This window comes from Pseudomonas sp. Irchel s3h9, assembly GCF_900187475.1.
GTDB classification, from domain to species: Bacteria; Pseudomonadota; Gammaproteobacteria; order Pseudomonadales; family Pseudomonadaceae; genus Aquipseudomonas; species Aquipseudomonas neuropathica.
In genome coordinates, this window is sequence record NZ_FYDH01000006.1 from 170,186 (window position 1) to 227,856 (window position 57,671).

Below are 57,671 nucleotides of genomic sequence, written 5' to 3' on the forward strand. Positions count from 1 at the left end.
ACCACCAGCGCACCGAACGCGATCAGTGCAATCAGCAAGCGATCAAGCCAGCGACTATGGTTTTTGGTCTGCAGGAAACTGCGGGCGAACTGACTGCCGAACAGCCCCGCACAGCCGATGAAAAATGGCGTGGCCGCGTTGGCCCACCACGGATTGTCCGGCCAGAAATACTCCACCGCCGCACCGTTCACCGACAGCTGATAAAGGCCAAACGAGGCGATATAGAAGATGTAATAGAGGTAACTGGTGTCGCGCACACTCAGGTAGATGAACAGGTTGTAGACCAGCATCCCCAACAGCACGCCATAAATGATCCCCAGCACATACAGGCGCACCGGCTGATCTTCGAGGTACGCCGTGCTCGACCACAACGTCACCGGCGCCTGAATCGAGCCTTCACTGGCCAGTCGCAGGTACACGGTTTGTTGTTGACCCGGTGCGAAAGCGAGGTCGAACAAATAGTTGTTCTGGCGGATCTCGCGACTGGCGAACGGCAAGGCGTCGCCGGTTTGTCGGACGAGGCGGTAGTCGCCATTGGCGTCGGCCGTATAGAGGTCGAGATGGTCAAGCGGTGGATAAGCCAGTTCCAGCAGCCAGGTGCGCTGGGCGGCGGGATTGCTCGGACGGTAATGCAGGTCAATTTTCAGCCAGAACGCCGAACGCGAGTAACCGGCATTAAGCGTGGCTTTATCGTGGGGTTTGAAATTGCCGGCGGCAGCCTGCGCGCGAACATCGGCAATGCTCGCCTGACCGCTCGGGTCTTCGAACACTTGCAGCGACCGGCCCAGAGGGAGGCTCTGGGTAAATTCGTCGAATTCGACGGCGCTCGCCATGAGGGGCAAGCAGAACAACAACATCAGCAAATAGCGCATTGAAGCCCCAGCGTGGCTCGTCCGGTTGTGTCAGGAAGCCCCCCCATTCCCTTTGAGTAGACGTAAAACCGGTATTACCTGTTATTGGTTTGGATCCAGACTAGCATAGCCGTTGATGGCCATTGAGCACCATTGAAATTTTTCCTACAAAGGCTCTAGAACGGGCGTTCCAGAGCAAAGCAGCGGGCTAGAGCTGTTGAGTTGGTCAACTTGTGACAGCATGGTCGCAATCTCTTGCCGGGTTATCGACCCGCCACAACAGCACTGAACCCGAAAATCAGCTTTGGTGGTAAGCTCGCGCACCATGAATATCTACAGCTCCCGCCCCGTTGTCCTCTGTCTCTCCGGCCACGACCCAAGTGGTGGCGCCGGCTTGCAGGCAGATATCGAAGCCCTGCTCGCGCAGGGTTGCCATGCGGCTCCGGCCGTCACCGCCCTGACCGTGCAAGACACCGTCAACGTCACTGACTTCCGCGTCCTCGACCGTGAGTGGGTGTTGGCTCAAGCCAATGCCGTACTCAACGACTCCGAAGTCGCGGCAGTCAAACTGGGCATGCTCGGTTCGCTGGAAATGGTCGACACCGTTGTCGAACTGCTTTCCGCGCACCCGCACTTGCCGGTGGTCTGCGACCCGGTGCTGCGCGCCGGCGGCGGCGGACGCCTGGGCAAGGACGAGGTGGGTTACGCGATGCGTGAGCGTCTGCTGCCGCTGTCGATCATTGCCACCCCTAACCTTCCTGAAGCGCGAATCCTCGCCGAACTGCCCGAAGGCACTGCGGACGAGTGCGCTGAAAAACTCCTGCCGTTCGTCAAAAACCTGCTGATCACCGGCGGCCATGGCGACGAAACTGAAATCCACAACCGCGTTTACAGCCGCGACGGCCTGCGTGAAACCTTTATCTGCCAGCGTCTGCCGGGCAGCTATCACGGTTCCGGTTGCACACTGGCCAGCGCCCTCGCCGGTCGTCTGGCCCAGGGCGAACACCTGGCCAGCGCTGTGCGCAGTGCTTTGGATTACACCTGGCGCACCCTGCGCGATGCCGAACAACTGGGCAAAGGCCAGTTCGTCCCGCGTCGCCTGCCGCTGGATTTCTGCTCGTAACGTCGTGAGGTCTGCCTGATGAAACTACGTGGCCTGTATGCCATTACCGACAGCCAGTTGCTGGCCGGCAAGTTTCTGTCTTACGTGGAGGCGGCGCTGGAAGGCGGCGTCACCCTGCTGCAATACCGCGACAAGAGCAACGATGAGGCCCGCCGTCTGCGCGAGGCCGAAGCGCTGCGCGATCTGTGCGAGCGCTACAAGACGCAGTTGATCATCAATGATGATGCTGAACTGGCGGCGCGCCTCAACGTTGGCGTGCACCTCGGCCAGACCGACGGCCCGCTGTCGCCGACCCGCGCCCTGCTCGGCTCGAAAGCGATCATCGGTTCGACCTGCCACGCGCAAATCGCGCTGGCCGAACAAGCGGCCAAAGAAGGTGCGAGTTATGTCGCCTTCGGTCGCTTCTTCAACTCCAACACCAAGCCCGGCGCGCCGACCTGCAGCCTCGATCTGCTCGACGAAGCCAAGCGCACGCTGCACCTGCCAATCTGCGCGATTGGCGGCATCACCCTCGACAACGCCGCGCCGCTGGTGGTCCATGGGGTCGACCTGCTCGCCGTAGTCCACGGTCTGTTTGGTGCCGAGAGCACCGCCGAAGTGACCCGCCGCGCCCGCGCGTTCAATGAATTACTGAAAGTCTGATTTGAGAGCCCGATCATGTCTCGTTCCGAAACGCTGTTTGCCAATGCCCAGAAACACATCCCCGGTGGCGTGAACTCGCCCGTTCGTGCGTTCAAGAGCGTTGGCGGCACGCCGCTGTTCTTCAAGCACGCTGAAGGTGCTTACGTTACCGACGAAGACGACAAGCGTTATGTCGATTACGTTGGTTCGTGGGGTCCGATGATCCTCGGCCACAGCCACCCGGACGTGCTGGACGCAGTGCGCAATCAGCTGCAACACGGCTTGTCGTACGGTGCGCCGACCGCGATGGAAACCGAGATGGCCGATCTGGTCTGCTCGCTGGTGCCATCGATGGACATGGTGCGCATGGTCAGCTCCGGCACCGAAGCGACCATGAGCGCGATCCGTCTGGCCCGTGGTTACACCGGCCGTGACAGCATCATCAAGTTCGAGGGCTGCTATCACGGCCACTCCGACAGCCTGCTGGTCAAGGCCGGTTCCGGCGCACTGACCCAGGGCGTACCGAGCTCGGCCGGTGTGCCGGCGGCGTTCGCCAAACACACCCTGACCCTGCCGTTCAACGACATCGACGCGGTTGAGAAGATGCTCACTGAAGTCGGCCAGGAAGTGGCCTGCATCATCGTTGAGCCAGTGGCCGGCAACATGAACTGCGTACCACCAGCGCCGGGCTTCCTAGAAGGCCTGCGCACGCTGTGCGACAAGCATGGCGTGGTGCTGATTTTCGACGAAGTGATGACCGGTTTCCGCGTTGCCCTCGGCGGTGCTCAGGCGTATTACGGGGTCAATCCAGACCTGACCACCTTCGGCAAGATCATCGGTGGCGGCATGCCGGTCGGCTGCTTCGGCGGCAAGCGTGAAATCATGCAGCGTATTGCGCCGCTGGGCCCGGTGTATCAGGCCGGCACGCTGTCGGGTAACCCGCTAGCGATGGCCGCCGGTTTGACCACGCTGCGTTTGATCAGCCGTCCGGGTTTCCACGCCGAGCTGACCGACTACACCACGCGCCTGCTCGATGGCCTGCAACAACGCGCCGATGCTGCTGGCATTCCGTTCGTGACCACGCAGGCTGGCGGCATGTTCGGTCTGTACTTCAGCGGCGCCGACGACATCGTAACCTTTGAAGATGTGATGGCCAGCGACGCTGCCCTGTTCGGTCGCTTCTTCCACCTGATGCTGGAAGGTGGCGTGTACCTGGCGCCGAGCGCCTTCGAAGCCGGGTTTACCTCGATCGCCCACGGCGAAGCCGAGTTGAAACTGACACTGGACGCTGCCGAGCGCGCCTTCGCCGCACTGAAATAACCGCACTACCGCTGACGTTGGCTATCACCAGCGTCAGCATTCACCTACATCGACGCTGTTTTTCCGATGCCCCTGCTAAAAATCTCCCCTAAAGTGGTCGATATATTCCCCGCGCAGCAGAAAAACGAGTAAAGACTTTGTAAGGTTGGCCCTGCTTATTTCATAATGCGCGCTTATTGGATCCCTCGATGGGTCCGCGTGCCCTTCAGAGGTAAGTCGATTCCCATGAACCGCACCGGCCGCACCCTTGCCTTGGGCTGCCTGTTGCTCCTTCAGCCCCTGCTCGCGCATGCACAAGCAGGCGGCAACTCGTTGTTGATCCCGGCGATGGGTCGTTGCACCCTCAATACTCAGCCGCAAGACGTCACGCAGGCACTGGCTGCTTGCCAGAAAGCCGCGGACGAAGGGGATGCGCAAGCGCAATACGAGTTGGGTGAGTTCTACTACGACGGCAAGAATGCCCCGCGCGACCTCAATCAAGCCTTGAGCTATTTCGAAAAAGCCTCGTTGCAAGGCCACGCTCAGGCGCAATTCAAACTTGGCACCATGTTCTTCCACGGTGAAGGCGTGCAGGCCAACAATATTCAGGCGTACATCGTGCTGAAGATGGCCGCGGTCAACGGCGCTGAAGACGCGCTGGACACGGCCGACGAAGTCTCCGAAAAAATGTCCCGCGAAGACCTTGAAACCGCGACCCAGGTGCTCGGGCAAATTTTCCGTAAATACCTGATGGAACTGCAGAGCGCCGATGGGCGTACGCCGTTTTCGCCTCTTCCCTGATTTCTCTATAGATTTTTCTGGCCTCTTCGCGAGCAGGTCGAATGGAGCGACGCGGTCTTGAAGCTTACTTCTCAGGCATCGGCATCGGAAACGGCATCACATTGCCGACCGCGCCGCGGGCTTCGCTGATTTTCGGCGTGCCCAGACGTTCCACTTCATCGATGCGCACAATCGAATGCATCGGCACAAAGCTGCGCACCACGCCTTCGAACTGCGCCTTGAGCTTTTCTTCGCTCGGATCGACGACCACTTGCGTGCGCTCGCCAAAGACGAACTCTTCCACTTCCAGAAAGCCCCACAGATCACTTTGATAGATCTGCTTGGCGTACATTTCGAACACCTGGCCCTGGTTGAGGAAAATCACCTTATAGATTGGAGCTTCGCGTTTGGTCATGGCGGGGGGATAACATCGGGGATAAAAATGAGGGCGCAAACTATAGCATAGCCACCGGACGCGCAGCGGTAGGAACCTGAAGGCTTGTTCCCTATAATGCGCGGTTCTTTGAATCACGTGATGACCCTAATCCATGGCCAAGAAGCTTTACATCGAAACCCACGGTTGCCAGATGAACGAGTACGACAGCTCGCGCATGGTCGATCTGCTGGGTGAACATCAGGCCCTGGAAGTCACCGCGCGTGCTGAAGACGCCGACGTGATTCTGCTCAACACCTGCTCGATCCGCGAGCGCGCCCAGGATCGCGTGTATTCGCAGCTCGGCCGCTGGCGCGAACTGAAACTGGCCAACCCAGAGATGGTGATCGCCGTTGGCGGTTGTGTGGCCAGCCAGGAAGGCGCGGCGATTCGTGATCGCGCGCCGTACGTCGACGTGGTCTTCGGCCCGCAGACCCTGCACCGCCTGCCGGAAATGATCGACGCCGCGCGTATCACCAAGCTGCCGCAAGTCGACGTTTCGTTCCCGGAAATCGAAAAATTCGACCATTTGCCCGAGCCGCGTATTGATGGCCCGAGCGCTTATGTGTCGGTGATGGAAGGTTGCAGCAAGTACTGTACGTTCTGCGTGGTGCCTTACACCCGTGGCGAAGAAGTCAGCCGGCCATTCGATGACGTGGTCGCCGAAGTCATTCACCTCGCCGAAAACGGCGTGCGTGAAGTGACGCTGCTGGGGCAGAACGTCAATGGCTATCGCGGTACGACCCATGACGGACGTCTGGCTGATCTCGCCGAATTGATCCGTGTTGTCGCCGCCATCGACGGCATCGACCGCATTCGCTACACCACTTCGCACCCGTTGGAATTCTCCGACAGCCTGATCCAGGCCCACGCCGACGTCCCGGAACTGGTCAAGCATCTGCACTTGCCGGTGCAATCGGGTTCCGACCGGATTCTCGCGGCGATGAAGCGCAACCACACGGCGCTGGAGTACAAATCCAAGCTGCGCAAACTGCGTGCGGCGGTACCGGGCATCTGCATCAGTTCGGACTTCATCGTCGGCTTCCCCGGCGAGACCGAGAAAGACTTCGAACAGACGATGAAGCTGATTGCCGATGTCGGTTTCGACTTCTCCTACTCGTTCGTTTACAGCCAGCGCCCGGGTACCCCGGCGGCCGATCTGGCCGACGAGACCCCGGAAGAGTTGAAAAAGGAACGCCTGAACGCCCTGCAACATCGCCTGAATCAGCAAGGCTTTGAGATCAGCCGACAAATGGTCGGCTCGATCCAGCGCATTCTGGTCACCGACTATTCGAAGAAAGACCCGGGCGAGCTGCAAGGGCGCACCGAGAATAATCGAATCGTCAACTTCCGCTGCGACAATCCGACCCTGATCGGCCAGTTCGCCGATGTGCACATCGACGCGGCGCAACCGCACTCGCTGCGTGGCTCGCTGATCCAATAAATGCAAAAGATCGCAGCCTTCGGCAGCTCCTACATGGATTACATTCCCCTGTAGGAGCTGCCGGAGGCTGCGATCTTGGCGGTCTCGACGCCAAGAATATTTAAGAGCTTTCGCACCCAGGCCTCTGGCGTTATCCTTGATTTCATCTTAATTGCCCCAGGGCGGCTAAATACGACCTTGAACGCACCCATAGAACCACATCGTTTTATCCTCGAGCCTTTTGAGGCTCGCCGCTTCGCCAATCTGTGCGGGCAATTCGACGAGCATTTGCGCTTGATCGAACAGCGCCTGACCATCGAGATCCGCAACCGCGGAAACCAGTTCGAGTTGATCGGCGACCCCAAGCACACCACGTCTGCGGAAAACCTGCTGCGCCGCCTGTATCGGGAAACCAAAGGTACTGAGCTGTCGCCGGACCTCGTGCACCTGTTCCTCCAGGAATCGGCCGTGGTCGAGCTGGACAATCACGCCCCCGCCGAAGCCTCTGTCGCCCTGCGCACCAAGAAAGGCATGATTCGCCCACGCGGCTTGAATCAACTGCGCTATGTGAAGGAAATCCTCGGTAACGACATCAACTTCGGCATCGGTCCGGCCGGTACCGGCAAGACCTATCTGGCCGTGGCCTGCGCTGTCGATGCTCTGGAACGCGAGCAGATCCGCCGCATCCTGCTGGTGCGTCCGGCGGTTGAAGCGGGTGAAAAACTCGGCTTCCTGCCCGGCGACCTGTCGCAGAAGATCGACCCGTACCTGCGCCCGCTCTACGACGCACTCTACGAGATGCTCGGCTTTGAATACGTGGCCAAGCTGATCGAACGCCAGGTGATTGAAGTTGCGCCGCTGGCCTACATGCGCGGTCGCACGCTGAATAACAGCTTCATCATTCTCGACGAAAGCCAGAACACCACCGTCGAACAGATGAAGATGTTCCTGACCCGGATCGGCTTCGGCTCCACCGCAGTCATCACCGGTGACATCACCCAGGTCGACCTGCCGCGTGGCACCAAGTCCGGCCTGCATCATGTGATCGAAGTGCTCAAAGACGTGCCGGGCATCAGCTTCACACACTTCCAGCCAAAAGACGTCGTGCGCCATCCTTTGGTCCAGCGGATCGTCGAAGCCTACGAGCGCTTCGAAAACCGTGACGAAGCACCCAAGGACACCTCGCGAAATGCTTGAGCTAGACCTGCAAATCGCGACTGAAGCGAACGCGCCGAGTGAAGCCGACTTCCGCCTGTGGTGCGAACTTGCCCTGCGCCAGCGCACCGCCGACTCGGAAATGACCATTCGTCTGGTCGATGAGGAAGAAGGCCGCGAGCTCAATCACACCTGGCGCCACAAGGATTACGCGACCAACGTCCTGTCGTTCCCGGCCGAAGTACCCGACGAGTTTCTCGACATTCCATTGCTAGGCGATCTGGTGATCTGCGTGGCGGTGGTCGAGCGTGAAGCCGCCGAACAAGGCAAGGAACTAAAGGCCCACTGGGCACATCTGGTCATTCACGGCTGCTTGCATCTGCTGGGTTACGACCATATAGATGACGAAGAAGCTGAAGAAATGGAAGCACTGGAACGCGAGTTGCTTGCCGAACTGGGCTACCCCGATCCGTATGCGGACGACGAACCCGAAACATCCCCTATCGTTACAACAAAGGATTCAGAGTAATCGCTATGAGCGAAGATCGATCGAGCAACGGGCAGAAGTCATGGCTGGGTAAACTGACCCAGGCTTTTGCCCACGAGCCGAAGAACCGTCAGGAGCTTCTCGAGCTGCTGCGTGATGCACATCAGAACAAACTGCTGGACAGCGAAGCGCTGGCCATCGTCGAAGGCGCCATTCAGGTGGCTGACCTGCAAGTACGCGACATCATGGTGCCGCGTTCGCAGATGATCAGCATCAAGGCGACCCAGACACCCCGTGAATTCCTCCCGGCCGTGGTCGACTCGGCCCACTCGCGCTATCCGGTGATCGGCGAAAGCCATGACGACGTGATGGGCGTACTGCTGGCCAAGGATCTGCTGCCGCTGATCCTCAAGGAAAACGGCGACAGCTTCAACATCAAGGATCTGCTGCGCCCGGCCACCTTCGTGCCGGAGTCCAAGCGCCTGAACGTGTTGTTGCGTGAATTCCGCGCCAACCACAACCACATGGCCATCGTCATCGACGAATACGGCGGCGTGGCCGGTCTGGTAACGATTGAAGACGTGCTGGAACAGATCGTTGGCGACATCGAAGACGAGCACGACGTCGAAGAAGACAGCTACATCAAGCCACTGCCCAGCGGTGACTTCCTGATCAAGGCGCTGACGCCGATCGAGAACTTCAACGAGTTTTTCGACAGCGAGTTCTCCGACGATGAATTCGACACCGTCGGCGGTCTGGTGATGAGCGCGTTCGGGCACTTGCCAAAACGCAACGAAATCACTGAAATCGGCGCCTATCGTTTCCGCATCCTGAACGCCGACAGCCGTCGGATTCATTTGCTGCGACTGACGCCAATTGCTCGTTAATTCTAAGGACTGAAATGCGCTGGACAACCCGCCCCGGCTGGCCCGGTAACCTGCTGGCCGTGGCGGCCGGTGCAATCACCACCTTCGCTCTAGCACCTTTCAACATCTGGCCGCTGGCTTTGCTGGCGGTCGGCTTGTTCTATGCCGGTTTGCGCGAGCTGAGTCCGCGTCAGGCACTGGGCCGTGGCTGGTGCTTCGGTTTCGGCCTGTTTGGTGCCGGCACCAGCTGGATCTATTACAGCATCCACCATTTCGGCGGCGCTTCGGTGCTGTTGGCCGGGTTCCTGATGCTGCTGTTTACGGCGGCGATTGCCTGGTTCTTCGCCTTGCCGGCCTGGTTATGGGCGCGCTGGTTGCGCCGTAACGAAGCACCTGTGGCTGATGCCTTGGCGTTCGCTGCCTTGTGGGTCGGCCAGGAAGCGTTTCGTGGCTGGTTCCTCACCGGCTTCCCATGGCTGTACTCGGGTTACAGCCAGCTCGATGGCCCATTGGCCGGACTCGCTCCAGTGGGTGGCATGTGGCTGGTGTCGTTCGTTCTGGCACTGACCGCTGCACTGATCTACAACGCCCCACGCCTGCTGCAAACCGGCCGCAAAGGTTTTGTTGCCGCAGGTTTGGTGCTGCTGGTTGGCCCTTGGGTGGCCGGCACTGCGCTCAAGGGCCATGCCTGGACCAGCCCCTCCGGCGCGCCGCTGAGTGTTGCCGCGATTCAGGGTAACGTCGCGCAAAGCATGAAATGGGATCCGGCTGAGCTCAACGCGCAGTTGGCTTTGTATCGCGATTTGAGCTTCCGCTCGAAACCGGTGGACCTGCTGATCTGGCCGGAAACCGCCGTGCCGGTATTGAAGGAGTCCGCCGAGGGCTACCTGACCATGATGGGCACCTTCGCCGCCGAGCGTAAATCGGCGCTGATCACTGGTGTACCGATCCGCGAAACCGTTCGTCACGAAAAACGCTTCTTCAATGGCATCACCGTGGTCGGCGAAGGCGACGGTACTTATCTGAAACAGAAACTGGTGCCCTTCGGCGAATACGTGCCACTGCAGGATGTATTGCGCGGGCTGATCGCCTTCTTCGACCTGCCAATGTCCGACTTTGCCCGTGGCCCGGCCGATCAGGCGTTGTTGCAGGCCAAGGGTTATCAGATCGCACCGTTTATCTGCTACGAAGTGGTGTATCCGGAATTTGCCGCCAGCCTGTCGGCGCGCAGTGATTTGCTGCTGACGATCAGCAATGACACCTGGTTCGGTACCTCGATCGGTCCGCTGCAACATTTGCAGATGGCGCAGATGCGCGCGCTTGAGGCTGGGCGCTGGATGATTCGTGCAACCAACAACGGTGTGACCGGACTGATCAACCCGTTCGGACAGATCACCGAGCAGATTCCGCAGTTCGAACAAGGGATTTTGTACGGTGAAGTGGTACCGATGCACAACCTGACGCCGTACCTGCAATGGCGCTCGTGGCCATTGATCATTGTCTGCTTGCTGTTGTTTGGCTGGGCACTGATGGCGAGCCGGATGTCGAAAACCCTTTAAAGCCTCCTACAATGATCGCTCCCACGCTCCACGTGGGAATGCCGCCGGGGACGCTCCGCGTTCCGCTTCGGATGTGGCGCAGAGCGCCACCGGATGCATTCCCACGCAGAGCGTGGGAACGATCAGTCAGCCCGGTAAAACAGTGAATACCCCACCTGCCCCACCGCTTCATTCAACAACTGCCCGCTCTGCCAGATCGACTTGAACTCCGGCAGCCAGCCACCAAACGGTCTCGCGTTATCAGTTCCGAGAAATCCGACCGGGGCCGGCACCACTTCAAAACCCGCCTGTTGAAAACTCCATACCGATCGCGGCATGTGCCAGGCCTGCGTCACCACGACCACGCGCTTGATCCCCTGCGGCAACAAGATATCGGCCGTGAACTTCGCATTTTCCCACGTAGTGCGGCTCTCGCCTTCCTGCCAGCGCACGGTCACGCCAAAATCGTCGCGCAACGAATCCGCCATCAACTTCGCCTCAGTCGGCGGCGTACCGTAATGCAGGCCACCAGTGGTCAAAATCGGCAAACCGGATGCCTTCGCCAGTCGAGCCGCATACCGCTGACGCTCAAGGCCCACACCGGTCGGCTGATCCTCACCCCAGGCCAGATCGCCGCGCTCACGACCTGAGCCCAACACCACAATCGCGTCGGCCCGCTGCGCCAGCGTCGCCCACTCTTCACGGGCCAACGGTGGCTCGCGTTCCAGAGCTTTCGCGCCCCACTGCACGACCACCGGCAGGCTCATCAGCCACATTCCGCCAAAGCCAATGGCAAAACACAATCCAGCCAGGCGCGGCCGTGAGCGGCGCAGCCACCAAGCGGCCAGCAACAGCAGCAAAAGAATGCCGGGTGGTAACAAAAGTTGTTTGATGAAATAACGAAAAGGCATCGAGCATCTCCACAGATGCCCGAAGCCTAAGAGTGTTAATAAAGCGTTACAACCAATAGGTGGGATCCCGTTGAAAAAGATCCGGTTCTTGACCTGCCATGCGCTTACTTGGCCTGTACAGAGCGAACCTTGACGGTGTCTCTGCCGGGCGCCTTGTCCTTGAGCCAGATGACCTTGGCCGAATGTGCTGCATCGAGCTGCTTCACTGCCTGTGACAAGCATCCATGCGTTTCACGTTCACTGCGATCCAGATAGGCCTTGACCAGTTTGAACTCGGCGGGACTCAAGCCACGCAATTCCAGTTCCAGGGGGCGCTCGTCGCGCAGCCGGTCAGCGGTTTTTAATGCGTCCAGGGCCATACCAAGACGATCGATCAATCTTTCGTACAACTCGGGTTTCGTCACGTTTTTTTGCCGTTGCTCCACCATCCCTCACCTCATTGAAGATAAGACTCACTCCCCAGTTAGAGCTTAGCTTCGCTGCACAAACCGGCTGCACGCCGCGACCAACGGCCCTCGCCACGGATTTGCCGGGACAAACAGCTGTAATCAGGGTTTCCCTAGGCCGAGCGCGGTCATGTATGCTACGGCGCTTCCTGTAATTCCACTTCCAGCTCGTCCGGGCCAACCCCGGCACCTGCGTTGAAGAGGATTAGGCCACCCCTATCCAGTACAAAAGTAGCCATGCACGAACAATATCAGCCCCGTGAAATCGAAGCCGCCGCCCAGTCGTTCTGGGACGAGCAAAAGTCCTTTGAAGTCAGTGAACAGCCAGGCAAGGAAACCTACTACTGCCTGTCGATGTTCCCTTACCCCAGCGGCAAGCTACACATGGGGCACGTGCGCAACTACACCATCGGCGACGTGATCTCCCGCTATCAGCGCATGCTCGGCAAGAACGTTCTGCAACCTATGGGTTGGGACGCGTTCGGCATGCCGGCAGAAAACGCCGCGATGAAGAACAACGTCGCGCCGGCCAAGTGGACCTACGAAAACATCGCCTACATGAAGACCCAGCTGCGCAGCCTGGGTCTGGCGGTCGACTGGTCGCGCGAAGTCACCACCTGCAAGCCGGATTACTACCGCTGGGAACAATGGCTGTTCACTCGCCTGTTCGAAAAAGGCGTGATCTACCGTAAAAACGGCACCGTGAACTGGGACCCGATCGACCAGACCGTTCTCGCTAACGAACAGGTGATCGACGGTCGCGGCTGGCGTTCCGGCGCGCTGATCGAAAAGCGCGAAATCCCGATGTACTACTTCAAGATCACCGCTTATGCGGATGAGCTGCTGGAGAGCCTCGACGAGCTGACTGGCTGGCCTGAACAGGTCAAGACCATGCAGCGCAACTGGATCGGCAAATCCCGCGGCATGGAAGTGCAGTTCCCGTACAACGTCGACTCGATTGGCGTAGCCGGCACCCTGAAAGTCTTCACTACCCGTCCGGACACCCTGATGGGCGCGACCTATGTCGCCGTGGCTGCCGAGCATCCGCTGGCGACCCAGGCAGCGCAGAACAACCCTGAGCTGCAAGCGTTCATCGCTGAATGCAAGGGCGGCAGCGTTGCTGAAGCCGACGTCGCCACACAAGAGAAAAAAGGCCTGCCGACCGGCCTGTTCGTCGAGCACCCGCTGACCGGTGAGAAACTGCCTGTTTGGGTCGCCAACTACGTGCTGATGCACTACGGCGACGGCGCTGTAATGGCCGTACCGGCGCACGACGAGCGCGATTTCGAATTCGCTCACAAGTACAACCTGCCAGTGAAATCGGTGGTGCGTACCAGTTCCGGCGACAGCAACCCGGCCCCGTGGCAAGACGCCTACGGCGAGCACGGCACACTGATCAACTCCGGCGAATTCGACGGTCTCGACTTCGCGGGTGCGTTCGACGCCATCGAAGTGGCCCTGATCAAGAAAGAACTGGGCGCCTCGCGCACTCAGTTCCGCCTGCGCGACTGGGGCATCAGCCGTCAGCGCTACTGGGGCTGCCCGATCCCGATCATCCACTGCGATGCATGCGGTGACGTGCCGGTACCGGAAGATCAACTGCCTGTGGTCCTGCCGGAAGACGTGGTGCCGGACGGTGCTGGTTCGCCGCTGGCGCGCATGCCGGAATTCTACGAGTGCAGCTGCCCGAAATGCGGTCAGCCTGCCAAGCGTGAAACCGACACCATGGACACGTTCGTCGAGTCGTCGTGGTACTACGCCCGTTACGCCTCGCCGCACTTTGAAGGCGGTCTGGTGGAAAAATCCGCAGCCGACCACTGGTTGCCAGTCGATCAGTACATCGGTGGTATCGAACACGCCATTCTTCACCTGCTCTACGCGCGCTTCTTCCACAAGCTGATGCGTGACGAAGGCCTGGTCAGCTCCAACGAGCCGTTCAAGAACCTGCTGACCCAAGGCATGGTGATCGCCGAAACCTACTACCGTCGCGAAGCCAATGGTGCTTACACCTGGTTCAACCCGGCGGACGTAGAACTCGAGCGCGACAGCAAAGCCAAGGTCATCAGTGCCAAGCTGAAATCCGACGGTCTGCCGGTAGAAATCGGCGGCACCGAGAAGATGGCCAAGTCGAAGAACAACGGCGTTGACCCACAGTCGATGATCGATCAGTTCGGCGCCGACACCTGCCGCCTGTTCATGATGTTCGCTTCGCCACCTGACATGAGCGCTGAGTGGTCCGACTCCGGCGTCGAAGGTTCGCACCGTTTCCTCAAGCGCGTCTGGCGTCTGGCGCAAGCCCACGTCACTCAGGGCTTGCCGGGCAAGCTGGACATCGCCAGCCTGAACGATGAGCAGAAGGCCGTGCGCCGCGCCATTCACGTGGCCATCAAGCAGGCCAGCCACGACGTCGGCCAGAACCACAAATTCAACACCGCCATCGCCCAGGTAATGACGCTGATGAACGTGCTGGAAAAAGCCGCGCAAAGCACCGAGCAGGATCGCGCGCTGATTCACGAAGGTCTGGAAGCCGTGACGCTGTTGCTGGCACCAATCACGCCGCACATCAGCCACGAACTGTGGAACCAGCTGGGTCACGCCGATGCAGTCATCGACGCCGGGTGGCCGGCAGTGGATGAAAGCGCTTTGGTGCAGGACAGCCTGACCCTGGTCATCCAGGTCAACGGCAAACTGCGCGGCCAGATCGAAATGCCGGCCAGCGCGACCCGCGAAGAAGTTGAAGCAGCAGCCCGCGCCAACGAAAACGTACTGCGTTTCGTCGACGGCCTGACTATTCGTAAAGTGATCGTTGTGCCGGGGAAACTGGTCAACATCGTCGCCAGCTAATTGGATCGGGCGCCAGGCTCGCCTGGCGCCAAGTAAAACCTTTCGGGCCGTACAATCGGCCCACGTGGTTTCAAGGGGAGCAACACAATGATCAAACGCAATCTGCTGGTGATGGGCCTCGCCGTTCTGTTGAGCGCCTGCGGTTTCCAGCTGCGCGGTACCGGCACTAACGAACTGTCGATCAAGGAACTCGACCTGAGCGCCCGTAATGCCTACGGCGAGACGGTCACGCAACTGCGTCAGGTGCTGGAGTCGAGCGGCGTCAAGGTTTACAGCGGTGCTCCGTACAAACTTTTCCTGGCTGACCAGCAGGAGAGCCAGCGCATCCTCAGCTACGCCGGTGCCGGTCGTACGGGCGAGTATCAAGTCAGTACTGTTCTGAACTACGAGATCCGGGGCGACAAGAACCTGCAACTGCTCAGCGACAAACTTGAAGTTCAGAAAGTGTTTATCCACGACGGTAACAACCTCGTGGGCTCCGATCAGGAAGCCAACGACGCCCGTCGCGAAACCACTCGCGAACTGGTCCAACGCATGATGTTGCGTCTGCAGCAACTGACCCCGGGTCAACTGCAGCAGCTGCAGCAAGCTGCCAATGACCGCGCCAAGGCAGAAGCCGATGCGCTGCAAGCGGCACAAAAGGCTGAAGCGGAAACCCCGCGCCAGTCGCCGCTCGAAGTACCGCAGCAGTAAGACGTTCGGGGCGCTCAGGCGCCCCGTTCGGCATTTCTTATGAAGCTCGCTCCCGCCCAACTCGGTAAACACCTGCAAGGTGCTTTGGCGCCTGTCTACATCATCAGCGGCGATGACCCGCTACTGTGCCAGGAAGCCGCCGACGCCATCCGCAGCGCTGCGCGTCAGCAAGGTTTTGATGAACGCCAGGTCTTCGCCGCCGACGCCAATTTCGATTGGGGCACGTTGTTGCAGGCCGGCGCCAGCATGTCGTTGTTCGCCGAAAAGCGCCTGCTGGAACTGCGCCTGCCCTCGGGCAAACCCGGTGACAAAGGCGCCGCTGCATTCATCGAATACTGCTCGCGTCCCGCTGAAGACACGGTGCTGCTGATCAGCCTGCCGAAGATGGATGGCAGCGCGCAGAAAACCAAGTGGGGCAAGGCACTGGTGGAAGGCCAGCAGACCCAGTTCATCCAGATCTGGCCGGTGGACGCCAATCAGTTGCCGAGCTGGATTCGTCAGCGCTTGTCTCAGGCTGGTTTGTCGGCCAGCCAGGACGCGGTCGAACTGATTGCTGCACGCGTCGAAGGCAACTTGCTCGCTGCCGCGCAGGAAATCGAAAAGCTCAAATTGATGGCCGAAGGTGGGCAGATCACCGTTGAAACCGTGCAGGCCGCCGTGGCCGACAGTGCGCGGTTTGACGTGTTTGGTTTGACCGACGCCGTGCTCAACGGCGAGCCGGCCCACGCGCTGCGCATGCTTGAAGGCTTGCGCGGTGAAGGTGTCGAACCGCCGGTGATTCTCTGGGCGCTGGCGCGGGAGCTGCGCTTGCTGGCTAATATTTCGTTGCAATACAGCCAGGGTACGCCGCTGGACAAGTGTTTCAGCCAGGCGAAGCCGCCGGTCTGGGACAAGCGCAAACCTTTGATGAGCAAAGCCCTGCAACGCTACTCGGCGCAACGCTGGGCGCAGTTGTTGCTCGAAGCCCAGCGCATCGATGCGCAGATCAAGGGCCAGGCTGCCGGTTCGCCGTGGATGAGCCTGAGTCGCTTGGCATTATTGATGGCTGGCCAACGCCTGTCATTGCCTGCCGAGTAAGATCAAAAGATCGCAGCCTTCGGCAGCTCCTACACCGATCCCTGTAGGAGCTGCCGAAGGCTGCGATCTTTTGACTTTCCTATAGCATGAGCAGATTATCTGCTGCGCAAAACCTCACTCACTCGAGAGAACCCTAATGAGCAAAAAGCCAGCAAAGCATGGCCCCAACAAGGCCAAATCCATCGTCGCCCAACCCCTGTTCCGCAGTCGCCAGGAACGACCAGCCAAGGGTAAAGGCAGCTACCGCCGCGAAGCCTTCCAGTCTGACAGCTGGGAGGCTTCTTACTTTCTGGCCGCTTAAAGCGCAGTACCCCCCGCTCATGTTAAGGTCTGCACCTGATTCGTTTTCCTGGAACTGTGCATGCCCCTAAGTCTTTCCCGTCGCTGGCCTGTTCGCCAATTGATCGCTGCCTCCAGCTTCATTCTGCTTGTCGCCTGCGCGGAAAAACCGACCGCCGCCGATGCGCAACCCCTTCAAGCCGCGCCCGTCGCCACGGCCCCAGCGATCATCCCGCCGGTAGTGCCGTCCGCCGACCCTCTTGATCTTCAGCCGACCCAGACCTTTGCCGAATGGCAGGCCGGTTTCCGCAAGGACGCCCTCGCCGCCGGGATCCGCCCTGACCTGTTCGATCGCGCCTTTGCCAATATCAGCTTCGACGCTAGCGTGATTCGCGCCGACCGCAGTCAGCCGGAATTTTCCCGTCCGGTGTGGGAATACCTTGATGGCGCGCTCTCGCCACTACGAGTGCGTAAAGGTCAGGCACTGATCAGCCAGTACGCCGATATTCTGCAAAGCATCGAACAGCGTTATGGCGTTGACCGTCAGGCGCTGGTGTCGGTGTGGGGCATGGAAAGCAATTTCGGTCAGTTTCAGGGCAGTAAGTCGGTGATCAACTCGCTGGCCACCCTCGCTTACGAAGGCCGTCGGCCGGGCTTTGCTCATGCGCAATTGATCGCTGCGCTGCAGATCCTGCAACAGGGTGACATCACGCCAGAGAAGATGCTCGGCTCGTGGGCTGGCGCCATGGGGCAGACCCAGTTCATTCCGACCACTTACAACACTCACGCAGTGGACTTCGACGGTGACGGTCGCCGCGATATCTGGGGCAGTCCTGCCGATGCGCTGGCCTCAACTGCGCATTACCTGCAAAGCTCCGGCTGGCAGCGTGGCCAGCCGTGGGGGTTTGAAGTGCAGCTGCCGAGCAGCTTCAACTACACCCTGGCTGATGGCGCGATTCGCAAGAGTGTCGCCGAATGGCGTCAGTTGGGCGTGACCCTGCCGAATGGCGGTCAGGTGCCAGCAGGCTCTGAACAGCTGTCTGCCGCCCTGCTGCTGCCGGCTGGTTATCGTGGGCCGGCATTCCTGATCCTCGACAACTTCCGCGCGATCCTCAAGTACAACAACTCCTCGTCGTACGCGCTGGCAGTGAGCCTGTTGTCCGAGCGTTTCAGCGGTGGCGGCTTGATCAACGGCAGTTGGCCAAAAGATGACCTGCCGCTGAGCCGCACCGAGCGTATGGAATTGCAGACCCTGCTGAGTGCGCGCAATTACGATGCCGGCACGGCGGACGGGATCATCGGCGCCAACACGCGCAAGGCGATTCGCAGTGCCCAGCAGTCATTTGGCTGGCCGGCGGACGGGTATCCGACGCACAAGTTGCTGGAAAGCCTGCGTAGCCAATAGAACGAATGCCGTATGGCTGATATCGCTTTCGCGAGCAGGCTCGCTCCCACATTGAAATGCATTCCAAATGTGGGAGCCTGCTCGCGGAGACTGACTATCAGGCAATAAACCTTCAGGCCTTGATCACCACATCCTGCTCCAGCATCAATTCCTGCTTCCCGGCATCCAGCCGCACCAGCGCCCCCATCGGCAGCGTCAGGTTCGGATCGCAATGCCCGCTACGCCACCCCGATAACACCGGAATCCGCAACGGCTCGAAAGTCTGCTTGAGCAATCGGTTCAGTGCCGCGACTTCCACCCCCGCCACGTCCCCGACCAGCACACCTCGCAATTTTGCCAGTTTGCCGGCCAGGCGCATCTGTGTCAGCAAGCGATCAATGCGATACAGCGGCTCGTTGATGTCCTCGATGAGCAGAATCACCCCTTCGACATCAATCTCGTAAGGCGTGCCCAAGGTTGCGGCGATCATCGCCAGATTACCGCCGAGCAAGCGTCCGTGCGCAATGCCAGGTTCGACGGTAGTCAACGGATAAGCCACCGGATGGCTCAGCACACTCCCCGCCTTCAATTGCCCGCGCAGCATGGCGAAGAATGAAGTGACCGTCGGCGGCTCCTTGTCGCCCAACAAGTCAGCGTTGAGCAGCGGCCCGTGGAAGGTCACGAATCCTGCGTAACGACTGATGGCCAGGTGCAGCGCGGTGATATCGCTGTAGCCAACGAATGGCTTGGCATGGCGGCTCAGCAGGTCGTAATCGATCCGGTCGAGCAAGCGCGGCGTGCCGTAGCCGCCGCGCAGGCAAATGATGGCATCGACCTCGGGATCAGCGAATGCCGCATGCAGATCACGCAAACGCACGTCGTCACTGCCAGCCAGATAGCCGTCTTTTTCATAAACACCGGGAAACACCTTCAGCCCATAACCGCGGGCTCGCATCCATCGCACCGCCTCATCGGCGTCCAGAGCACCAGGGCCGGCAGGCGCAATGACGCCGATCAACCCTTCCGAGGGCAGTGCAGGCACGGCTCTGTGTGGGCAAAGAGTATGGGTCGGTCGAACGGTCATCCTTGGATCTCCCTGTGAGTCATGCACACACAGTAGTCAGGAACGGGGGCAAACAGAAGAGGGTCGGCCACGCCGCAGGTTGCAGGAAAAATCAGCATCGAATGTAAGACGGGCAAAAAAATGCCCGCCGGGCGTTAAAACCTCGGCGGGCATTTTTTCATTCAGCGCCGGATCAGGAACCCAGCAGCTCAGCCTTGACCAACTTCGCTTGCTCGTCGGCGTGGTATGAAGAACGCACCAGCGGCCCCGAGGCAACGTTTTTGAAGCCCATCTTGTAACCTTCCTCGGCGAACCAGGCGAAGGTGTCCGGGTGCACAAAGCGCTGCACCGGCAAGTGACTACGGGACGGTTGCAGGTACTGGCCGAGGGTCAGCATGTCGATGTCATGTTCGCGCATGCGCTTCATGACTTCGATGACTTCCTCGTCGGTCTCACCCAGACCCAGCATCAAGCCGGATTTGGTCGGAATATGCGGCATCATCTGCTTGAAGCGTTGCAGCAAGGTCAGCGACCACTGGTAATCCGAACCCGGGCGCGCTGCCTTGTAGAGGCGCGGCACGGTTTCCAGGTTGTGGTTGAACACATCCGGCGGCTCGGCCGCGGTGATTTCCAGCGCGACGTCCATGCGGCCACGGTAGTCCGGAACCAGGGTTTCCAGCTGCACGTTCGGCGACAGTTTGCGGATTTCGCGGATGCAGTCGGCAAAGTGCTGGGCACCGCCGTCACGCAGGTCGTCGCGGTCAACCGAGGTGATCACCACGTACTTGAGCTTGAGGTCGGCGATGGCGATGGCCAGGCTTTGCGGCTCATTGACGTCCAGTGGCTTCGGACGACCGTGGCCGACGTCGCAGAACGGGCAGCGACGGGTGCAGATGTCGCCCATGATCATGAAGGTCGCGGTGCCGCCGGAGAAGCACTCGCCAAGGTTCGGGCAGGATGCTTCTTCGCAGACGCTGTGCAGCTTGTGCTTGCGCAGCAGGCTCTTGATCCGGTCGACTTCCGGCGAAACCGGGATACGCACACGAATCCAGTCAGGTTTCTTCGGCAGTTCGGTGGTCGGAATGATCTTTACCGGGATGCGTGCAACCTTCTCGGCGCCGCGCAGCTTGACGCCGGCTTCTACCTTGGGACGCGGGGCCGGGCGCTCGGTCACGTCGAGCGTCGGGATCATGGTTTGCACTGCATCAGTAGTCATATCAGTCGATTCCGCCCGTCAGGGTCGTCTGCTCAGCATAGTCGAGGTGTTTGACGAGCTGCGCGCGCAGCCGGGCACTTACCTCGGCAAATTCAATCGATCCTGCGTGGTCGCTCAGCTGGGTCATCGCCAGCCCGGCATAGCCGCAGGGATTAATCCGTCGAAACGGTTCCAGGTTCATATCCACGTTCAGGGCCAGGCCATGAAAGGAACAACCGTGGCGAATCCGCAAACCCAGAGAAGCGATTTTCGCTCCATTGACGTACACGCCGGGAGCGTCTGGCTTGGCCGCCGCGATCACGCCGTAGCTGGCCAGCAGTTCGATCAGGCAAAGCTCCATGCGGCTGACCAGATCACGCACGCCGAAACCCAGCTTGCGCACATCCAGTAACAGGTAAGCCACCAATTGGCCGGGGCCATGATAAGTCACCTGGCCGCCACGATCGACCTGCACCACCGGGATGTCTCCCGGCAGCAGCAAGTGTTCGGCCTTGCCAGCCTGGCCCTGAGTGAACACCGGCGGGTGTTCGACGAGCCAGATTTCGTCGGCGGCATCGCTGCCGCGTTCGTTGGTGAAGCACTGCATGGCATGCCAGACCGGCTCGTAAGCCATCTGGCCGAGTTCACGAAAGCCCAGCGTGCCCGGCATCACAACACCATGTGCACGAAGCCGGTCGCCCGCAGTTCGCTGTTGATGTTGTACAGCTGATCCTGATCGGTCGCGACGATGTGTAACTGAATGGTGGTGTATTTGCCGTTGCTGCTCGAACGCTCGTCGATACGCTCATCATTGATCTTCGCGAATTTCTTCACGATTTCGATGATCTTATCTTTGTGGCCAACCCCCGTGTCGCTGATCACCTTAACCGGATAATCAACCTGGGGAAATTCGATCTTTGGCGCCTTTACTTCGGTATCGGTCATGGCGTAACGGCCTCTTGAGCGCAAGCCGTGATAACGCGCATGGCCCCGCACCAGATCGGGGCGGGGCCATGCAGGTCAACACAAATCAGTTGAACAAGCCGTAGAAGAATAGACGGATGCTATCCCACATGCGGCGGAAGATACCACCCTCCTCGACGCCATCCAGAGCGATCAGGTCAGCGCTGTGCACGACCTTGTCTTCCAGTTTGACTTCGACTTTACCGATCACGTCGCCCTTGGCGATTGGCGCGGTCAGTTGCGGGTTCATGGTCATGCTCGCAGCAAGCTTCTTCAGCTGGCCTTTTGGCAGGGTCATGGTCAGGTCTTCAGCCAGGCCGGCCTTGACTTGATTGGTGGTGCCTTTCCACACCGGGGCCTGAGCCAATTCGGTGCCCTTCTGATAGAAGGTCTGGGTTTCGAAGAAGCGGAAGCCGTAAGTCAGCAGCTTCTGGGTCTCAGCGGCGCGAGCCACTTCGCTGTTGGTGCCGAACACCACGGCGATCAGACGCTGGCCGTCACGTACAGCCGAGGACACCATGCAGTAGCCGGCTTCGTCGGTGTGACCGGTTTTCAGACCGTCAACGGTCTTGTCGCGCCACAGCAGCAGGTTGCGGTTAGGCTGCTTGATGCCATTCCAGAAGAACTCTTTCTGCGAGTAGATCGCGTAGTGAGCCGGGTCTTCGTGGATGATCGCACGGGCCAGGATCGCCATGTCGTGAGCCGACGAGTAATGCTCAGGGTTTGGCAGACCGGTCGGGTTCATGAAGTGGGAATTGGTCATGCCCAGATCAGTCACAGTCTTGTTCATCAGGTCGGCGAACGCGTCTTCGCTACCGGCGATGTGCTCGGACAGCGCCACGCTGGCGTCGTTGCCGGACTGGATGATGATGCCGTGCAGCAGGTCGCTGACAGTCACCTGCGAGCCGACTTTGATGAACATCCGCGAACCGCCGGTGCGCCAGGCGTTTTCGCTGACGGTCACCGGATCGTTTTCACCGATCTGGCCGCGACGGATTTCCAGGGTCGCGATGTAAGCGGTCATCAGCTTGGTCAGGCTGGCCGGTGGCAGACGCTGGTCGCCATTGTTCTCGACCAGCACGTTGCCGCTGCTGGCATCCATCAGAACGTAGGCTTTGGCAGCCAGTTGCGGTGGCGACGGCATCATCTCGGCCGCGAAGGCGGCTGGCGAGAGGAGCAGCGGGACTAGCAGACACAGGCGTTTGGCAAAGGTGGTGATGTTCATCCGTCTCTCGAAATCGCTAATGGAAACTGTCCTTGCGGACAAAATTTAATCAGATGACTTTCTAACGAGTCATCGCGTGTTGAGTTGCTCACTCCAGTCACCCTTGCCGGGCTTTTGTTCTTCGACGAGCCAACAACCTGGTTCACCCCCCGATACCGCAAGTGAACCGTCAATCAAGTTCTACGTATTACTCGGTGACCACACTTGGCGAACCAAGGTTGGCCAGGCGCACGCTGTTCTGCACCTGGGCAATTTCACCCGGCGAGCCGATCGGCCCCAGGCGAACCCGGTGCAGGGTCTGTTGATTGCGCACGATCGAGCTGATGAACACCGGAGCGCTCACCATCCCGCTGAGCTTCGACCTCAGCAGTTCTGCAGCGTCCGGGTTGGCGAACGCGCCCACCTGCAGATACTGGCCAGACGCTGGTGCAGAAGCGTTTTTTTTTGCACTCATCGGCACGGGGACGGTGTCGGAGGCATGTTGCTGCGGCGGTGGCGTCCATTGCTCGACGGTGCCGGCCGAGGCCGTGATCACCGGGGCGCTACTCTGCGCGACTTGCGGCTCGTTGAGCATCAAAGGCGCCGGACGGCCCTTGGCGGCCCACCACTGCTGAGGATCGATGCCTTCGACCTTGACCCGCGCGGTGCCGATTTCGGCATAACCGAGCTTCTTCGCCGCAGCATAGGACAGGTCGATGATACGGTCAGAATAGAACGGCCCACGGTCGTTGACCCGCAGGATCACGCTCTTGTTATTGTCCAGGTTGGTCACCCGAACGTAACTTGGCAGTGGCAATGTCTTGTGGGCGGCACTCATGCCGTACAGGTCGTAGACCTCGCCGTTGGCGGTGTTCTGACCGTGAAACTTGGTGCCGTACCAGGACGCCGTACCCGAAGCCACGTAGGTCTTCGATTCCTGCAGCGGGAAGTAGGTCTTGCCCAGCACCGTGTACGGGTTGGCCTTGTACGGACCGGTGTGCAGGGTCGGCGTGGCGTCCGGGATGCGCGATACGTCGACGTCCCACCACGGCGCGCCATCTTTATGCGCACGGTTGATGTCCAGGCCCGGCTGGGCACGCACAGCGGTCGTGGTGGTTTTCTGAGTCGGCGAACGGCTGGTCGAGCAACTGGCGACCAGCACCGCCAACGCAGCGAATGCCACCAGCTTCAGGGGTTTATTGTTAGGCAATGCCCGCATTACTTGACGCCCCGTGCTTGTACCAGCTGTTCAGACAGTTGATGTACGGCCATGGCGTACATCACGCTGCGGTTATAACGCGTGATCGCGTAGAAATTCTTCAGGCCCATCCAGTATTCAGGGCCGTTGTCGCCTTCGAGGCGAAATGCAGTAACCGGCATATCATCGCGCAGCGCATCATGACTTGACCAGCCCAGCACTCGCAACTCTCCAACCGTTTTCGTCGGTTCGATGCCGGTGGTCAGGCCTTCATCGACCTGTTCGCCACGGACATCGGCACGGCTGACCACCGGCTCACCCGCGACCCAGCCGTGACGTTTGAAATAACTGGCGACGCTGCCGATCGCATCATCCGGGTTGTTCCAGATATTGATGTGGCCGTCACCGTCGAAATCCACCGCGTAAGCGCGAAAGCTGCTCGGCATGAACTGCGGCAGGCCCATGGCCCCGGCGTACGAGCCTTTGAGGGTCAATGGATCGACCTGTTCTTCACGCGCCAGCAGCAGGAACTCACGCAGTTCCTTGCGGAAAAATTCGGCACGGGGAGGATAGTCGAAACCGAGCGTGGACAAGGCATCGATCACCCGGTAATTACCGGTATTACGTCCGAAAAAGGTTTCAACGCCAATGATCGACACGATGACTTGTGCCGGCACGCCGTATTCCTGCTCGGCACGGGCCAGCGTCGCCTCGTGCTGACGCCAGAAGTCCACACCGCGTGCAATGCGCGCATCGGTGATGAACATCGGACGGTATTCTTTCCACTGCTTGACCCGCTCGGCAGGCCTGGAAATGGCGTCGAGAATCGCCTGCTTGCGCTGAGCTTCGCGGAACACCGCCATCAGCTGCTCACCAGCAAAACCGTAGTCGCGGGTCATTTCACCGACGAACTCGGCCACCTGCGGCGACCCTTCGTATTCGCCGGCCAGCGCTTCCTGCACGCTACCCAGCAGGCCGATCAGGCCTACCAATGGCGCGCATCGAGTCGCCCAGCCACGCATAACTTGCATTGAACTCTTCACCTTATTCAAACCTGTGCGATCCACTTGCGATGGGTATGGATCGACATCAAAACCCCAAACGCTGACAGCAGCGTCACCAGCGAAGTTCCTCCGTAGCTAATGAACGGCAACGGCACCCCTACAACCGGCAACAGGCCACTGACCATACCGATGTTGACGAAAACGTAAACAAAAAACGTCATAGTCAACGCGCCGGCGAGCAATTTGCCGAACAGCGTCTGGGCTTGAGCGGTAATCACCAGCCCCCGTCCAATCAGCAACAGATAGATCAGCAACAGCGCGCAGATACCGACCAGGCCGAACTCTTCGCCGAGTACGGCAATGATGAAGTCGGTGTGGCTTTCCGGGAGGAAGTCCAAGTGCGACTGGGTGCCGAGCAGCCAGCCCTTGCCGAACACGCCGCCGGAACCAATCGCCGCTTTCGACTGAATGATGTTCCAGCCGGTGCCGAGCGGATCGCTTTCCGGGTCGAGGAAGGTCAGGATTCGCTGCTTCTGGTAGTCGTGCATGATGAAAAACCACATTGCCACCGACACCGGGATCGCCGCCGCCAGCACGCTGAGAATCCAGCGCCAGCGCAGCCCGCCCATGAACAGTACGAACGCGCCACCGGCAAGGATCAGCAGCGAAGTTCCCAGGTCAGGCTGGCGCACGATCAACACGAACGGCACGCCGATCAGCATCAGACTGATGCCGACATGCTTGAGTTGCGGCGGCAGCGTGCGCTTGGACAGATACCAGGCGATGGTCGCCGGCATCAGGATCTTCATGAACTCCGAAGGCTGGAAGCGGATCACCCCGGGGATATTGATCCAGCGTGTCGCGCCCATGGCGTTGTGCCCCATGATGTCCACCACCAACAGCAGCACCACGCCGATCACATAGCCGAGCGGCACCCAACGCGCCATGAAACGCGGCTCGAACTGGGCGATGATGATCATCGACACCAGACCGATGCCGAATGAAGTGGCCTGCTTGGCCAGCAGATCCCAGCTTTTGCCACTGGCCGAATACAGCACGAACAGGCTGCCGGCGGCGAGTATCAGCAGCAGGATCAACAACGGGCCATCGATATGCAGTCTTTGCAGCAACGTCGCGCGGCGACGCATCACATCCTCACTGGAGAGCATGCGATCAAAGTTATTCATCACGGGCCGTAGCCTCCGCACTGATTGGGCTGGCGTATTCGGCCTTCAAACGTCCGTCCTGATCGAGCAGCCAGGCATCCATGACCTGGCGCACCACAGGCGCGGCAACGCCGGAACCGGACTCACCGTTCTCGACCATCACCGAAACGACGATTTTCGGGTCATCGGCCGGAGCAAAACCGACGAACAGGGCGTGGTCGCGGTGGCGCTCCTGAACCTTGGAGCGGTCGTACTTCTCGCCCTGTTTGATCGCCACGACCTGCGCGGTACCCGACTTGCCAGCGATGCGGTATTGCGCGCCGATCGCCGCTTTGCGCGCGGTACCGCGGGCACCGTGCATTACCTGCTGCATGCCGTGGTTGACCTTGGTCCAGTCCGACGGATCACGCAGGATGATGTCCGGCATCGGATTCTCGTCCACCGGTTTCACCCCTTCGAGGGATTTGGCCAGGTGCGGACGGTTCCAAACGCCTTTGTTGGCCACCAGCGCGGTGGCCTGGGCCAGTTGCAGCGGGGTCGATTGCATATAGCCCTGGCCGATCCCGAGGATCAGGGTTTCGCCGGGGAACCACGCCTGCTTACGCGTCGCCCGCTTCCACTCGCGGGACGGCATCAGACCGGGGGATTCTTCGAACATGTCCAGCGAGACCTTCTGGCCGATGCCGAACTTGTTCATGTAGGCCGACAACCGATCGATACCGAGCTTGTGCGCCAGGTCATAGAAGTAGGTGTCGTTGGAACGCATGATCGCCGTGTCGAGGTCGACGAAGCCGTCACCGGTGCGGTTCCAGTTACGGTATTTGTGATCGTAGTTGGGCAGCATGTAGTAGCCCGGGTCGAATACCCGGCTCGACGCAGTCACTACACCGGAATCGAGGCCGGCAATCGCCACCGCCGGTTTGATCGTCGAGCCTGGCGGATACAGACCGCGCAACACGCGGTTGAACAGCGGCCGGTCAATGGAATCACGCAACTCGGCATAGGCCTTGAAGCTGATCCCGGTGACGAACAGGTTCGGGTCGAAGCTCGGCTGACTGACCATCGCCAGCACTTCGCCGGTCTTCGGATCGAGCGCAACTACCGCACCACGACGTCCGCCGAGTGCAGCCTCCGCGGCTTCCTGCAACTTGATGTCCAGGCTCAGAACAATGTCCTTGCCGGGAATCGGATCGGTGCGCTTGAGCACGCGCAAGACGCGGCCGCGGGCGTTGGTTTCGACTTCTTCGTAACCGACCTGACCGTGCAATTCCGGCTCGTAGAAACGCTCGATGCCGGTCTTGCCAATGTGGTGGGTGCCGCTGTAATTGACCGGATCGAGGGTCTTCAGCTCTTTCTCGTTGATCCGCCCCATGTAGCCGACCGAGTGCGCAAAGTGCGCGCCCTGCGGATAGTGACGAACCAGCTGCGCCACCACTTCTACGCCGGGCAGCCGGAACTGGTTCACCGCAATCCGGGCGATCTGCTCCTCGGTCAGCTCGAACAGGATCGGCACCGGCTCGAACGGTCGGCGCCCCTGACGCATGCGCTTCTCGAAGATCACCCGGTCTTCAGGCGTCAGCTCCAGCACTTCGACGATGACGTCGAGCACCTGCTGCCAGTCGCCGGAGCGCTCGCGGGTCATGCTCAGGCTGAAGCTTGGACGGTTGTCCGCCACCACCACGCCGTTGCGGTCGAAAATCAACCCACGGGTTGGTGGAATTGGCTGCACATGGACACGGTTGTTTTCCGAGAGCGTCGAGTGGTACTCGTACTGGATCACCTGCAAGTAATACAGCCGCGCGATCAACACGCCGATCAGCAGCATGATCGCAATGGCCCCGAACACGACGCGGCTACGCACCAGGCGTGCGTCCTTTTCGTGGTCCTTGATGCGGATCGGCTGAGACATGAGGGCTGGATTACTTGTGGTAAGGGTGACCGGACAGCACGGTCCAGGCACGATACAACTGTTCGCCGATCAGGATCCGCACCAACGGGTGCGGCAACGTCAGCGGCGACAACGACCAGCGCTGATCGGCACGGGCGCAGACTTCAGGCGCCAGCCCTTCCGGGCCACCGACCATGAAATTGACCGTGCGCGAATCCAGCCGCCAACGGTCGAGTTCGACCGCCAGCTGCTCGGTACTCCAGGGTTTGCCGTGGACTTCCAGCGTGACGATCCGCTCGTTCGGCCCGACCTTGGCCAGCATGGCTTCGCCTTCCTGGCGGATGAAACGGGCCACGTCGGCATTCTTGCCACGGGTATTGAGCGGTATTTCCACCAGTTCCAGCGCCAGCTCGGACGGAAGACGCTTGGCATATTCATGCCAGCCTTCTTCCACCCACTTGGGCATGCGTGAACCGACGGCGATCAGGCGCAGTCGCACAGCAATCCCTTACAGCTGGTCTTTGTTGAGCTTGGTGAAATGCTCGTGGGTGTTTTCCGGGCTGTGGTGCTTGGCATCGGCCGCACGGCTCTGCTCGGCACCGGCCCACAGGCGTTCCAGGTCGTAGAACTGACGTGCCGAGGCGGTCATCATGTGCACGATCACCAGGTCCAGGTCGAGCAGCACCCAGTCACTGTCGCCCTTGCCTTCTTCGCCCAGCGGCTTGGCGCCCTGCTTTTTGACTTCTTCGCGAACCTTGTCGAGCATCGCGTTGATCTGGCGGTTGGAAGTACCGGTGGCGATGATCATGTAGTCAGTGATGCTCTGCTTGTCGCGAACATCGATGATCTGGATGTCTTGTGCCTTGACGTCTTCCAGGGCAGCCACGGCCAGCTTGACCAGCTCGTCGCCTTTCAGCGGCTCATTGGTGTTGACCGGCTCTGGCAGCGGGGCGCTCTTGAATGTGCCTTTGCGCTTTACTTTGGTTTGGTCTTTGTCAGTCATATAAAACTCGTTTTGCTCGTATATTCGGCGGCTTGGCGACACGTGGATTCGTATCAGTGAAGCACGCCTTGTTCAGTTCGACGCACGGTACAGACCGTGCGCATCGATGTAGGCCAGGACCGCGTCGGGCACCAGGAAACGTACCGACTTACCGCTGGCCAGCAGTTGACGGATCTGGGTGGCGGAAACCGCGAGCGGTGTCTGCCAGACGAATGCAATCTGTCCGCTCGGCCCTTTCAGGGCCAGCGGGTCGCTCACCGAACGCGCTGCCAGCAGGTTGCGCAAGGCATCCGGCGGTTCGCTGTCGGCGTCCGGGCGCTGTAGCACCAGGATATGGCAATGCTGGAGCAACTCTTCCCAGCGGTGCCAAGTGGGCAGGCCGCAAAATGCGTCCCAGCCCAAAAGCAGAAAAACCTGGGTCTCGGCGGGCATTTCCGCGCGCATCGACTCCAGGGTATCAATGGTCCAAGACGGTTTGTCCCGCTGCAATTCGCGGGCGTCCACCACCAGCGGCGGCAATCCCGCCACCGCACATTCGACCATCGCCAGCCGATCCTGCGCCGACACCTGCGGCGTACCGCGATGAGGCGGCCGCGCGTTCGGCATCAGGCGCAACTCATCGAGCGCCAGCGCTTCGGCGACTTCCAGCCCACCGCGCAAATGGCCGATGTGCACCGGGTCGAACGTGCCGCCCAGGACGCCAATGCGCCGGGGGCGGTACTCGTTGCCAGCTTGCGGCGCTGTCAGGTCGAGGTCGGTCAAGTCAGACCGTCGCCTGGCCGCGCAACTGGCCATCACCGACCACGACGTACTTCTCGCAGGTCAGTCCTTCGAGACCCACCGGGCCGCGGGCGTGCAGCTTATCAGTAGAAATACCGATCTCGGCACCCAATCCGTATTCAAATCCATCGGCAAAGCACGTCGGCGTGTTGATCATCACCGACGCCGAGTCGACTTCCGCCACAAAACGACGGGTGTCAGCGAGGTTTTCGCTGACGATCGAGTCGGTGTGATGGGAGCCGTAATGGTTGATGTGTTCGATCGCCTGATCCAGACCGTCGACCACGCGAATCGACAGGATCGGCGCCAGATACTCGGTGCTCCAGTCCTCTTCGCTGGCAGCAACGGCTTCGATGATCGCCCGCGTACGTTCGCAACCACGCAGTTCGACGCCTTTTTCGCGGAACTGGGCGGCCATCGACGGCAGGAAATCCTTAGCAACAGTTTGATCGACCAGCAAGGTCTCCATCGCACCGCAAATACCGTAGCGATAAGTCTTGGCATTGAACGCGATGCGCTGGGCCTTGGGCAGATCGGCGTGGGCACTGACGTAAACGTGGCAGATACCGTCCAGATGCTTGATCACTGGTACGCGGGCATCACGGCTGATACGTTCGATCAGGCCACGGCCACCGCGCGGCACGATCACGTCGACGTACTCGGGCATGGTGATCATCGCGCCAACAGCGGCACGGTCAGTGGTTTCGACCACTTGCACCACAGCGGCAGGCAATTCGGCCTCGGCCAGACCGCGCTGAATGCATGCGGCAATCGCACGGTTGGAATGAATCGCTTCAGAGCCACCGCGCAGAATGGTCGCATTGCCGGACTTCAGGCACAGGCTGGCAGCATCGATGGTCACGTTGGGACGGGATTCGTAGATGATCCCGATCACGCCCAACGGCACGCGCATCTTGCCGACCTGAATGCCCGACGGACGGAAGCTCATGTCGCGGATCGCACCGACCGGATCCGGCAGTGCAGCGACCTGACGCAAACCGACGATCATGCCGTCGATGCGCGCCGGGGTCAGTTCCAGACGCTCCAGCAGTGCCGGTTCCAGACCATTGGCGCGACCGGCGGCCAGATCCTGCTCATTGGCGGCGGCAAGCTCGGCGCGCGCGGCGTCCAAGGCATTGGCAGCAGCCTGCAAGGCGCGGTTTTTCTGCGCGGTGCTGGCACGGCCGATGACCCGGGAGGCTTCGCGGGCGGCGCGACCCAATCGGGTCATGTAGTCAAGAACGGACTCAGTCATGGTCTGCTGGGGTCTTGGCAAAGAGGAAAGCGGCAGATTATAGCTGCCGCGTCCCGGGACTAACAGCGGTGACGGGCGGATGGTCGAAATGAACGCGGATTCGCCGGCGTTCAGGCCCAATTAAGCCGCGCGTTGTTATCATCACGACCTCCTGAGCCTGGATAAACATTGCCTGCCATGTCCAACCTGACCGTTCGCAACCGCGTCGAACGCCTGCCGCTAGGGCTGCCGGACGCCTTTTTCGACCGTGATGCGCAAGTGCTGGCGCAGGATCTGCTCGGCAAAGTCATTCGTCACCGGGTCGGCGATCTGTGGCTGAGCGCGCGAATCATCGAAACCGAAGCCTATTACTGCGCAGAAAAAGGCAGCCACGCCTCGTTGGGCTACACAGAAAAGCGTAAGGCTTTGTTTCTGGATGGCGGCCACATCTATATGTATTACGCCCGCGGCGGTGATTCGCTGAACTTCAGCGCACAAGGTCCGGGCAATGCGGTACTGATCAAATCCGCCTATCCGTGGGTCGATGAAATCAGCGGTCCGGCGAGTCTGGCGCAGATGCTGCTGAACAATCCCGACGCGCAGGGACGTGCGCGGCCTTCGCAAAAGCTTTGCGCCGGGCAAACCCTGCTGTGCAAAGCGCTGGGACTGAAAGTGCCGGTGTGGGACGCCAAGCGTTTTGATCATGAAGTCCTTCTGGTAGAAGACACCGGGCCGGCACCTTCGCACATTATCCAGACAACACGCCTGGGCATCCCCCTCGGCCGGGACGAACAATTGATGTACCGCTTCGTCGATGCGACTTACGCGCAATGGTGCACGCGGAACCCGCTGCGACGCGGTCAGGTCGAAGGCCGAGATTATTTTCTGCTGTAAACACACACTCATGTAGGAGCTGCCGAAGGCTGCGATCTTTTGATCTTGCTTTCAGGATCAAGATCAAAAGATCGCAGCCTTCGGCAGCTCCTACAGGAGGCCATTAATGATTTGGAGTTTTTCTGTATGGGCCCATGGCTCGATAGCGTGACCGGGTGGCTGGCCGCCAATCCACAATGGCTGGCGGCTGCAGTTTTCATTGTGGCCTTTGTGGAATGCCTGGCGATTGCCGGTTTGATCGTGCCGGGCACCGTGCTGCTGTTTGCCGTCGCCGTGCTGGCCGGCAGCGGCGCCCTGTCACTGAGCGAGACCTTGTTGCTGGGCTTCCTTGGCGGGATTCTCGGCGATGCCGTTTCGTACTTCCTCGGTCGCCATTTCCACCAGAACATTCGGCGCCTGCCGGGGCTACGGCATCATCCGGAATGGATGGCCGGCGCCGAGTCGTATTTCCAGCGCTACGGCATTGCCAGTCTGCTGGTCGGCCGCTTCATCGGGCCATTGCGACCGATGCTGCCCATGGTCGCCGGCATGTGCGACATGCCCTTCCCGCGTTTTGCCGCTGTCAGCCTGCTGGCGGCCGCCGGCTGGAGTCTCGCCTATCTGCTGCCGGGCTGGGCCACCGGCGCGGCCTTCCGTCTGCCATTGCCTGAAGGGTTCTGGCTGGAGGCCGGCATTGTCGCTGGCAGCATCGCCGCAATGGTCGGCCTCAGCGTGAACAGCAGCCTGCGTCGCCACCGTCGCGCGACCATCTGGATCAGCAGCATGAGCCTGTTGATTCTGATTGGCCTGTTCATCGGCTATCCGTACCTGACAGCACTCGATCAAGGGGTGATGACGCTGGTGCAGGAACATCGCCAGCCAATGCTGGATGAAATTGCGGTCACACTGACCCTGATCGGTGAGTTCCGCAACATGCTGCTGTTCAGCGTCCTGCTGACCGGCCTGTTGCTGCTGTGCCGGCAATGGCGCCATGCGATCTTCGTTGGCGGTACGCTGCTGGTGACCGCATTGGCCAACACCGGGACCAAATACTTCTTCGCCCGGGTGCGTCCGGAAGTGCTGACCGACCCACTGACCACTTACAGCATGCCCAGTGGCCATGCCTCAGGTTCGTTTGCACTGTTTCTGACCCTGGCGGTACTCGCCGGCCGTGGCCAGCCGCCACGCATGCGCCTGACCTGGTTGCTGATCGCCTGTATTCCGGCCCTTTCCATCGCCCTGTCGCGGGTCTATCTGGGCGCTCATTGGCCAACCGACGTGCTGGCCGGCGCCATGCTCGCCGCCTGTGTCTGCGCTGCCGCCCTGTGGCTGAGCCAGCGTAAAACCCCACTCAATCCTATGCCGTTCAAGATCTGGTGGTTGATCCTGCCGGCAATGTTGGCGCTGTTCGGGTTTTTCGTCCTGCGGCACTTGCCTCATACCTTGTTGCGTTACGCCTATTGAATCTGGCGATACACAAGCCTTAATCCTTCTGCGCTGCTCTTTTAGGAATTCTCCGACAAGAGCAGCGCTGTTCTCTTATTCAAACTTACTCGCCCACGGTAAAAATCCTTATTTACCAAACCGCAACTTCGCACACTTCAAACTAAAAACAACCGAAGTTACATATCAATTACGAACCCTCACGCCAGCGCCTTCCATAACTTGAAAAACCAGTTAGATTAAATCCACATATTTGAAACCCTTCGGCACATTCTCACCCATTAAAGTGAGACCGCCTGCACTTGCCTGCCCAACAATCAATTCAACTGACGAAGCGAGGGTTTCAATACATCAACTGATTTCGAGTACGCCATGAGTCCAAAGACACCGCGCAAACCACCCCAGAGCTCAACGCAACAACCTGAAGCGAGCACATTCCCGCCCCTGCGTACCGACACACCGTTCACTCCAGGTGGCCCTTCGATTTTCCGGTTACCGGGTTTGCCGAGTGGCCAGTATCCCGTTCACACCGCTGGCGGCTGGCCGGTCGCGGATGCAACCCCGCCTGCCGTGGTCATCCAACCGATGCAGGCGACGAACCCTGCCCGCCTCGCAAGCGATAATTCCCCCGACACCTACTGGCTGCGTGACGACTTCCTGCGTGGAATGAAACCGGCGGAGGATGACGGTTTTCGCTGGATCGTCGGACGACAGTTTGTCGACGTCGAATATGAAGGCGACTTGCGCACCACCCATGTTGGCCAGGATGCCGATGGGGTTTATCGCTGCAAGATGGTCACCGAGCGGTCCGCGTCCGGACCGGCGCTGTACCGGAATGAAGGCCGGTTGACCTGGCGCCTGACGGAGCATCCGGCACCCGCCATGGCCTCGACAAAACGACCTGCGCCGCTACCGGGCGATCAACCGGGGATCGACCCCGTCGCGAAACGGCCTCGACCCGCCCACCTCGATTCGAATCTGTACAAGGCATCGCTGCGTTCACCGGATGCCCAAGGCTATTACGAACTGGCCCCTGCATTCGGGGCGAACAACGTGATCACGCAATTTGCCTTTATGGACGCTTTTGGTCACTGGATCCCGGTCGATCCGCCCGCAGGCGGATTCGGTGCCGAGCCCACGCTCTTGAAGCATTGGACAGACCATGAGATCTGGCAGGTGTACGACATCCATGGCCAGGATCTCGTGCGTTTTCGCACCGAAGCCCAAGCCAGCGGCAAGAGTCCGCAATGGGCGACTCCTGAAGTCACGAACCCGCACCGCGACTTGCTGCGCGACACCCTGCGCTGGCTGCACCCAAGCATGAATCCTGCACAGCGCGAAGCATTTCTGCAGTCCTATAACCTGCTGCCCAGCCAACTGGCCCGCTTGCAACAGGACCTGAAGACCGAACTGCAAATGCCGCAATGGGCGCAGGCACACAAACACCTGATCGACGACCTCGACCATCCGCAGCGTCTCGAGCAACTGAGCCGCGAGGCTGTCGAGGAACTTAACCTCAAGCGTGATGCCCGGCATGACTGGTACAGCCCGGAAACCAGCATGACCGCGCCGGTGCGCGAAGCGCTGCTGGGCAAACTCGGCTATCTGCGCAACAAGAACAATTGCCTGTACCGCACCGACGTGCCGGCGCTGTTCCGTGGCGATGAACGCACACCGTTCGAGCTCGCCAATGACGGCTTCATGCTACCGCGATACCAGCACAAACCGGGCGCCACCACGCATAAGCCGATGAGCGCAACCTTCAGCCTCAAAGAAGGCCTGATGTACGCAAGGGAGCCTGACCCCGAGTACTTGCGGTTCAACAGCCAGACGAGCAAATACCCGGGGCGGGATGCTGACGATAGCGCCTCGGGCAGCGATGTCAGTGATACCGAGAGCAGCTCATCGTCCGAATGGTCCGACGCCACAAGCCCGGTGCCGTGGGATCGCGATCGCCGCTATGAATCAACACGCACACGTCAGCGGGAAATGTTTCTGTATGTGCTCGACACCCGCGACCTGGAAGTGGTGCCTCATGAAGAAAACATGAGTTTCAATTCAGCGGCCCGCGACACACCCCCCACCTGGTTTCCCTCCGATGACTTCGAAGGGCTGATATCAGTCAGCCGCAGAGGACTGGATGCCGAGCGTATCTGGCTGCTGAATTCGGACCTGAGCAAAGCCGTGAGGGTCGATGACCTCAAGGAACAGGCAGGCGCGAACGCTGAGCGCATCGAAGCCGCCACCCATGCCGGACACGAGAACAAATTCGCCTACGACCAGTTGATCGACAACGCCGAAGCCGCCGGCAAACCTGTGCTCAGTCTGTCGGGCAACGGCGACGAATTCGCCTACGCCATCCACTGGCCCGAGTCGACAACGCCGGCGGCTCGACATCAATGACACACCGGTAGGGACACCGGTCATGCGTTTTCATTAAAGGATTAATGACATGTCAAAACTTATCGCTCCGCCACTTCAAATCGCCAATATCAGCGCCGTTCAGGTCAATCCCGTCAGCGCCTCGGCCAACCCCCATGCGCCGCCGGCGGGCACGCTCAACGCAGTGTTGCCAGACGACGCTGACGCCCCTTATCGACGCACACTCAAATCCCTCGACAAACATTTCGGCCCCTTGCGCATCGGCGAAATACTCACCAGCCGCGTAGAACTCCTGGCCTTGGGCGCGACCGTGCACGGCCAACCCATCAGCCCGGGGAATGCCGGCATGCAGCGCGTGGATCAACACTTTCTCGACGGACTCAATTTCGATGCAGACCGGGTGCAGGCGCGTCTGCTGTCCGTCGACAATCCGGACAGCAATGTAGCGGCGATGCTGTTTTATGAAATCGCCTGCAAGCGCTCAGTCGATGCCGGGGCGCTGTTCGTCGCCGATATAACCATTGCTACCGGCAGCGCGGTGGACCGCCTGAACCAGTTGGGCAAGGCTGCGCAAAAACTGGATATTCATCGCGCCGACGCACTGGAAAATGCCCCGGGCTGGATCAGCAAAAACAAAAGCTATTTGATGAGCGGCGCCGGGGTCGGCATGCAGGCGTTCGGCATCTACAGCGGCTACAAGGCGATGATTGATGCGATCAAGCACGGAGACACGCTGGAAGCGGTTTTCCAGGGTGGCTCGATCGCCGCCGAGTTCGGCTCGCTGATCATCGAACGCGGGCTGACCAAGACCGGTGAGGCCATGCTCAGAAACGGCGGCAACGCGCTGAAGTATTTCCCGCTGACCTCGGTGGGCAAATACATGAGCCGCGGTGCCGGGATGTTCGCCAGCGCCATCACCTTGCCCTTCGACATTCTCGATGCCATCAAGTCGTTCAATGCCGCCGCCGCAGCGCAGGGCAAAGAGGCCCAGGATCATTACGTCAGCGGCGGTCTTAGCGTCGCCGGGGCGAGTATCAGCCTGGTGCTGGGCGTCGCCGCACTGGCCGGGTTTGGCAGCGTCGCCGGGCCGGTCGGGCTGGTCGCCGCCGGACTGCTTATCGCCGCCTCGATGATCTACCAGGCCGCCCGAGTGGTGGACGACATCGATGACTACATCGAACTGACGCTTGAAGAACGCATGCGCTCCGGCTGGTTCGCCTTCACCAACAAGGAACTGGACCAGGACGTACTGGATCGCTTCAAGCTCGCCAAGGGCTATCGGGACCACCAGCGAAAACTGGAGTTGTCGGCCAAGGACATGCTGGAGAACGCCTACAAACACGCCATCGAACACGTGATCAACGGTGCCTTTCAGGTTGAATTGAAGCCCCTTGAAATCTGGCGCTACCAGTGGGACGAAAGCGCTGGCCAACAACCGTTCAAGCTCGACAACCAGGCCGTGGTTGTCGACGGCGATGACGTGATCGATGCCGGCAAAGGCCTGCCCGCCAACCTCAAAGGCAAAGTGTCGGGCAGTGCCGGTGACGACAAAGGCATTTTCTGGCGCTTGGGTGACGGCAATGACCGGGTTATCGGGGTCCGGGACAAGCCCAATCTGTTCACTTATCGCGCGGATCACAAGGCTCTGACCGGAGGCGACAGGGACGATGCGTTCTATCAGGAGATTACCGAGCAGCAATTGAACCTCACCAGCAAACCGGCCCACCTCAATGTGCTGGACGGTGGCGCAGGTGCCGACACCCTGGCCTTCGAAGGCAGCCGCCCGCTCAGCGACACCCGCCATATCGGTCACGACATCAACCTGCACAATGGCAGAGTGGCGCTGCGCGGTCTTGATCCTGAGGAAAATGCCGTTGACGTCGCGCAGCTCACGTCGATCGAAAACGTCTCGACCCTGCGCAGAGGCACCAGCCGCGTCAGCGGAAACGACGCGGCCAACCGGATTTCCCCCAATGGCTACGACCGCATCAGCGCCGGCGCAGGCGATGACACGATTGCCGTCTACGGAGCGGACTGTCGGGTGGACGGCGGCAGCGGCGCAGATCGTTTTTACATCGCCAGCAGCAACGCCCGCACTACCCTTAACGAGGACGCTGAAGCGTCGAGTCTGATCGAGTTCGGCTGGCCGGCGGAGGTCATCCAGCGTTGGCAGATCGTCGGCACTGCGCTGGTGATCAGCTCATTGCGCGGCAAGGATGGTAACGACCCGGAACATGTACTGACACTCGAAAATGTCTACCAATGGGTCGATGGCAAACGCCTGTTGAACAATGACCGATTCCGTTTCAAGACCGAGGATGGCTATGAGCTGCTGGTCCAGCTACCCCAGCAGCCAGATGAGGCGCTGCAGCAGGATATAACCCCCGTCGTTGTCGTCATCGGCCAACCCGCCGCTGCACCGCAAATCGTTAACGGCGGCATGATCGAGATCGCCGAACAGGGCTTGAAGCAGCACTTTGTTGCTCGCACCGAGCGTCCGGTGGAATTCGTTGCCCAGCGCAATACCGCCGAAACGTCCCGCACTGTTTATCTGGAATTCGACAACGCTGAAATCATCGATGTGCAGGTCAGTTATGAAGTGCAGGTGCGCAAAGGCGTCTCTGGCACGACCCACTTGTACTACACAGACTTCACCCTGACGGTCTCCCTGCCGTCGAAATTGGTTATGTTCAAAGGTGTGGTCCAGCCCATCGCGGCGGCCACCGGTTACAGCGGCAGAAACAGCCTGAAAGTCACCACCCCACGCCTGCAGCAGAACGTTGTGCTGGTTCTGCAGGACCAGGTTTCCTACCGCCTGCAAGTTCCCGCACTGGATTATGAAGACGATGTAAAAAACCCCGGCACCCGCGTACGCAGCACCCGAAGTTGCCTCAAGCAACGCAATGGCAACTATCGCTTTGTCAGACCATTGGCCAGCGTGAAACCGCTGATAACGGCAGAACCCAGTCGCATCACCATCGACACCGGTTCGCACACCGGCATCTATGTACTCGATGGCCAGAGTTCGACGTACGATGTCCATCTGGCCAGCAACACCATCATTCGCCTTTCGACGCCAGGCGCTGCAGCGAAAACCGCCGATGCATCGACCTGGACGCTGTACACCGACAAAATGGAAGAAACGGTCACCCGCGACGACATCCAACTGGACGGCAATCGTCTGCACATCGCTAGCGTCACCGTCGAATTGCCCGATATCGAAGACGACATCCCGGTGGAATCCATCAGCGTGGCCACTTCGGCCGGCCATATTTATGAAGTTTCGCTGTTGTTTGAAGTGCTGCAGCTTTACGTCATTGATGCACGTGGCTACGCCGATATCGAAGCTCTGTTGGCCGAGGTCAATGCCCATCAACAGCGAAACGAACTGGCAACAAGGGTTCATGTAACCCACGTCGCAATCGACGCCGGAACGATCGGTACGGTGGTTTACAACGCAGTAAGGAAACACTGGGCGCTGGCCAGCGATCCACAGGTGCGAATCAACCCGCAAGACCTGGTCTTTTCCAACGACAAGACCTGACCCTCACCACGTGCCCGTCTGGATCAGACGTCCACACGGGCACCCGTCCTCCTCAGCCTACGGACAGGCTGACTCGCAAAAAACGGAGTTTATTCATGCGCCAAAAACCCGGGCTACGGCCTAAATCACCTTTAGTCGAAACGCCCGTCACCTCTACACTGGCCTCCGCAGATCATTCGCCGAGCAGAGCGATATTTGCAAACCCTGAAAACATTCCGGGGCCTATACCCGTCGAGGCGCCCTCCTCACCCAAACGACCTCGTCTGGAGGAACCCGGGACCTCCCAAGCAAAAACCTCCCCCATCGAAGTGAGCGTCACATCGAGATCCGCCACTGACAGGCCAGACTTTTCGATGACGTCGCTGGAAGATTTCGCCCATCCGTATTTCGGCGATCTGCCAGGGCCGAATGAATCCGGCATCCGGCGTTATCTCGCCAAGGACTGGGTGGACGTGCGACTGCCAGGCTCAGAAGGCCGACACCACGTTTGTGTTCAATACGATGCCGACCTCAGGGCCTATCGGGCAATGTCCTCCTGGCGCCTGGCACCAGGCCCACCCATTTACCGGACCACGCAAGGCCATCTGTGGAGCCTGGATCGGCACCTCACCCTCCTCAACGTTGATGACTACGCGTTTTCCGCAACACCGAATGCTGACGGTTACTACACCTTTCGCGCTCTCGGTACGAGCGGCGATGACGCCATCCTCGGCTATGCCATCAAGGATCCGGAGCATCACTGGATTGCCATCGATCCTGCGCAGGCAAAACGCAACAGGATGGCCGATGCGCCACTTGCGCAATGGTCGGATCAGGACATCCAGCGCATGTACATTCTGGATGACACCGGGATTGCCGCCTTCCGCGCAGAAGCACAAGCGACCGGCAAGGCGCCGGGCTGGGCACTTCGCGCGCAGAACACCGAAGACCATCTGTTTGTCGCTGATTCTCTGAAGTGGCTGCATCCAAACATGACCCTTGCCCAGCGCCTGCAATTGCAGCGCAGCTATAACCTGACCCAGGAGCAACTGTGTCGGCTGCGCACAGAGTCGGGCGACGGCCAGATACCGCAATGGGCTGAACAGCACAAACGCCTAACGCTCGATGCGACCAATGAGCAGCGCTTCAAGCTGATCGGCGAAGAGCTGGAAAACTACGTTGAGGAATTACGGAGTCAAGGGCTGGCCCTCGCCCACCATTGGCCCGCCACCCGCTACAGCGACGCTTTTTGGCCGACTACGCGACCCACCTCGGCTACCAGCGAACCCGCCACGGCATGTTGTATCGCACCGACATTCCGGCGATGTTCCGCGGCGAAACCCGATTACCCTTCGAGTTGGCGCGGGATGATCGAATGATGCACCGTAAAGGCAATCCCAAGGGCACCACGAACAAGCGCGCATTGAGTGCAACGTTCGGACTGCATGACGCCACCGCTTACGCGGCGACCAAGGGCGGCTTCTATCACGAGTTGCATTACAACTCGCAGGCCAATCGTTTTCCCGGGGTGAATCCTCAAAGCTCGAAAACACGAACCGGCGAATCCTCCGACTCGGGCAGCAGTTCGGTGTCGGAGGGTAAACGAACCGGCGACGAGACCGACTCTGACAGCTCGTTCGTTTTCGATGATTCGAAAGATTATGTATCCACGCGCCGCCAGCAAACCACGTCATTCGTCTACGCCATTGATACCCGAGGCCTGGAAGTGGTGCCGGGGGCAGAAAACAAGGCATTCAACCCCGCTAACGGCACATTCCTCTTCGACGACCTGGAAGGGCATATCTCCACGCCCACACGCGGCATCAGTGCCGAGCGGATCTGGCTGGTGCGTTCCGACCTGACGCAAGCCGCCCGGGTCAAGGATGTGCTGACACAGGCGGGTGACCGGGTCGTGGCCATCGAGCAGGCCACCTGGGCGGGAACCGACAGTCGAGCTGCCGGGTATTTTGGCGCCAACGCCTATGACAGCCTTATCGATGAAATCGCCGGTTCTGGCGGCGTGATACTGGATCTGCCCAAAGGCGACAAGACGTTCGCCGACGACATCGTCTGGCCTGTGCCCGAGCATTACCGAACCTGAAAAAAGGCGCCATTCACCCAGACATGAATGGCGCCTTTTTATGGAGTAGCGGCTGGGCTCTATTTGATAACCTTGATCACAAATATTGCCGGTTTGTGATTGAAGGCGTTATGCCCCGTCCTGTTAGGATCGACGTCGAGGAATGTGCTCATTCCGCTGCTTATATGGCGATACAAGGGCTTGTCATCAGGTTCGTGGATCAACTCTAGATAGGCAGGGCCGGACTCGATATGACTGAAGGAGGCCTTTGAAGCACCAGACTTGCTGATTGAAAAGTATTGCTCTGGCGCACGGATACTGGCCAACAGATTATGAGTCTTGTCCTCTATGAATAACCGCGCACCATCGAATGTTCCCGCGAGCACAAGGCTGATGGCATATTCGTCACCCTTTGGGACGAACTTCAACAACAGTGGTGTGTCGTCATCATGGTCAGCCAGCGTTATGAAGCTGGACACGCGCGAATCCGCCAACCCCACTTCGGCATCCAGTTTTTCTGCCTTGGTTATGCGAAGGTCACGCAAAGCCTGTTGCAAACGTAGTTGATTAAGTACCACTGGCCGGCCATCAAGATAAAGATGCGCAGTGAATGTCTGGTTGTTTGTTTTTGCTAAAGCCATGGGATTGCCCACCTGTAAACACCCCGCCGTCAATTAGCCACGACGACAGGCAATGCTGAAAAAGTAAATAATCAAACCGCAGTCGCAGTCACTACGGCGGTGGCGGACGCCGACATCCGTGGCACTTCGCCGCCAGGGACTTTTTCAGATTTTCGTTTACGCCGGGCTATTACCATCCGGTCCGCATAAGTGGATGCCGCCTCAATTACGTGGCTAACGTTATGATCCGCCCCGGCATGTTTCAAAATATACTTGCCAGCAATATCATCCCAAAACGCCCATTCATCTTCATAGACAGTCATGCTCTCATCCTTATTTTTATTCAAGTTATCCGCTTCCTGCGGACAACTTGAAATTAAGACAAAGACAAAAGCAAAACAATGCTGGCAGGCGCCATCAGTTAATTCAAAGTGCAACTAGGCGAACAATTCACCTTGTAGTTCGTCGAGCAGCGCCTGGATTGCATCCAGCCGCTGCTGGGGATCATCGAGTTGTAACAGATCGATCTTGTCTTCTTCGGCGAAGGGCAGCAGATAGGCCAACTGATTGGCCAGCGATTGCTGACCCAGCGCTTCAGTGCCCATGTCCAGCGCTTCCACCATCGGGTGCTCGGCCAGTGCCTTGAGCAGCGCCACCAGATCAGCATCCTCGTCCTGTAACGGTTGCTCGGGTTCGTCATCCAGCCAGTCGACATCGGCGAGGATCAACTGATCGCGCTGCACCTCGGTACTCAACACCGTGAACCGCCGCCCGCCCTGCACACGAATGCCGAGCAAGCCGTTGTCCTGCTGCTGAAAGTCGGTGATGCGCGCTTCGCAGCCGACCCGAGCAAAACCTTCTGGCGCGACGCCGACTTCGTGGCCATCAAGGATGCACACCACACCGAAACCGCCACCCTGCTTCATGCAGCGGCCGATCATGTCGAGATAGCGCGCCTCGAAGATCTGCAAATCGAGGTTGCAGCCGGGAAACAACACGGTGTTCAGCGGGAAAAGCGGCAGACTCATAGATATTTCCTTACACCACCATCGACACCGCCAGCGGCAGGAAGACTGCCGTGGCCACGCCCATCAGACTCATCGCCAGCGCCGCAAACGCGCCGCACTCATCACTTTCCTGCAACGCCACCGACGTGCCGACCGCATGCGCGGTCATGCCCAGCGCCATGCCACGCGCCTCGGGACTGTGCACGCCGAGGCGAGTCAGTAGCGCCGGGCCGAAGATCGCACCGATCACCCCGGTGATCAACACGAATACCGCCGCCAGCGCCGCAACGCCACCAATCTGCTCAGCCACCAGCATTGCGATCGGCGAGGTCACCGACTTCGGCGCCATGGTCATCAGAATCATGTGCTCGGCACCGAACCACCAGCCCAGCGCCACCCCCATGCCGGTGGCGACTACGCCGCCTATCACCAGCGTAGTAAAAATCGGCCAGAACAATTGGCGAATACGCCGCAGGTTGAGATACAGCGGCACCGCCAGTGCCACGGTCGCAGGGCCGAGCAGAATGCTGAGGATCTCGGTGCTCTTGCGATATTCGGCATAGGTCAGGCCACAGCCGACCAGCACACCGATCACCAACAGCATGGAGACCAGCACCGGTTGCAGAAAGATCCAGCGGGTTTTCTCGAACGCCGCCAGCACCAGTTGATAGGCGCCGAGGGTGATGCCGATGCCGAACAGCGGATGATGGATAACGGAGGCCCAGGCGCCCTGCCAGTCAAAGAGCATCAGGACTCCTCCGATGTGCGGGCATGCCGTTTGACCAGGCGTTGCATCAGCACCCCGGTGAAGGCCATCGACAGGATCAACGACAGCACCAACGCACCGACAATCGCCCAGAAATCCGCAGCAATGTCGCTCGCATAAACCATCACGCCCACGGCCGGGGGCACCAGCAGCAATGGCAGATAGCGCAGCAGGCTGCCAGCCGCGAGGTTCAGCGGCTCACCCACTTCACCGCGAACGATCAGGAAGACCAGCAACAGCAGCAGACCGATGATCGGCCCCGGCAGCACTGGCAAGAGCAAATGATTGAGCGCCGTGCCGAGCAATTGGAACAGCACCAGCAGGGTCAGGCCACGTAGCAACATCCGACATCTCCGTCTTACTTTTCACCCAGCAGGGGCTCGGCATTATAAGCACGCCTGCGCTATGGATCGGCATTCGCCAAAAGCATGGTCGGTTGACCGGAGCAAATCGCCATGATGATCTACAGTGGTTCGCAGGGCGGTCAAATCCCCCACCTGAAAAACTATAAAACCGATGAACCCAAGGAGAGTCTCAATGCCCTATGTTCCCGTTGCAGAGCTCAAAGATTATGTCGGCAAGGAACTCGGACGTTCCGAATGGCTCACCATCGATCAGGAACGCATCAACCTGTTCGCCGAAGCCACCGGTGATTATCAGTTCATTCACGTCGACCCGGTCAAAGCCGCGCAAACGCCATTTGGCAGCACCATTGCCCACGGTTTCCTGTCGTTGTCGCTGATCCCGAAATTGATGGAAGACATCCTGATCCTGCCGCAAGGCGTGAAGATGGTGGTCAATTACGGCCTGGACAGCGTGCGTTTCATCCAGCCAGTGAAGGTCAATTCCAAGGTCCGCCTCAAGGTCGATCTGGGCGAAGTGACCGAGAAAAAACCGGGCCAGTGGCTGCTCAAAGCCACCGCGACACTGGAGATAGAAGGCTCGGACAAACCGGCCTATATCGCCGAGCCACTGTCGCTCTGCTTCGTCTGATGGTTCTGGATGCGAAGCAGCGCACGCTGTTTCGCGTCAACACTGTTTTTACCGGCTGCATTAGGTCACATAGCTGCGGCATACTCGGTCGCCTAATTGCCCGGATCCCGCTATGCGCTCACTCGCTCGTCTTGCACCCCTTGCCTTGACCCTGATGCTCACCGCGTGCGGCGACGGCGAATCGCTGCTGCCCCCGGATGCGCGCCTGCCCGACGGTGGACGCTATCGTGGTGAACTGGTCGATGGCTTGCTGCAAGGTCAGGGCCGCGTCGACTACCCCAACGGCAGCTGGTATGCCGGGCAGTTCGATAAGGGTCAGTGGCATGGTCAGGGCGAATGGCATGGCAGCAACGGCGAGGTCTATCGCGGACAGTTTCAGCAAGGCCTGTTCGACGGCCAAGGCAGCCTGACCACCAACGCCAGTAGTTACACCGGCGGCTTCAAACAGGGACGCCGCGAAGGCGAAGGCACCCTGAAAGAAAACGCCATGACCTACCGTGGCGAGTTCAAGGCTGACCAATACTCCGGGCTCGGCCGTCTGGAAATGGACGACGGCAGCTCCTATCAAGGCCAGTTCGCCCACGGCAAGCCCAACGGCGAAGGCCAACGCGGCGATGCCAGCGGTAACTCGTTCAGCGGGCATTTCGTCAACGGTCAGCTGGAAGGCAAAGGCACCTTCAACAGCGCGGACGGCGATATCTACGTCGGCGGCTTCAAGAACAATCAACTGCACGGCAAAGGTCGCTACGAAAACGCCGACGGCGATGTCTGGCTCGGCCAGTTCAAGGAAGGCGCGCTGACCGGCAAGGGCGAACTGATCGGCGCCGACGGTAGCCATTACATCGGCACGTTCAGCGACTGGCGCTTCAGCGGTCAGGGCCGTTTGAACCTGTCCGATGGCAGCTTTTACATCGGCGGCTTCGACAACGACAGCTACTCCGGACGCGGCACCCTGGTGCTCACCGATGGCAGCGTGATGAGCGGCACCTGGGTCAATGGGCAGCGCGTGCGCGACGCCGACGGCAAGTTATTGCCCGATACGCTCGAACTCGGCTTGCTCGCTCAGGGCCGCCTGCTTGATGACGCGTTGGCCGCCATTCCCGCGTCGACCCCGGCGGTCGAGTTATACACGTTGACCCTCGGCGGCGACGGCAAACAAAGCGTGTTCCTGCGCGAATCCGACTACGTCGCTAACATGCTCAACACGCGCTTTGGCGCTTATGGCCAGGTCCGCCTGGTCAACCACCGTGACCACCTCGGCGACCGGCCGATGGCCACCCGCGAGAACCTGCGTCGTGCCGCGCAAACGCTGGCCGAACGCAGCGGCCCGGAAGACCTGCTGTTCATCTACCTGACCAGTCACGGCACCGCCGAACATGAGCTGGTGCTCGACCAGCCGCGTATGGAACTGGCCGACCTGCCCGCCGATGAACTCGCCGCTGTACTGGCACCGCTGAAAAACCGCGACAAGATCATCGTGGTTTCGTCGTGCTACTCCGGCGGCTTTATCCCGGCGCTGAAAGACGAACGCACGCTGATCATGACCGCCTCGCGCGCGGATCGGGTGTCCTTCGGCTGCTCGGAAGAAGCCAACTTCACCTACTTCGGCGATGCACTGTTCGCCCAGGCGCTGAACCAGACCGATGATCTGGAGCAAGCCTTCAAACTGGCCAAGGCCACCGTCGCCGAGCGTGAACTGGCGGACAATTTCGAAGCGTCGGAGCCGCAGATCTGGGCGCCGAAAACCGTGCTGTCGCACTGGCAACTGCTGCGCAAACAGCAAGCCAGAAAAGCATTGCAGAGTGCTGCGTTGAACGACGGAGCGACAAAGAGCAACTAAGCTGAACAGTATCAAGGGAGAGACACTATGTACTTGACGCCTCAGCACGTATTGCTTGCCGGAGCCACCGGTTTGACCGGTGAACATCTACTCGACCGTTTGCTCAACGAGCCGACGATTTCTCGCGTGCTCGCCCCTTCCCGTCGCCCCTTGGCCGAACATCCGCATCTTGAAAACCCGGTGGGCGATCCGCAGGCGTTTCTGCCGCAACTCAGTGGCCGCGTCGACATCGCCTATTGCTGCCTCGGCACCACCATCAAACAGGCCGGCTCTGAAGCGGCGTTTCGCGCGGTGGATCTGGACATGGTGGTGGCGTTCGCCAAACGCGCGCGGGAGATGGGCGCGCGGCATCTGATCGTGATCAGTGCGATAGGCGCCGATCCGAAGTCGTCGGTTTTCTACAATCGGGTCAAAGGCGAAATGGAGCAGGCCTTGCGTGCGCAGGACTGGCCGCAATTGACCATTTGCCGGCCTTCACTGTTGTTGGGTGAACGGACCGAACCACGTCTGGCCGAGCAACTGGCCGCGCCGTTGTCAAAGCTGATTCCGGGTAAATACCGGGGCATCGAAGCGTGCCAATTGGCGCGAGCGATGTGGCGGTTGGCGCTGGAAGAGCAAGATGGGGTGCGGGTGATCGAGTCGGATGAGCTGCGCAAGCTGGGCAAATAATCTTCCGCCGCATGATCGTTCCCACGCTCTGCGTGGGAACGATCTGTCTAACTACAATCCGCCCGTTGCCTGAAAACTCACGCCTATCACCGTGAGCAGTGACAACGGCAACAACAGCGTATCAAGCAGCGCACTCGCCGGCAGATCCACCCCCGGATAACTCGGCGCCTCAGCCCCGAACCGATCCATCGCGCAACACCCGCCATTCAATGCATACAAGTCCAGCCGCGTCCCGGAATACACCACCGGCGCCCCCGGTTTCGCTGCATCCAGCGTGCGCGCCGTCGCACACCCGGTCAGCAACAACACCAGGCCGATCGCGAGCAGCTTATTCATCGCTGCTCAGATGATGCTCACCCCAACGTGGCAGCATGTCCTGGGGAATGCCGAGCAGATTGAGAATCCGCGCCACAACGAAATCGATCAGGTCATCAATGGTCTGCGGCTGATGATAGAAACCCGGTGAGGCCGGCAGAATTGTCACACCCATGTTCGACAGCTTGAGCATGTGCTCCAGATGAATACTCGAATAGGGCGCTTCGCGCGGCACCAGAATCAATTGGCGACGCTCTTTCAAAGTGACGTCGGCGGCGCGTTCGATCAGGTTGTTGCAGGCGCCGGTGGCAATCGCCGACAACGTCCCGGTGGAACATGGCACCACAACCATCGCTGCCGGTGCGCCGGAGCCCGAAGCTACCGGCGACATCCAGTCTTCCTTGCCGTACACGCGGATCTGCCCGGCGGCAGCCCCGGTGTATTCGGTCAGGAAGGCCTGCATCATCTGCGGCTTGGGCGGCAACGTCACATCGGTCTCGGTGGCCATCACCAGTTGCGCAGCCTTGGAGATCAGGAAGTGCACCTCACGATCTTCCCGCACCAGGCAATCGAGCAGGCGCAAGCCGTATTGCGCGCCAGACGCGCCGGTCATCGCCAGCGTGATGCGTTCGGGGCCATTGCTCTCAAAACGAGTGTTCATTGCAGCGCCTCGGCGAGTTTGCCGTGCAGGCCGCCGAAGCCGCCGTTACTCATGATCACCACATGCGTGCCCGGCTGCGCCTGGCTCTTCACGCGCTCGATGATGCCTTCCAGCGAATCGCTGACAATCGATGGCACCGTGCACAACGCGGCAGTGCCGGCTAGGTCCCAGCCGAGGTTAGCCGGGGCGTACCAGATCACCTGATCGGCATCGACCACGCTGTCCGGCAAACCGTCACGGTGCGCGCCGAGTTTCATCGAGTTGGAGCGCGGTTCGATGATCGCGATAAGAGGCGCGTCGCCGATGCGCTTGCGCAAGCCATCGAGGGTGGTGGCAATGGCAGTCGGGTGGTGGGCGAAGTCGTCATAGATGGTAATGCCGCGTACTTCAGCGACTTTCTCCATGCGGCGTTTGACGTTCTTGAACGCACTCAGGCCAGCGATGCCCATCGACGGCACCACGCCCACATGACGCGCAGCCGCCAAAGCAGCCAAGGCGTTGGCGACGTTGTGCTGACCGGTCAGCTCCCATTCGACGGCGCCTTGCGACACGCCTTCGAACATCACTTCGAACGCCGAGCCGTCTTCGCTCAGCAGTTTGACCTGCCATTGGCCGCCGGCACCGGTGGTCTGCACCGGGGTCCAGCAGCCCATTTCGATCACACGTTGCAAGGCTGGCTCGGTGGTCGGATGGATGACCAGACCTTCGCTTGGGATGGTCCGCACCAAGTGGTGGAATTGCCGCTCGATCGCCGGCAGATCCGGGAAGATGTCAGCGTGATCGAACTCAAGGTTATTGAGGATCGCTGTGCGCGGACGGTAGTGGACGAATTTCGAGCGCTTGTCGAAGAAGGCGCTGTCGTACTCGTCGGCCTCGATCACGAAAAACGGCGTACCGCCTAAACGCGCCGACACCGAGAAGTTCTGCGGCACGCCACCGATCAGGAAGCCCGGGCTCATGCCGGCGTGTTCCAGGACCCAGGCGAGCATGCTGCTGGTGGTGGTCTTGCCATGCGTACCGGCAACCGCCAATACCCAGCGACCTTGCAGCACATGGTCAGCCAGCCATTGCGGGCCGGACACGTAAGGCAGGCCTTTATTCAGCACATATTCCACCGCCGGGTTGCCGCGGGACATGGCGTTGCCGATCACCACCAGATCCGGTGCCGGATCAAGTTGCGCCGGGTCGTAGCCCTGCGTCAGTTGAATGCCCTGGGCTTCCAGCTGTGTGCTCATCGGTGGATAGACGTTGGCGTCGGAACCGGTCACGTGGTGGCCCAGCTCTTTGGCCAAGACTGCCATTGAGCCCATGAAAGTCCCGCAGATACCCAGAATATGAATGTGCATAGTCGACCTCGTAAAACATGGCCGCAGGTTAGCGTAGGGAGGGGGAAATCGCACTCTTTAGGTGAGGGGCAGGACTGGTTGACCTCAGCATCTCGGTTCGGCTGCTAATTGTCGCCCCTCACCCCAGCCCTCTCCCGAGGGAGAGGGAGCCGATCTCGGTCGCTTTCAAATCCTGAGTTCGGCTCAATATTTCAGGTCGGTGTAAATCGCCAGAACACCTCGATCAGTCCCCTTTCCCCTAAGGAGAGGGAGCCGATCTTGGTTGCCTGCAAATCCTGAGTTCGGCTCAATATTTCAGGTCGGCGTAAATCGCCAGAACGACTCAGTCAGTCCCCTCTCCCTCTGGGACAGGGAGCCGACCTCGGTTGCTTTCAAATCCTGAGTCCGGCTCGATATTTCAGGTCGGCTTAAATCGCCAGAACGACTCAGTCAGTCCCCTCTCCCTCTGGGACAGGGAGCCGACCTCGGTTGCTTTCAAATCCTGAGTCCGACTCCATATTTCAGGTCGGCTTAAATCGCCAGAACGACTCAGTCAGTCCCCTCTCCCTCTGGGACAGGGAGCCGACCTCGGTTGCTTTCAAATCCTGAGTTCGGCTCAATATTTCAGGTCGGCGTAGATCAGTAGACCGACTCGGTCAGTCCCCTCTCCCTCTGGGAGAGGGCTAGGGTGAGGGCCTTCTAACTGACTCGCCGCTCAATCCCATGCTTACGCAGCTTTCTATAAAGGGTATTGCGGCTGACCCCAAGCTGCTCAGCCGTTTGCGTCATATGCCACCGCGTCTGCTCCAAAGTTTTAAGCAGGGCAATCCGCTCGGCGTCAGCCAGTGGGTGTTCGCCAGACTCGGTTGGCGGAAGGACTGGACTCCCCTGCCGAATCATCACCGGCAAATCCTCAACCCCGACCCGCCCTTCATCACACAACGCCGCCAACGTGCGCAGCACATTGCGCAACTGCCGCACATTGCCCGGCCAATTAAATGCAAGCAAAGCCTGACGCGCCGGTTCCTCGATGACTATCGTTTCACCGCCCGCCTCCTCGGCCAGCAGAAAATCCAGCAACTGCGATTTATCACTGCGCTCGCGCAAAGCCGGCAACGCCACTTCCAGGCCGTTGAGTCGATAATACAAATCCTCGCGGAAGCTGCCGTCCGCAACCCGATCCAGCAGATTGCGGTGGGTAGCGCTGATGATACGCACGTTGACCGCTTCCGGCTCGCCGCCAATCGGCACCACCTGCCGATCCTCCAGCACCCGCAACAACCGAGTCTGCAAGGCCAGTGGCATATCGCCGATTTCATCGAGGAATAACGTGCCGCCATCGGCCTGCTGCAACTTGCCACGCATACCGTCCTTGCGCGCACCGGTGAAGCTGCCGCCGCGATAGCCGAACAGTTCGCTCTCGATCAGGCTCTCGGGGATGGCCGCACAATTAAGGGCAACGAAAGCTTTGCTCGAGCGTTGACTGGCCTGATGCACGGCCTTGGCGAAGGCTTCTTTGCCGGAGCCGGTTTCGCCGTTGATCAAAAGAGGTACGTCGCGCTCGAAGACGCGCAAGGCTTTTCGGAAGTCAGCCTGCAACGCTTCATCACCGAGACAGATACCCGACAGACGCGGGGCCTCGGCCACAACCGTGGACGGCACGATCGGCAAGGGCTTGCGCGATTCGCCGCGCAGTACGGCAAACAGATGTCGGCCGTCACGAGTGCGCAGAGGCCAACTGGCGCTGGCATGGGCACTCGCGCGGCCAAGCAACTCATTCAGTGAACAATCGAAAAACGCCTCGACCGGTTTACCCAGCAAGCCGCCGCGAATATGCCCGAGCAAGTTCAACGCGCTCTGGTTGACTGCACTAATCCGCCCTTCGCCGTCAAACGCCAACAAGCCTTCGCTGAACAGCCCGACCGATTCGGCCTGCAAATGAAAACGCAACAACCATTGGTTATCGAAACAGCGCAGGAAGTAGCAACTCTCGATCATCTTCGCCGACAGATTGACCAGCGCCATGGTGTGGAACTGGCTTTGCCGCGAGACATCGTGGCGCGCCGAAGACACGTCGAGCACCGCGAGCAGTTCTCCATGCGGGTCGAACACCGGGCTCGCCGAACAGGTCAGGCCGGTGTGACGGCCGCGAAAGTGTTCGTCCTGATGGATGGTCAGGGCCTGACGCTCGACTAGGCAGGTGCCGATGCCGTTGGTGCCTTCGCAGGCTTCACTCCAGTCGGCGCCCAGCCAGAGGCCGGCACGCTCGAAAATTTTACGTTCGGCCGGCGCGGTGACGCAGTTGAGGATCACCCCGCGCGCGTCGGTCAGCAGCACCGCATGGCCAGCGCCGGAGAGTTGTTGATGCAGGCTGCTCATTTCATTGCCGGCGATCTGCAGCACTTGTTGCAGGCGTTCGCGGCTTTCCAGTACGCGCCCGTGTTCAAGCACGGTCGGCGCCATGCTCAGCGCCGGGTCGAGGTGATAGTCCTCAAGACAGCGCAGCCATGAACGGGCAATCGACGGATCGGCACCGGGCCCGTGCAGGTGCGGTTTGCCCTGGGTAACGGTGAGAACCTGTTGGGCATGGCGACTCAAATGATTGTCGTGCATTTCTTATTGTTCTCCCCGAAAGGTCGACGCAAACCTCGTGTAGGAGCTGCCGGAGGCTGCGATCTTTTGATCTTGCCTTTTGAAGATCAAGATCAAAAGATCGCAGCCTCCGGCAGCTCCTACAGGGTTGCTGTTGGCTGAGGATCCTCCAGGTAAATGTGTATTGCAATGCTGGCAAGACTGCCCAGTCACTGGCTGTGCCAAAAGCGATACAAACTGTCACCCCATCTGTACCGAAACCGTCACAGGCGCCATCCACCCGTCCGACAAAAACCGGCCAAGCCCTTGATTTACCGGCCCTGCACGGCGGTGGCCCGACCTTTGCTCTACGCTTATAGCAAGCGCACTTGCGCGTTTCTCTAATAAGTACAAAGCCAAGGAGAACATCATCATGCGTTACGCTCACCCCGGTACTGAAGGCGCCAAAGTCTCGTTCAAGAGCAAGTACGGTAACTACATCGGCGGCGAGTTCGTCGCGCCTGTCAAAGGTCAGTACTTCACCAACACTTCGCCAGTGAATGGCCAACCGATTGCCGAATTCCCGCGCTCCACTGCCGAAGACATCGACAAGGCACTGGACGCCGCCCACGCCGCTGCCGACGCGTGGGGCGCGACCTCCGTGCAGGCGCGCTCGCTGATCCTGCTGAAAATCGCCGACCGCATCGAACAGAACCTCGAACTGCTGGCGATCACCGAAACCTGGGACAACGGCAAAGCCATCCGCGAAACCCTCAACGCCGACATCCCGCTGGCCGCCGATCATTTCCGCTACTTCGCCGGTTGCCTGCGGGCCCAGGAAGGCAGCGCTGCCGAAATTGACGGCAACACTGTGGCTTATCACATTCATGAACCGCTGGGCGTGGTCGGCCAGATCATCCCGTGGAACTTCCCGCTGCTGATGGCCGCGTGGAAACTCGCCCCGGCGCTGGCCGCTGGTAACTGCGTCGTCCTGAAACCGGCCGAGCAAACCCCGCTGGGCATCTGTGTACTAATGGAGTTGATCGGCGATCTGTTACCGCCGGGCGTGCTCAACGTGGTGCAAGGGTTCGGCAAAGAGGCCGGCGAAGCCCTGGCCACCAGCAAACGCATCGCCAAGATCGCGTTCACCGGCTCGACCCCGGTCGGTTCGCACATCATGAAGTGCGCTGCCGAGAACATCATTCCGTCCACCGTGGAACTGGGCGGCAAATCGCCGAACATCTTCTTCGAAGACATCATGCAGGCCGAACCGAGCTTCATCGAAAAAGCCGCTGAAGGTCTGGTGCTGGCGTTCTTCAACCAAGGCGAAGTGTGCACCTGCCCGTCGCGCGCACTCGTGCAAGAGTCGATCTACGACGAATTCATGCAAGCGGTGATGAAGAAAGTCAGCCAGATCAAACGTGGCGATCCGCTGGACACCGACACCATGGTCGGCGCGCAGGCGTCCGAGCAGCAATTCGACAAGATCCTCTCGTACCTGGAAATCGCCAAGGGCGAAGGTGCCGAGCTGCTGACCGGCGGCAAGGTGGAAAAACTCGAGGGCAGTCTCGCGACCGGCTATTACATCCAACCGACCCTGCTCAAGGGCACCAACAAAATGCGCGTGTTCCAGGAAGAAATCTTCGGCCCGGTGGTGAGCATCACCACCTTCAAGGACGAAGCCGAAGCCCTGGCCATCGCCAACGACACCGAGTTCGGCCTCGGCGCCGGGCTGTGGACCCGCGACATCAACCGCGCCTACCGTATGGGCCGCGCGATCAAGGCCGGTCGCGTATGGACCAACTGCTACCACCTGTACCCGGCGCATGCCGCGTTCGGCGGGTACAAGAAGTCCGGCGTCGGCCGTGAAACCCACAAGATGATGCTCGATCACTATCAGCAGACCAAAAACCTGCTGGTGAGCTACGACATCAATCCGTTGGGCTTCTTCTAAACCTGCAGCACTGATCGTTCCCACGCTCTGCGTGGGAATGCCGCCCGGGACGCTCCGCGTCCCACCAAAGCCGAACGCAGAGCGTCCGTTGAGGCATCCCCACGCAGAGCGTGGGGACGATCATGCTACCCACCGGCAAAAAAAGCCGGGCCAATAAAACAATAAGAACGGTGAAACCTATGCCTAGCGAATCCCCGGCTGGCGCTCCGGCGACCGGCACCTCTGTCGACTATGAAAAAGTCGGATCGGATTACTTTCAACAACGCGAACTGAAAAAAGGTGCCGCCGGCTGGGTACTGCTAGTGGGTCTGGGCGTTGCCTACGTGATTTCCGGTGACTATGCCGGCTGGAACTTCGGCCTCGCTCAGGGTGGCTGGGGCGGCATGTTCCTGGCGACGCTGCTGATGGCCACCATGTACCTGTGCATGTGCTTTTCTCTGGCCGAGTTGTCTTCGATGATCCCCACCGCCGGCGGTGGCTACGGTTTTGCCCGCAGTGCATTCGGGCCGTGGGGCGGGTTTCTCACCGGCACCGCAATTCTCATCGAATACGCCATTGCCCCTGCGGCTATCGCGGTGTTCATCGGAGCCTACTGCGAATCGCTGTTCGGCATCGGCGGCTGGATGATCTATCTGGCCTTCTACATCATTTTCATTGCCATCCACATATTCGGGGTCGGCGAAGCGCTCAAGCTGATGTTTGTCATCACCGCCGTCGCCGCGTTGGCACTGGGGGTGTTTCTGGTGGCCATGGTGCCGCACTTCGACGTCGCCAACCTGCTCGACATTCCTGTGACTGCCGCCGCGGGTGCCAGTCCGTTTCTGCCATTCGGCTATGTCGGCGTCTGGGCGGCGATTCCCTATGCGATCTGGTTCTTCCTTGCCGTTGAAGGCGTGCCGCTGGCTGCCGAGGAAACCAAGAACCCCAAACGTGATCTGCCGCGCGGCTTGATCGGCGCCATGTTGGTGCTGCTCATGTTTGCCCTTTTGATTCTGATCGTTGGCCCCGGCGGTGCGGGCGCCAACTCGCTGCTGACCTCCGGTAACCCGTTGGTCGAAGCGTTGAGCAAAGCCTATGGCGGCTCGACCTGGATGGGCAGTTTCGTCAACCTCGTGGGGCTGGCCGGACTGATCGCGAGTTTCTTCTCGATCATCTACGCGTACTCGCGGCAGATTTTCGCGCTGTCCCGGGCCGGCTACCTGCCACGCAAACTGTCCGAAACCAATAAAAGCAAGGCACCGGTCCTGGCGCTGGTGATTCCCGGCATCATCGGTTTCGGCCTGTCGCTGACCGGCCAGGGCGATCTGCTGATTCTGGTGGCGGTGTTCGGCGCAACCATTTCCTACGTGCTGATGATGGCCGCGCACATCACCTTGCGGATTCGCCGCCCCAAAATGGATCGGCCGTACCGCACACCGGGCGGCATCTTCACCTCCGGCGTGGCCTTGGTGCTGGCGTGCATCGCCGTGGTCGCAGGCTTCCTGGTCGATCCACGGGTGGTAATCGGTGCCGCCGTCATCTATGGAGTGTTAATTGCTTACTTTGCGCTCTACAGTCGACATCACTTGGTAGCAGGCACGCCGGAAGAAGAATTCGCGGCGATCCAGAAGGCTGAGCAAGCCTTGCACTGAGTGCCGACAATCCCGGCGCAGGCTCGGTCTGCGCCGTCACGGAGAATTGTGTATGGCCAGTTTCGCTCACACGGTCGGCGCCCAGACCTACCGCTTCGACAGCCTCAAGGACGTCATGGCCAAGGCCAGCCCGGCGCGTTCCGGGGACTTTCTTGCCGGCGTCGCCGCGCTCAACGACGGCGAGCGCGTGGCCGCGCAAATGGCCCTGGCCGACATCCCGCTCACGCACTTCCTGCAAGAGGCGCTGATTCCATACGAGTCCGATGAGGTCACCCGCCTGATCATCGACACCCACGACAAGCAGGCCTTCGCGGTGGTCAGCCACCTTACCGTCGGTGGTTTCCGCGACTGGCTGCTCAGTGACGCCGCCGACGAAACCAGTCTGCGCAACCTCGCCCCCGGCCTGACCCCGGAAATGGTCGCCGCCGTGTCGAAGATCATGCGCGTGCAGGATCTGGTGCTGGTGGCGCAAAAGATTCGCGTGGTGACGAAGTTTCGCGGCACCCTCGGCCTGCGCGGACGTTTGTCGACGCGCCTGCAACCCAATCACCCGACCGACGAACCGTCCGGCATCGCCGCGAGCATTCTCGACGGTCTGCTCTACGGCAACGGCGACGCGATGATCGGCATCAACCCGGCCACCGACAGCATCGCCTCGATCTGCGCCATGCTGGAAATGCTCGACGCGATCATCCAGCGCTACGACATCCCGACCCAGGCCTGCGTGCTGACCCACGTCACCACCTCGATCGAAGCGATCAATCGCGGCGTGCCGCTGGATCTGGTATTCCAGTCAATCGCCGGCACCGAAGCGGCCAACGCCAGTTTCGGCATCAACCTGAACGTGTTGCAGGAAGGCTACGACGCCGGCCTGAGCCTGAATCGCGGCACTCTCGGGCAGAACCTGATGTATTTCGAGACGGGTCAGGGCAGCGCGCTGTCGGCCAACGCTCACCACGGCGTCGACCAACAGACCTGCGAGACCCGAGCCTACGCGGTGGCGCGACATTTCAAGCCGTTCCTGGTGAACACGGTCGTAGGATTTATCGGCCCGGAGTACTTGTACAACGGCAAACAGATCATCCGCGCCGGCCTCGAAGATCACTTCTGCGGCAAGCTGCTCGGCGTGCCGATGGGTTGCGATATCTGCTACACCAACCACGCTGAAGCCGATCAGGACGACATGGACACCTTGCTGACTTTGCTCGGTGTCGCCGGGATCAACTTCATCATGGGCATCCCCGGCTCCGACGACATCATGCTCAACTACCAGACCACTTCGTTCCATGACGCGCTCTACGCCCGGCAGACTCTGGGCCTGAAACCGGCGCCCGAGTTCGAACAGTGGCTGGCGAACATGGGCATCTTCACTCAAGCGGACGGCAAGGTTCGCTTCGGTAACAACTTGCCGCCGGCCTTCCGCCAGGCGCTCGCGCAACTGGGATGAGTCGTATGGAAAAACCGCCCGTGGACCCGCAAAACCCTTGGCTGGAACTGCGCCGCCTGACCCCGGCACGGATCGCCCTTGGCCGCACTGGCACCAGTCTGCCGACCAACGCGCAACTGGATTTTCAGTTTGCCCATGCCCAGGCACGTGATGCCGTGCATCTGCCATTTGATCATGCCGGACTCAGTGCGCAATTGACTGAACGCGGACGCGAAAGCCTGCTGCTGCACAGCGCCGCTACGGATCGAAACAGTTATCTGCAACGCCCGGATCTGGGGCGCAAGCTCAGCGATGAATCGGCGCAGGCCTTGCGTGAATACGCTGCGGCGCATCCGGGCGGTGTCGATCTGGCGATTGTCGTGGCCGACGGCCTGTCGGCACTCGCAGTTCATCGGCATACCTTGCCGTTTCTGACCCGACTGGAGGAGCAAATGAGCGCTGACGGCTGGTCGATGGCGCCCGTTATCCTGATGGAACAGGGTCGCGTTGCCGTCGGTGATGAAATCGGCCAATTGCTCGGTGCAAAAATGCTGGTGATGCTGATTGGCGAACGCCCGGGCCTCAGCTCACCGGACAGTCTCGGTTTATATTTCACCTACAATCCAAAAATCGGCCTGACCGACGCCTACCGCAACTGCATCTCCAATGTGCGGCTCGAAGGTT

General features: G+C 59.9%; 53 protein-coding genes (2 of these 53 running past the window's edge). 27 read left to right on the top strand and 26 right to left on the bottom strand.

Features of this window, described 5'->3' with window-relative positions:
* On the bottom strand, positions 1–872 hold the beginning of the coding sequence (locus CKW26_RS12170) for a hybrid sensor histidine kinase/response regulator (RefSeq protein WP_095048761.1). Its footprint begins 1,483 nt before the window's first position; only the first 872 of its 2,355 coding nucleotides appear in the window; the start codon lies at positions 870–872; its stop codon lies beyond the left edge, outside the window.
* 304 nt (positions 873–1,176) lie between these two features.
* Here CKW26_RS12170 and CKW26_RS12175 point away from each other — a divergent pair, with 304 nt between their 5' ends.
* The 4 genes from CKW26_RS12175 to CKW26_RS12190 all read left to right on the top strand — a co-directional run bounded on the left by CKW26_RS12175 (position 1,177) and on the right by CKW26_RS12190 (position 4,695).
* Positions 1,177–1,974 carry a hydroxymethylpyrimidine/phosphomethylpyrimidine kinase gene (locus CKW26_RS12175; RefSeq protein ID WP_007909650.1) on the top strand — a complete coding sequence of 266 codons (798 nt, stop codon included), beginning with the start codon at positions 1,177–1,179 and terminating at the stop codon, positions 1,972–1,974.
* A gap of 18 nt (positions 1,975–1,992) precedes the next feature.
* Entirely contained in the window at positions 1,993–2,616 is a 624-nt protein-coding gene (gene thiE / locus CKW26_RS12180; protein WP_095048762.1) for a thiamine phosphate synthase, read from the top strand.
* A 15-nt stretch (positions 2,617–2,631) separates the two neighbouring features.
* Positions 2,632–3,915, top strand: coding sequence for a glutamate-1-semialdehyde 2,1-aminomutase (gene hemL, locus CKW26_RS12185; protein ID WP_093434628.1), 1,284 nt, complete (start codon positions 2,632–2,634; stop codon positions 3,913–3,915).
* A gap of 225 nt (positions 3,916–4,140) precedes the next feature.
* On the top strand, positions 4,141–4,695 hold the full coding sequence (locus CKW26_RS12190) for a tetratricopeptide repeat protein (RefSeq protein WP_003228518.1): 555 nt from the start codon (positions 4,141–4,143) through the stop codon (positions 4,693–4,695).
* 64 nt (positions 4,696–4,759) lie between these two features.
* Here CKW26_RS12190 and CKW26_RS12195 read toward each other — a convergent pair whose 3' ends face one another.
* Positions 4,760–5,089, bottom strand: a complete 330-nt coding sequence (locus CKW26_RS12195; protein WP_003185742.1) for a DUF1820 family protein — start codon at positions 5,087–5,089, stop codon at positions 4,760–4,762.
* Positions 5,090–5,222: 133 nt separating this feature from the next.
* Here CKW26_RS12195 and miaB point away from each other — a divergent pair, with 133 nt between their 5' ends.
* The 5 genes from miaB (at position 5,223) to lnt (ending at position 10,597) form a co-directional block, all read left to right on the top strand.
* Positions 5,223–6,551: a tRNA (N6-isopentenyl adenosine(37)-C2)-methylthiotransferase MiaB gene (miaB, locus tag CKW26_RS12200; RefSeq protein WP_095048763.1), complete on the top strand. Its 1,329-nt coding sequence runs from the start codon at positions 5,223–5,225 to the stop codon at positions 6,549–6,551.
* Between the two features lie 177 nt (positions 6,552–6,728).
* Positions 6,729–7,727, top strand: coding sequence for a PhoH family protein (locus CKW26_RS12205; RefSeq protein WP_095048764.1), 999 nt, complete (start codon positions 6,729–6,731; stop codon positions 7,725–7,727).
* Positions 7,720–8,214 carry an rRNA maturation RNase YbeY gene (gene ybeY / locus CKW26_RS12210; protein WP_064390733.1) on the top strand — a complete coding sequence of 165 codons (495 nt, stop codon included), beginning with the start codon at positions 7,720–7,722 and terminating at the stop codon, positions 8,212–8,214. Before CKW26_RS12205 ends, ybeY begins: the two co-directional genes overlap by 8 nt.
* Before the next feature lie 5 nt (positions 8,215–8,219).
* Entirely contained in the window at positions 8,220–9,059 is an 840-nt protein-coding gene (locus CKW26_RS12215; RefSeq protein WP_007909641.1) for an HlyC/CorC family transporter, read from the top strand.
* A gap of 14 nt (positions 9,060–9,073) precedes the next feature.
* A complete protein-coding gene (gene lnt / locus CKW26_RS12220; protein WP_095048765.1) occupies positions 9,074–10,597 on the top strand; it encodes an apolipoprotein N-acyltransferase in 1,524 nt (507 codons plus the stop codon).
* A 122-nt stretch (positions 10,598–10,719) separates the two neighbouring features.
* Here lnt and CKW26_RS12225 read toward each other — a convergent pair whose 3' ends face one another.
* Positions 10,720–11,487 (bottom strand): YdcF family protein, encoded by a 768-nt coding sequence (locus tag CKW26_RS12225; RefSeq protein ID WP_095048766.1) that lies wholly within the window; start codon positions 11,485–11,487, stop codon positions 10,720–10,722.
* Between the two features lie 104 nt (positions 11,488–11,591).
* A complete protein-coding gene (locus tag CKW26_RS12230) occupies positions 11,592–11,915 on the bottom strand; it encodes a hypothetical protein (protein WP_095048767.1) in 324 nt (107 codons plus the stop codon).
* A 255-nt stretch (positions 11,916–12,170) separates the two neighbouring features.
* On the opposite strand from CKW26_RS12230, the gene leuS reads away from it, so the two are divergent.
* The 5 genes from leuS (at position 12,171) to CKW26_RS12255 (ending at position 18,231) form a co-directional block, all read left to right on the top strand.
* Positions 12,171–14,777, top strand: coding sequence for a leucine--tRNA ligase (gene leuS / locus CKW26_RS12235; RefSeq protein WP_095048768.1), 2,607 nt, complete (start codon positions 12,171–12,173; stop codon positions 14,775–14,777).
* 87 nt (positions 14,778–14,864) lie between these two features.
* Complete coding sequence (gene lptE / locus CKW26_RS12240; RefSeq protein ID WP_095048769.1) at positions 14,865–15,470, top strand: LPS assembly lipoprotein LptE; 606 nt, start codon at positions 14,865–14,867, stop codon at positions 15,468–15,470.
* Between the two features lie 39 nt (positions 15,471–15,509).
* The gene (holA, locus tag CKW26_RS12245) at positions 15,510–16,547 is read left to right on the top strand and encodes a DNA polymerase III subunit delta (RefSeq protein WP_095048770.1); all 1,038 of its coding nucleotides are present in this window, start codon (positions 15,510–15,512) and stop codon (positions 16,545–16,547) included.
* A 136-nt stretch (positions 16,548–16,683) separates the two neighbouring features.
* On the top strand, positions 16,684–16,848 hold the full coding sequence (arfA, locus tag CKW26_RS12250; RefSeq protein ID WP_095048771.1) for an alternative ribosome rescue factor ArfA: 165 nt from the start codon (positions 16,684–16,686) through the stop codon (positions 16,846–16,848).
* 60 nt (positions 16,849–16,908) lie between these two features.
* Positions 16,909–18,231: a lytic murein transglycosylase gene (locus CKW26_RS12255; RefSeq protein ID WP_095048772.1), complete on the top strand. Its 1,323-nt coding sequence runs from the start codon at positions 16,909–16,911 to the stop codon at positions 18,229–18,231.
* A gap of 112 nt (positions 18,232–18,343) precedes the next feature.
* On the opposite strand, the gene CKW26_RS12260 is transcribed toward CKW26_RS12255, so the two are convergent.
* The 13 genes from CKW26_RS12260 to CKW26_RS12320 all read right to left on the bottom strand — a co-directional run bounded on the left by CKW26_RS12260 (position 18,344) and on the right by CKW26_RS12320 (position 30,929).
* Positions 18,344–19,294: an LD-carboxypeptidase gene (locus CKW26_RS12260; RefSeq protein ID WP_095048773.1), complete on the bottom strand. Its 951-nt coding sequence runs from the start codon at positions 19,292–19,294 to the stop codon at positions 18,344–18,346.
* Between the two features lie 172 nt (positions 19,295–19,466).
* On the bottom strand, positions 19,467–20,465 hold the full coding sequence (lipA, locus tag CKW26_RS12265; protein WP_167394918.1) for a lipoyl synthase: 999 nt from the start codon (positions 20,463–20,465) through the stop codon (positions 19,467–19,469).
* 25 nt (positions 20,466–20,490) lie between these two features.
* On the bottom strand, positions 20,491–21,138 hold the full coding sequence (lipB, locus tag CKW26_RS12270) for a lipoyl(octanoyl) transferase LipB (RefSeq protein ID WP_095048774.1): 648 nt from the start codon (positions 21,136–21,138) through the stop codon (positions 20,491–20,493).
* On the bottom strand, positions 21,138–21,413 hold the full coding sequence (locus CKW26_RS12275; protein ID WP_095048775.1) for a DUF493 domain-containing protein: 276 nt from the start codon (positions 21,411–21,413) through the stop codon (positions 21,138–21,140). The genes lipB and CKW26_RS12275 overlap by 1 nt, the downstream gene beginning before the upstream one ends.
* Before the next feature lie 85 nt (positions 21,414–21,498).
* Positions 21,499–22,656 (bottom strand): D-alanyl-D-alanine carboxypeptidase family protein, encoded by a 1,158-nt coding sequence (locus CKW26_RS12280; protein ID WP_038361911.1) that lies wholly within the window; start codon positions 22,654–22,656, stop codon positions 21,499–21,501.
* Between the two features lie 187 nt (positions 22,657–22,843).
* A complete protein-coding gene (locus tag CKW26_RS12285; RefSeq protein ID WP_095048776.1) occupies positions 22,844–23,854 on the bottom strand; it encodes a septal ring lytic transglycosylase RlpA family protein in 1,011 nt (336 codons plus the stop codon).
* Positions 23,854–24,864: a lytic murein transglycosylase B gene (gene mltB, locus CKW26_RS12290; protein WP_095048777.1), complete on the bottom strand. Its 1,011-nt coding sequence runs from the start codon at positions 24,862–24,864 to the stop codon at positions 23,854–23,856. Before mltB ends, CKW26_RS12285 begins: the two co-directional genes overlap by 1 nt.
* Before the next feature lie 17 nt (positions 24,865–24,881).
* Positions 24,882–25,985, bottom strand: a complete 1,104-nt coding sequence (rodA, locus tag CKW26_RS12295) for a rod shape-determining protein RodA (RefSeq protein ID WP_095048844.1) — start codon at positions 25,983–25,985, stop codon at positions 24,882–24,884.
* Between the two features lie 31 nt (positions 25,986–26,016).
* Positions 26,017–27,912, bottom strand: a complete 1,896-nt coding sequence (gene mrdA / locus CKW26_RS12300; protein ID WP_095048778.1) for a penicillin-binding protein 2 — start codon at positions 27,910–27,912, stop codon at positions 26,017–26,019.
* Between the two features lie 10 nt (positions 27,913–27,922).
* Positions 27,923–28,390 (bottom strand): 23S rRNA (pseudouridine(1915)-N(3))-methyltransferase RlmH, encoded by a 468-nt coding sequence (rlmH, locus tag CKW26_RS12305; RefSeq protein ID WP_003185785.1) that lies wholly within the window; start codon positions 28,388–28,390, stop codon positions 27,923–27,925.
* Between the two features lie 9 nt (positions 28,391–28,399).
* A complete protein-coding gene (rsfS, locus tag CKW26_RS12310) occupies positions 28,400–28,894 on the bottom strand; it encodes a ribosome silencing factor (RefSeq protein WP_016986117.1) in 495 nt (164 codons plus the stop codon).
* A 72-nt stretch (positions 28,895–28,966) separates the two neighbouring features.
* Positions 28,967–29,689 carry a nicotinate-nucleotide adenylyltransferase gene (gene nadD, locus CKW26_RS12315; RefSeq protein ID WP_095048779.1) on the bottom strand — a complete coding sequence of 241 codons (723 nt, stop codon included), beginning with the start codon at positions 29,687–29,689 and terminating at the stop codon, positions 28,967–28,969.
* Positions 29,658–30,929, bottom strand: coding sequence for a glutamate-5-semialdehyde dehydrogenase (locus CKW26_RS12320; RefSeq protein ID WP_095048845.1), 1,272 nt, complete (start codon positions 30,927–30,929; stop codon positions 29,658–29,660). The genes nadD and CKW26_RS12320 overlap by 32 nt, the downstream gene beginning before the upstream one ends.
* 177 nt (positions 30,930–31,106) lie before the next feature.
* On the opposite strand from CKW26_RS12320, the gene CKW26_RS12325 reads away from it, so the two are divergent.
* From CKW26_RS12325 to CKW26_RS30255, 6 genes are all read left to right on the top strand, one after another.
* Positions 31,107–31,802, top strand: a complete 696-nt coding sequence (locus CKW26_RS12325) for a DNA-3-methyladenine glycosylase (protein ID WP_095048780.1) — start codon at positions 31,107–31,109, stop codon at positions 31,800–31,802.
* Positions 31,803–31,928: 126 nt separating this feature from the next.
* Positions 31,929–33,245 (top strand): bifunctional DedA family/phosphatase PAP2 family protein, encoded by a 1,317-nt coding sequence (locus tag CKW26_RS12330; RefSeq protein WP_095048781.1) that lies wholly within the window; start codon positions 31,929–31,931, stop codon positions 33,243–33,245.
* A 351-nt stretch (positions 33,246–33,596) separates the two neighbouring features.
* Positions 33,597–35,627 carry a hypothetical protein gene (locus CKW26_RS12335; RefSeq protein ID WP_095048782.1) on the top strand — a complete coding sequence of 677 codons (2,031 nt, stop codon included), beginning with the start codon at positions 33,597–33,599 and terminating at the stop codon, positions 35,625–35,627.
* A 49-nt stretch (positions 35,628–35,676) separates the two neighbouring features.
* On the top strand, positions 35,677–39,150 hold the full coding sequence (locus tag CKW26_RS12340; RefSeq protein WP_095048783.1) for a hypothetical protein: 3,474 nt from the start codon (positions 35,677–35,679) through the stop codon (positions 39,148–39,150).
* A 353-nt stretch (positions 39,151–39,503) separates the two neighbouring features.
* Positions 39,504–40,508, top strand: a complete 1,005-nt coding sequence (locus CKW26_RS30250) for a hypothetical protein (protein WP_256579896.1) — start codon at positions 39,504–39,506, stop codon at positions 40,506–40,508.
* Entirely contained in the window at positions 40,505–41,230 is a 726-nt protein-coding gene (locus tag CKW26_RS30255) for a hypothetical protein (protein ID WP_256579897.1), read from the top strand. The genes CKW26_RS30250 and CKW26_RS30255 overlap by 4 nt, the downstream gene beginning before the upstream one ends.
* Positions 41,231–41,289: 59 nt before the next feature.
* Here the strand turns inward: CKW26_RS30255 and CKW26_RS12350 are convergent, their stop codons facing one another.
* From CKW26_RS12350 to CKW26_RS12370, 5 genes are all read right to left on the bottom strand, one after another.
* The gene (locus tag CKW26_RS12350; protein WP_095048784.1) at positions 41,290–41,850 is read right to left on the bottom strand and encodes a hypothetical protein; all 561 of its coding nucleotides are present in this window, start codon (positions 41,848–41,850) and stop codon (positions 41,290–41,292) included.
* A gap of 71 nt (positions 41,851–41,921) precedes the next feature.
* Positions 41,922–42,266: a hypothetical protein gene (locus tag CKW26_RS12355; protein WP_218251758.1), complete on the bottom strand. Its 345-nt coding sequence runs from the start codon at positions 42,264–42,266 to the stop codon at positions 41,922–41,924.
* On the bottom strand, positions 42,267–42,857 hold the full coding sequence (locus tag CKW26_RS12360; protein ID WP_095048786.1) for an LON peptidase substrate-binding domain-containing protein: 591 nt from the start codon (positions 42,855–42,857) through the stop codon (positions 42,267–42,269).
* 10 nt (positions 42,858–42,867) lie between these two features.
* Positions 42,868–43,584 (bottom strand): LrgB family protein, encoded by a 717-nt coding sequence (locus CKW26_RS12365; RefSeq protein ID WP_095048787.1) that lies wholly within the window; start codon positions 43,582–43,584, stop codon positions 42,868–42,870.
* Positions 43,584–43,946, bottom strand: coding sequence for a CidA/LrgA family protein (locus tag CKW26_RS12370; RefSeq protein WP_095048788.1), 363 nt, complete (start codon positions 43,944–43,946; stop codon positions 43,584–43,586). The genes CKW26_RS12365 and CKW26_RS12370 overlap by 1 nt, the downstream gene beginning before the upstream one ends.
* Positions 43,947–44,139: 193 nt before the next feature.
* On the opposite strand from CKW26_RS12370, the gene CKW26_RS12375 reads away from it, so the two are divergent.
* The 3 genes from CKW26_RS12375 to CKW26_RS12385 all read left to right on the top strand — a co-directional run bounded on the left by CKW26_RS12375 (position 44,140) and on the right by CKW26_RS12385 (position 47,104).
* Positions 44,140–44,595 carry a MaoC family dehydratase gene (locus tag CKW26_RS12375; protein WP_007909575.1) on the top strand — a complete coding sequence of 152 codons (456 nt, stop codon included), beginning with the start codon at positions 44,140–44,142 and terminating at the stop codon, positions 44,593–44,595.
* A gap of 112 nt (positions 44,596–44,707) precedes the next feature.
* Positions 44,708–46,435, top strand: a complete 1,728-nt coding sequence (locus CKW26_RS12380) for a C13 family peptidase (protein ID WP_095048789.1) — start codon at positions 44,708–44,710, stop codon at positions 46,433–46,435.
* A gap of 27 nt (positions 46,436–46,462) precedes the next feature.
* A complete protein-coding gene (locus CKW26_RS12385; protein ID WP_095048790.1) occupies positions 46,463–47,104 on the top strand; it encodes an oxidoreductase in 642 nt (213 codons plus the stop codon).
* A gap of 51 nt (positions 47,105–47,155) precedes the next feature.
* On the opposite strand, the gene CKW26_RS12390 is transcribed toward CKW26_RS12385, so the two are convergent.
* From CKW26_RS12390 to CKW26_RS12405, 4 genes are all read right to left on the bottom strand, one after another.
* The gene (locus tag CKW26_RS12390; protein ID WP_095048791.1) at positions 47,156–47,440 is read right to left on the bottom strand and encodes a YceK/YidQ family lipoprotein; all 285 of its coding nucleotides are present in this window, start codon (positions 47,438–47,440) and stop codon (positions 47,156–47,158) included.
* Entirely contained in the window at positions 47,433–48,080 is a 648-nt protein-coding gene (gene ubiX, locus CKW26_RS12395; RefSeq protein ID WP_007909567.1) for a flavin prenyltransferase UbiX, read from the bottom strand. The genes CKW26_RS12390 and ubiX overlap by 8 nt, the downstream gene beginning before the upstream one ends.
* Complete coding sequence (gene mpl / locus CKW26_RS12400) at positions 48,077–49,426, bottom strand: UDP-N-acetylmuramate:L-alanyl-gamma-D-glutamyl-meso-diaminopimelate ligase (RefSeq protein ID WP_095048792.1); 1,350 nt, start codon at positions 49,424–49,426, stop codon at positions 48,077–48,079. Before mpl ends, ubiX begins: the two co-directional genes overlap by 4 nt.
* 678 nt (positions 49,427–50,104) lie before the next feature.
* Complete coding sequence (locus CKW26_RS12405; protein ID WP_095048793.1) at positions 50,105–52,018, bottom strand: sigma-54-dependent Fis family transcriptional regulator; 1,914 nt, start codon at positions 52,016–52,018, stop codon at positions 50,105–50,107.
* A gap of 391 nt (positions 52,019–52,409) precedes the next feature.
* Here CKW26_RS12405 and CKW26_RS12410 point away from each other — a divergent pair, with 391 nt between their 5' ends.
* From CKW26_RS12410 to eutC, 4 genes are all read left to right on the top strand, one after another.
* Positions 52,410–53,930: an aldehyde dehydrogenase family protein gene (locus CKW26_RS12410; RefSeq protein WP_095048794.1), complete on the top strand. Its 1,521-nt coding sequence runs from the start codon at positions 52,410–52,412 to the stop codon at positions 53,928–53,930.
* Between the two features lie 179 nt (positions 53,931–54,109).
* Entirely contained in the window at positions 54,110–55,561 is a 1,452-nt protein-coding gene (gene eat / locus CKW26_RS12415) for an ethanolamine permease (RefSeq protein WP_095048795.1), read from the top strand.
* Positions 55,562–55,613: 52 nt separating this feature from the next.
* The gene (locus tag CKW26_RS12420) at positions 55,614–57,008 is read left to right on the top strand and encodes an ethanolamine ammonia-lyase subunit EutB (RefSeq protein WP_038361972.1); all 1,395 of its coding nucleotides are present in this window, start codon (positions 55,614–55,616) and stop codon (positions 57,006–57,008) included.
* On the top strand, positions 57,005–57,671 hold the 5' portion of the coding sequence (eutC, locus tag CKW26_RS12425) for an ethanolamine ammonia-lyase subunit EutC (RefSeq protein WP_371857748.1). 167 nt of this gene lie beyond the right edge of the window; only the first 667 of its 834 coding nucleotides appear in the window; the start codon lies at positions 57,005–57,007; the stop codon falls past the right edge of the window. The genes CKW26_RS12420 and eutC overlap by 4 nt, the downstream gene beginning before the upstream one ends.

Coding starts and splice junctions, on each gene's coding strand:
- CKW26_RS12320 (WP_095048845.1), bottom strand. CDS start 30,929: ATGACTGAGTCCGTTCTTGACTACATGACCCGATTGGGTCGCGCCGCC.
- miaB (WP_095048763.1), top strand. CDS start 5,223: ATGGCCAAGAAGCTTTACATCGAAACCCACGGTTGCCAGATGAACGAG.
- CKW26_RS12420 (WP_038361972.1), top strand. CDS start 55,614: ATGGCCAGTTTCGCTCACACGGTCGGCGCCCAGACCTACCGCTTCGAC.
- CKW26_RS12385 (WP_095048790.1), top strand. CDS start 46,463: ATGTACTTGACGCCTCAGCACGTATTGCTTGCCGGAGCCACCGGTTTG.
- lipA (WP_167394918.1), bottom strand. CDS start 20,465: ATGATCCCGACGCTCGACGTGACCGAGCGCCCGGCCCCGCGTCCCAAG.
- CKW26_RS12225 (WP_095048766.1), bottom strand. CDS start 11,487: ATGCCTTTTCGTTATTTCATCAAACAACTTTTGTTACCACCCGGCATT.
- CKW26_RS12390 (WP_095048791.1), bottom strand. CDS start 47,440: ATGAATAAGCTGCTCGCGATCGGCCTGGTGTTGTTGCTGACCGGGTGT.
- CKW26_RS30250 (WP_256579896.1), top strand. CDS start 39,504: ATGACGTCGCTGGAAGATTTCGCCCATCCGTATTTCGGCGATCTGCCA.
- CKW26_RS12195 (WP_003185742.1), bottom strand. CDS start 5,089: ATGACCAAACGCGAAGCTCCAATCTATAAGGTGATTTTCCTCAACCAG.
- CKW26_RS30255 (WP_256579897.1), top strand. CDS start 40,505: ATGATGCACCGTAAAGGCAATCCCAAGGGCACCACGAACAAGCGCGCA.
- CKW26_RS12230 (WP_095048767.1), bottom strand. CDS start 11,915: ATGGTGGAGCAACGGCAAAAAAACGTGACGAAACCCGAGTTGTACGAA.
- CKW26_RS12330 (WP_095048781.1), top strand. CDS start 31,929: ATGGGCCCATGGCTCGATAGCGTGACCGGGTGGCTGGCCGCCAATCCA.
- CKW26_RS12410 (WP_095048794.1), top strand. CDS start 52,410: ATGCGTTACGCTCACCCCGGTACTGAAGGCGCCAAAGTCTCGTTCAAG.
- CKW26_RS12375 (WP_007909575.1), top strand. CDS start 44,140: ATGCCCTATGTTCCCGTTGCAGAGCTCAAAGATTATGTCGGCAAGGAA.
- CKW26_RS12255 (WP_095048772.1), top strand. CDS start 16,909: ATGCCCCTAAGTCTTTCCCGTCGCTGGCCTGTTCGCCAATTGATCGCT.
- nadD (WP_095048779.1), bottom strand. CDS start 29,689: ATGGCCAGTTGCGCGGCCAGGCGACGGTCTGACTTGACCGACCTCGAC.
- arfA (WP_095048771.1), top strand. CDS start 16,684: ATGAGCAAAAAGCCAGCAAAGCATGGCCCCAACAAGGCCAAATCCATC.
- rsfS (WP_016986117.1), bottom strand. CDS start 28,894: ATGACTGACAAAGACCAAACCAAAGTAAAGCGCAAAGGCACATTCAAG.
- lptE (WP_095048769.1), top strand. CDS start 14,865: ATGATCAAACGCAATCTGCTGGTGATGGGCCTCGCCGTTCTGTTGAGC.
- thiE (WP_095048762.1), top strand. CDS start 1,993: ATGAAACTACGTGGCCTGTATGCCATTACCGACAGCCAGTTGCTGGCC.
- mpl (WP_095048792.1), bottom strand. CDS start 49,426: ATGCACATTCATATTCTGGGTATCTGCGGGACTTTCATGGGCTCAATG.
- mltB (WP_095048777.1), bottom strand. CDS start 24,864: ATGCAAGTTATGCGTGGCTGGGCGACTCGATGCGCGCCATTGGTAGGC.
- CKW26_RS12335 (WP_095048782.1), top strand. CDS start 33,597: ATGAGTCCAAAGACACCGCGCAAACCACCCCAGAGCTCAACGCAACAA.
- holA (WP_095048770.1), top strand. CDS start 15,510: ATGAAGCTCGCTCCCGCCCAACTCGGTAAACACCTGCAAGGTGCTTTG.
- CKW26_RS12275 (WP_095048775.1), bottom strand. CDS start 21,413: ATGACCGATACCGAAGTAAAGGCGCCAAAGATCGAATTTCCCCAGGTT.
- CKW26_RS12285 (WP_095048776.1), bottom strand. CDS start 23,854: ATGCGGGCATTGCCTAACAATAAACCCCTGAAGCTGGTGGCATTCGCT.
- CKW26_RS12280 (WP_038361911.1), bottom strand. CDS start 22,656: ATGAACATCACCACCTTTGCCAAACGCCTGTGTCTGCTAGTCCCGCTG.
- CKW26_RS12215 (WP_007909641.1), top strand. CDS start 8,220: ATGAGCGAAGATCGATCGAGCAACGGGCAGAAGTCATGGCTGGGTAAA.
- lipB (WP_095048774.1), bottom strand. CDS start 21,138: ATGCCGGGCACGCTGGGCTTTCGTGAACTCGGCCAGATGGCTTACGAG.
- CKW26_RS12405 (WP_095048793.1), bottom strand. CDS start 52,018: ATGCACGACAATCATTTGAGTCGCCATGCCCAACAGGTTCTCACCGTT.
- mrdA (WP_095048778.1), bottom strand. CDS start 27,912: ATGTCTCAGCCGATCCGCATCAAGGACCACGAAAAGGACGCACGCCTG.
- CKW26_RS12365 (WP_095048787.1), bottom strand. CDS start 43,584: ATGCTCTTTGACTGGCAGGGCGCCTGGGCCTCCGTTATCCATCATCCG.
- CKW26_RS12340 (WP_095048783.1), top strand. CDS start 35,677: ATGTCAAAACTTATCGCTCCGCCACTTCAAATCGCCAATATCAGCGCC.
- CKW26_RS12260 (WP_095048773.1), bottom strand. CDS start 19,294: ATGACCGTTCGACCGACCCATACTCTTTGCCCACACAGAGCCGTGCCT.
- rodA (WP_095048844.1), bottom strand. CDS start 25,985: ATGCGTCGCCGCGCGACGTTGCTGCAAAGACTGCATATCGATGGCCCG.
- CKW26_RS12325 (WP_095048780.1), top strand. CDS start 31,107: ATGTCCAACCTGACCGTTCGCAACCGCGTCGAACGCCTGCCGCTAGGG.
- CKW26_RS12380 (WP_095048789.1), top strand. CDS start 44,708: ATGCGCTCACTCGCTCGTCTTGCACCCCTTGCCTTGACCCTGATGCTC.
- hemL (WP_093434628.1), top strand. CDS start 2,632: ATGTCTCGTTCCGAAACGCTGTTTGCCAATGCCCAGAAACACATCCCC.
- CKW26_RS12350 (WP_095048784.1), bottom strand. CDS start 41,850: ATGGCTTTAGCAAAAACAAACAACCAGACATTCACTGCGCATCTTTAT.
- lnt (WP_095048765.1), top strand. CDS start 9,074: ATGCGCTGGACAACCCGCCCCGGCTGGCCCGGTAACCTGCTGGCCGTG.
- leuS (WP_095048768.1), top strand. CDS start 12,171: ATGCACGAACAATATCAGCCCCGTGAAATCGAAGCCGCCGCCCAGTCG.
- ubiX (WP_007909567.1), bottom strand. CDS start 48,080: ATGAACACTCGTTTTGAGAGCAATGGCCCCGAACGCATCACGCTGGCG.
- eat (WP_095048795.1), top strand. CDS start 54,110: ATGCCTAGCGAATCCCCGGCTGGCGCTCCGGCGACCGGCACCTCTGTC.
- CKW26_RS12370 (WP_095048788.1), bottom strand. CDS start 43,946: ATGTTGCTACGTGGCCTGACCCTGCTGGTGCTGTTCCAATTGCTCGGC.
- CKW26_RS12360 (WP_095048786.1), bottom strand. CDS start 42,857: ATGAGTCTGCCGCTTTTCCCGCTGAACACCGTGTTGTTTCCCGGCTGC.
- ybeY (WP_064390733.1), top strand. CDS start 7,720: ATGCTTGAGCTAGACCTGCAAATCGCGACTGAAGCGAACGCGCCGAGT.
- CKW26_RS12190 (WP_003228518.1), top strand. CDS start 4,141: ATGAACCGCACCGGCCGCACCCTTGCCTTGGGCTGCCTGTTGCTCCTT.
- CKW26_RS12175 (WP_007909650.1), top strand. CDS start 1,177: ATGAATATCTACAGCTCCCGCCCCGTTGTCCTCTGTCTCTCCGGCCAC.